Origin of the sequence: Methanobrevibacter sp. (assembly GCF_030539875.1) — an archaeon.
GTDB lineage: Archaea > Methanobacteriota > Methanobacteria > Methanobacteriales > Methanobacteriaceae > Methanocatella.
Genome location: NZ_JAUNXI010000006.1, coordinates 1 through 57,671 on the forward strand (window position 1 = coordinate 1; position 57,671 = coordinate 57,671).

The window sequence follows — 57,671 nt, forward strand, 5'->3', positions numbered from 1 at the left end:
TAAGTCAAAAATTTTTCAGCACAAAATCAAAAAAATTAATTTTGGCGGACACCCTTTAACGAAAAAAAATAGTATAAAAAAACAAGACAAAAAAAAAATATCTTCGTTGCTTGTTTTTTTATTTAAATCTGATTTAATCAGTTTTAATATTCTTCCTTACTGCGTTTTCTTACCCTATATCCAACAATTATCAATATTAATGCAATTGCAATCACGGCAGCTATTTGAATGTAATTTACATTTCCTTCGATTTTTTTAGTTACTTCATAGGATTTTTGATTATCTAATTCAGATTGACCACTGCCGCCTGCACCGCCAGAAGATGAAGAAGCACTAGCAATCTCTATACCCGAAGAACCATAATAATAATAAGTTGAATTTAAATCTCCGCTGCGAGATTGTGAATTACTATGATTAGGATTGTTTCCAATGATATTAGATTTATTGTGACTATTATTCTTCCCAATTAAAGAGTTACCATCATTATTTAACCATCCCAATCCGAAACCATTTCCTTTAAAAGGATTATTTAAATAATTCTTCAAGCTATTAGGATATTCATTACTGCCCATTTTAAGAACAGGTTTAGACCCATCAGTATTATTAATAATAATATTACCAGTTCCACCACCAATAGTTGCTGCACGATTACCACCATACTTACGGCCTTTTAAAATATTATTCGCAATAATCGAATCAACAACACTAGATCCTCCCCCACTTTTTAGTGAGACAACATAATCACTATTTGTTGAGACATTATTATACTGAATATTGTATGTATGATTTCCACTGGTGGTTTGAGAATAACTTATTCCATAAACATTAAAACCTTTCTCAAATTCATTTACAGTATTTACGATGATAGTATTATTCATTATTTTATCATCGGAGTCCTGTACTTCAATTCCGGCAACTAAAGCCCAATTATGTTTACTGGCAAAACCTGTAACATTAATAAAATTACTAATAATATCAAGTTGAGTTACACCAAAAAAATTTTGAGAATAGATTCCGATATTAGGTCCATTACTATAACTAGTAAGATTATTAAAAGCAATTAGAATATTTTCCGCCTGCCCAGTTACTTGAATTGGATAAGCAGTACCGTGTGCCTCTTTACCTCCACTTGTACGAATATGAATATTATTGCCGTAAATTACAACATTATTAGATAAATACAAATCCAAACCATACAAATAATTAACATCACCTTTCTTTGTAATGTAATCATTTTCAATGATTGTGTTGTTTTCTATTGTTGAATTATGACATGCATAAATCAATACAGCATCCAATGTAGGTTCTCCCTGAGCCACACCATTAACAGCACAACGAATATAATTATCAGATAATCTTAGATTGTGGCATGAGTCTGCTGCCAGACCTGCAACAGCATCCATACTAATTCCACCATATATTCCAGCCGTCCAATTAACCGCCCTTAATGGAAGCTGGCAGTCAATAGTATTTCCAGAAACAATTGCATCCAGAGTATGGATTAAAACAATCCCATAATTATAACCACTAACTAAAGCATTGCCCTGCATCTTAACAGTATTATTAACTAATTTAACATCAGCCAAATCTTCATTCAAACCATTTGAATAGATTCCGAATCCAGTACAATTTTTAGGTACAGTATAATCAATAGTAACATTGTAAACTGTAACATTATTGCCTCCAATCAATATTCCAGCACATTCATTATCACTAAATTCCTTATCTAAGACAAAGTTCAAATTAGTTAACATCACACCATCAGCTTTAATGTTAAAAATTGTATTGTTAAATAATGTATTCCGTCCAGTGATTTTAGTATTAGGTGAATCGATAGTAAACACTCCGTTATCTACGAATTTACCACTAAAAGTTATGATTTTACCACCATACTCCTTTTTTAAAACATTATCCTGATTAAAATACATCTTATAATTCTTTTGATTAACAATAACATTACTAGTTGATTTCAGTTCGTCAGAAAAGACATTAGAAGAAGAATAAGACTCAGCATTACTAATCCCGACACCAGCATCACTTGCATCATCTGCAAAAGTTAAATTACCTTCAACATCAGTTGAAGCAGAAACAAAACTAATGCAAGACAATAAAATACCAAATATCAAAATTAATAACAAAAATTTATTAATTTTCAATTTAAAATCCCATCCTTACAATTTATAATGCGCCAATAGCAATAACCTATTAAGCGCAAAATATATAAAGATAAATTTAATAAAAATCCTAAAAATTATCATACAATAATCTTTAAAAATTATTAAATATACTTTATATAATTTATATTAAAACAAAACTGTTATTAATAATTTTTTATAAAATTGATGAAATTCCATAAATCCTGCCATATGACCAGCAGCTAAAAAATTAAATATGCATTTAAATGACCATTCAATGAAAAATAATATCCTCTTTATTAAATTTCAAATAAAAATCAGCACAGACTATTAAAAATGATTTCTGCAAAGGCAATAAAAAATAAAAAAAAGAAGAGATGTTAAAATCTCCTAAATTTAATCCATATCTTCAAATCTGGATTCTAATTTTTTCATTACACCAGGCAATGAAGTGTATTCCATTTCTTCAGAAGGCAATCTGTGTGGTTCAAATGGACCATGTCTTCTGAGGTAACTTGCAATGTTGGCTGCTTGTTCACGAGCAGGGTCAAATGCAGGATCATCAAATAAGTCAACAGGACCTATTAATTGTCCGTTGGACACTTGGAAACCTAAACCGACTACTCTAGGAGGTCCGTCAAATCTAATTGGATTTGCTTCTGCTTCAGACACAGGCATTAATGGACCGTTGTGGGATCCCCTCATCCATCCGCTTACGATGTGAGGGAATGCAAATGGATCTACACATTCACCGTTTGCAGGAAAACCGGATTGTGCTCTTACAATACATACAGGGTCATCTTTACCGACATATTCACCAGCCATTAAGTTTAACCTTTCGGTACTTACTGCAGCTGCAATTTCGCCGTTTTTCTTCCATACTCTTTTAATTACGTATCTTCCGGTAGAACCGATTAATGCAAGCAAGTCATACATTTCTTCAGGACAGTTTAAGACAACTTTTTTGTGTTCGATTACATCAAACACTTCAAATTTAAATCCTTCATGTAAGCTTGGGTCAATTACGAGACCTGCAGTATTGAATGGATCTGCAAAAATTCTAAATACAGGCAAGTTAAATGCACCAGGTTCAGTTTTGTCACAGCAGAATATGAGTACCGGATCAGACGGCCTTTCTTCAAATTCAATTTCCGCTACACCAGGACCCATACCTTTGATGTTTCCAGAAAAGGTGTCGGATAACAAGTCCTGACCTGCACCATATAATTTTAATTCACGTGCTCTTTCAGTAGCTTTCATAAATGCATTATATGCTGTTTTATGAACTTCTTCATTTTCTTCCCCTTTATCGTGAGTCATGATTAAATCTATGTCGTCTCCGCAACGGGAAATAAAGTAATCTTTTATGATTCCATTTTCTAAAGCTTCGTTTAAAACTTCATCACAAATATCTATTAATTCAGGGTGTGCTACACAATGTCCAGACACACTACCAATATCAGCTTTAATTACACTAACAGTAGTTTTCATTTTAATAACCTCGGATTAGTAAATAATATTTACTATACATGTATTAATTATATATTGTATAGTATTTAATTATTATGTATACCAGTTAATAATTTTAAAATAATGTTAAAAAAAGTAAAAATGAAAACTTACTCAAGTTTTCTAATGGTTTTAAAAGCTTTTTTAAGCTCCTCGTCCTGATTCATATCTTCACAAGCTATTTTAACACGATTTAAATCTGCATGTGTTTCGGGATATTTTGGAACAGCACTGCATCCACCATCATCAATTTTGGATATTTCAAAAGTTCCGATTTTTTTGGCAATTTCTGCGATTTCCTCTTTATCAAGACCTATCAGTGGAGACAGAATCGGCATTTCAACACCGTATCTTGTGGCCAGAATATTTGATAAAGTCTGTGAAGCCACCTGCCCCACACTGCTTCCATCAACAATAGCATCGGCTCCAAGCTTTACTGCTAATTTTTCTGCAATGTGATACATACCAGATTTGCACAACACGCAAGTCATTTTTTCAGGAGCCTTTTCTTTGGCTGCTTGCAAATATTGCCCATATGGAACAACACGTTTTTTAATAGGAACTCCTTTTGCATATTCATTTAACTGGTCAACTAACCTTTCAAAAAGCTCACTGGCCTTAGAAGTAGTAAAAGGCTCATTATCGCAATTAAGAGCTATAACCTCACATCCTCTCTTCATCATCATGTAAGCAGCTACCGGAGAGTCAATTCCACTTGATAAAAGCACGACAACTTTTCCCTGTGTTCCCAAAGGAAGTCCTCCAGGTCCTTTAATTTTTTCATGGAAAATATAAGCATCCCCATCCCTTATTTCCACAAAAATTGTCAAATCAGGATTTGTCAAATCAACAGGCGCCAGAACAACACTTCTCACTACCCCTCCACAGTGAGCAGCCATTTCCTGAGAGGTGAAATCATGTTTTCCGACACGACGGCATTTAATGGCGAATTTAGTATCCTCATCCAATAATCCCATACTGACCAGGCTTTCAGTATACTCGGTTAATGTTTCATCAATATCATCATAACTGGCCTTGGTTGAAGTTGCAGGAGAATATGATACAACACCAAAAACCTTGTTTAATTTTTCAATCCCCTGATTGAAGTCTTCAGGAAAAATATAAATTCTTCCCTGGTTTCTCTCAACCCTGCATTCAAAAGAGGCTTTAATATTTTTAACCAGTTTTTTTTCAAAACGAGACCTTATTTTTGGACTTTTTAATCCAATTTCACCATATCTGGCAATAATTAAATTATGATTCATCTAAACAACTCTTTTAATTTAATACACACTTAAAATGCAGCAATCCCTTCAATGTCGGTTTTTTGAATATAACAGCAGTGTAATTTATAATTTTAATACTATAAAAATATGGCTTTTAAAACAATGCTGATAAGTCAACATGAGTTTAAAAGCACAAATTAGGATGCTGTTAAGAAAAAGGATAAGAAATTATCCTTTGATTAAATCAACTGCAACCTGAATAGCTTCATCCATCTTATCATTATTTTTACCTGCACCCTGCGCCAAGGTTAAACGGCCTCCGCCGCCACCGCCCAATACTCCTGCTGCAGTTTTAATAATCTCATTAATCTTAATTCCATTATCAATTGCATTTTGAGAAGCAGCTCCAACGATTTTACCATCATTATTTCCAATGACAACCACATCTGCCTTTCCACTATCCGTAAAGTCTGTTGCTATTTTTTGAAGTTCCTTAAAATCAGCTTCCATCAACTCGGATACAACTTTCAAACCGTTGATTTCGTCATAATCATCAGCAAGAGACTTCATTTTTAAAGAAGCTATTTGGGATTTTAATCTGTCGATTTCGTTTTTCTGCGCTTTCCATTCACTGAAGAACCTGTCACATGTTTTCGGAAGCTGATCCTTTTCGACTTTGAATATGGAAGAGCTTTCCCTTAAAATTTCATTATCATATTGCATCGAGTCAATTGCAGCAAGACCTGCTGAGAAATCAATTCTTTCAACACCGTCCTGGACCCTTTCAGTTTTATTAATCTTGATTGGTCCGACAACACCTGTTCTTAAAACATGTGTACCTGCACAAGCCTGAACATCAACACCTGGGATTTTGACAACACGAATCATTTTACCCGGAACAATACCTCCCTGGTAGAGGACAAATCCATACAGTTCCTGTGCTTCATCTCTTGAATGGAACTGGATATCCAAATCAATATTTTCCATTACATATTCATTAGCCAGCTTTTCAATTTCATTTAATTCTTCCTGAGTGATGCGTTTGTAATGAGACAAATCAATACGGGCTCTTGTAAGTCCGTTTTGAGAACCTGCCTGCCAGATGTGCTGACCCAATACTTTTCTTGCAGCTGCAATAACTAAGTGGGTTCCTGTGTGGTGGCGCGCAATTGTTATTCTTCTTGTCCAATCGATTTTACCTACTGCTGTTTTGCCCACAACATCCTTTGAAATATCTCCGTCAACATGATGCAATACAACATTGTTGACTTTTTCGGCATATCTGATTTTAAAGACCTTACCTTCAATTAAAACTTCCCCAATATCTGAAGGCTGACCTCCCCCTTCAGGATAAAATGAAGTTTTATCAAATATCAAACATGACTCATCCTCTTTTTCGACTAAACCTAAAACTTCTGCTTCAAATTCTTGTTGGTAGAAATCTTTATAGAATAATAAATCAGTTTCAGGGAAATCTACTTTGAAAGTGGATTTTTCAGCTGCAGTTTCTTTTTCATGAGCTCCGGCCACTTGAGTAAAGAAGTTGTCAGGAACATTTACTGAAAAATCATCACCGGCCATTTCAACCACTGTTTCCGGAGGAATTCCATGCGCATCATACAAATCAATCAGCATGTCAAGAGGCATTTCATCTTTGCCTTCTTTTTTAAGTCTTTTAATTGATCTTTTAACAATGCTTCTTCCTTTTTTAACTGTTGCAGCATATCTTTCTTCTTCCAGGGCGATAATATTCATGATATGCTCTTCGCAGTCACGGATTTCCGGATAGAATTTGGATAAGAAATCAAGCTGTATCTCCATTACATCGGCAAGAGATTCCTTCATGTTTAACTCTTTCATAAAGCGTATTGTCCTTCTTAAAACCAACCTTGCCAAATATCCCTCTTTTACATTAGACGGAATAATGCCGTCAGCAAGCATAAAAGCAAGACAACGGGTATGGTCTGCAATAATATAAATTGCTTCCATCGGCTCTGCAGCCTTTAGGTAGTCCTCTAAAGAAAGGCCTAAACTATCTGCAACCTGTTGGCGAAGTTCCTTTAAATCCCCAATATCTTCAATATCCATCATTCCTGCAATTTGAGCGTTTCTTCCCTGAATATCTTCATTAATTTCAACACCGGTCAATTCTTTTAATTTGTCAACAACAGGTGCAAAGCATGCATCATATGCAGTAGGAGTTCCCTGTGAAATCCATGCAATTCTCTCAAGACCATAACCGGTATCCACAACCTTAATTGGAATTTCCTTTTTAGATCCGTCTTCTAAAGTTTCATATTGGATGAAAACAAGAGTTGCAAGTTCCACACCCCTGCAGCATACCTCATAACAAGGCCCTTCATTACCTCCGCCGGCCCACCAGGACTTAATGAATGTGATTTCTTCTGTGTTAATTCCAATAGATTTGAAAAATTCATGACAGAGCCTGATGGTTTCATCTTCCCAGTAAACAAATTCATCTTCAGTATTTATTACTGTGTGTGACCCCATTGTAAAGCAGGTCATGTGACGACCAGTTCTTCCGACATTGTCCACATCGTTTAACCGAATGGACGGCTGAGCTATTTCCAGAGGGTTTGCAGGAGCCTTAACAAGTCCGGAGGTAACCCACGGTTGGAAACAGAAAATTGATGCACCAACTAAAAATACATCATCCCTCCATCTTTTAGCTAAAACAGGATATCTGTCAATAGCTACATGCCCTTCGCTTTCTAAAAATTCTTTAAAAACTTTTTGGATTTCATATAAATTGTATGGTTTATCAGTAGCAGGATTTGCAATAAAGCCATACTCATCACATGGAGCATCTCCACAAGTGTCTCTGTCAACCTGGGAGTAAAACTCCTGTCCACAAGTTTTACAAGTCTGCAGTTTATAACCAAGTTTTTCAAAAATTTCTACCATATGAATCAGTTTAATTATTTATTAGTATAAACTATGATTTTTGTTAAATAAATATATTAGTGAAAAAATCAGTATAAATTAAAAATTGATGTATTGAAAATGAAAATTAAATTATGAACCTGATAAAAATAAGTTGCCTGTTAAATGATAAAACGAAAATAAGAATCAGTTGAAATTGTAAAAAAATAGCAAATAAAAAAAAGAAAGGTGATAGATTTAAAAAATCTATCCGAAGAGAGCACCTAATCCAGCTGCTGCTTCTTCTTCAGAAGCTTCTTCTTCCTCTTCTTCTTCCACTTTTTCTGCAGCTGCAGGTGCTGCTGCCATTGCAGTAGTTTCCATAGCTTCGTCGATGTCTACATCTTCTAAAGCTGCAATTAAAGCTTTGATTCTAGCATCTTCAGCTTCAATTCCTGCTGCTTCAATAATACTTTTAACATTTTCTTCGTTAATCTCTTTTTCTGCACTGTGCAAAATCATTGCCGCATATATGTATTCCATGTTATCACCATTAATTTTTTAAAGTGTTAGTTTTTTATAATAATAAAAATTTTAATCAATTAATTTAACCGAAGAGAGCTCCTAACCCAGCTGCTGCTTCTTCTTCACTACTTTCTTCTTCTTCCTCTTCTTCCTCTTCTTCTTCAACAACATCTTCAACTACTGGAGCAGCTGCTACAGCAACATTAGAAAGTTTTTCAGCTAATTCATCATCAATAGCGCCGGCTACATCAGCAACTTCAGATGCTAAAGCTAACATTTTAGCTTGTGCTAAACCGATAATCGGTTCAGAAGTTTCAGAGGTCATAATTGCTCCTGCAACACCAACATTTACAGCTCTAGTGTATGCGAGAGTAATAATAGTGGAAATAGTTTCATCAGTAGGAATTGCTGCGTTTACAGATAAATTAAATGCATTTCTGAATGCATTTTGAACGTCAGCTAATGTTTGTTCTTCGTCGATTGCAAGTACGTCGGAAGTATAAATTGCTTCATCTTCATATACTGCTTTTAAATCCATTCCTACTTCCATTGGATTGATATCCATTCTGGATAAGGTTGTTGCTACTTGTTTAGAAACTTCTTCACCTGCTTTTACAACAACAGTTTCTTTTTGTACGCAAATTTTACCTTTATCAATTTTAGCAGGAATTCCAACTTGTTGTAATTCACCTAAGAAAGGACCCGGTTCAAAACCAGTGTCTCCTTCAGGTACAATAATATCGTCACTAGCAATAGTTCCCGGTTTTGCAGGAGCTTCGGTTTTGCTGTCTTCCAATATTTTGTACAGTTTAAAAGGATTCATTTCAGTTGCGATAAGTGCAACTTGACCATCCATATGTTGGGATAAATCAACAATGTTGTTTTTATCAGCATTACAATCTTTAAGAGCTAATTCAATAAGATTAATTTTAGACATTCTGATAACAGCATTATCTTTGAGAGATTTTCTCATTTCTTGAAGCTGTTTTGCAGGAATGTTCATTAAATCAACAATACCTATTACATCATATTGATCAATGATGCTTTTTAGCTCTTTAACTTCTTCCTTTTTCCATTCAGCAACATGAGCCATTAGATCACCCTCACTACTGGTCCCATAGTTGTTTTTATAAACATGGACTTGATTTGACTTCTTCCTTTTTCTAAATTGCGGTCTAAGACTGTAAGAACAGTTTCAACATTTTCAGCTATAGCTTCGTCTGACATGTCTTGGCTTCCAACAACGATTTGAATACTAGCTTGTTGTTTTACGCCAACTTTAACAGTACTTTGTAATCTATCTAAAAGAGGGTCCAATTTGATGCTTGCAGGTACCGGTTTTGGCATTTTGCCACGAGGTCCGAGTACTGGACCTAAGAACCTACCAACAAGTGGCATCATATCAGCTTGAGCCACTAAGAAATCAACAGAGTTAGCCATTTTTTTAGCTGCTTTTCTGTCTTTTCCTAAAGATTCCAAATCTCCTTTATTAATTACAGTGTCAAGACCAGCTTCCTTAGCTTGAACAATGAGTTCCCCATCAGCAATGACTCCGATTTTAACATCTTTGCCACGGCCGTTAGGAAGAGTAACTTCCTCATTAAACCTATTTTCTGGCTTTTTGACATCTAAGTCACGGATATTAATAATAATATCTACGGACTCAGTGAAGTTTCTCGGCTTAGATTGTTCTTTTGCCTCCTTCACCGCGTTAATTACATCTTGTGTCATATTAATCCCCCATGAACATTACGTTCATTGGATATTTTTTTGGTTTCATGAGTATCGATTACAAGAAAAAAATTCTTCAACGATTGCATGAATTAAAAACAGTATATCAATTATAACCGTAATTATAACATCATATACACTGTATTTATTAACTTAATTTAAATTTAACAATATGATATCTATCCTAATAAGATATCATCATATTTTCCAGCATCAACATCTTTTTGTGCTTCTCTTGGGTCTTTACCATCAACAGATAATCCCATACTTACACAGGTTCCCATAACTTCTTTGACACCTGCTTTATAATCATTTGAAAGTAATGAATCAAATTTCATTCTTGCAATTTTAAATGCAGTTTCAATTGGTAAGTCATTAACAATGTCTAAACCTGGTTCATGAGAAGCTTTTTCGATGCCTAACTCTTCCATGATAAGAGCAGTTGTAGGCGGAGTACCGATTTCAATTTCGAAATCTTTAGTATCACGATCAACGATGACTTTAACAGGCACTTTCATTCCTGCGAAGTCAGCGCTTTTCTTATTAATCTCTTCAACTACTTGCATCATGTTAATACCGAGAGGTCCTAAAGCCGGACCTAATGGTGGACCAGGAGTTGCAGTTCCACCTTCGATAAGAACTTCGACTGTATCTTTAGCCATCAGTCAGCCTCCTTTTGAATTATTCTAATTTGATCAGCTTTAACAGTGACTGGAATAGGCACTGCAGCTTCTATTAACTCAAGAACGACTTCTTCACGTGATTCATCAATACGAACCACTTTTGCTCTTTCTCCTTTGAAAGGACCAGAAATAAGTTCGACAATACTTCCCTTTTGAATAGAGGAGATAATCGGCTCTGGTTTCAAGAATCTTTTCACTTCCTCAAAAGTGACAGTGGCATTACCTCCAACAACCCCTCTTAAATGTTGTACTTTTAAATCAGGATTTCTAAGATCTATCTTTGTTGAAGATTCAACTAAAATATACCCTTTTAAAGATTCTGGAACAAGAATTGAGGAAATGCCAATACCATCAATGGTTTTAGCTTTACGTGCTAAAAGTCTAGCAACATTCCTTTCTTGACCTGCGGATGTTTTAAGAGCATATATGGAACTATTAATATCTTCCATAAAAAATTCACCTATTTTTAAAATTTTTTCTTGTTAATAAAATCATACATTAAGTTAAAAATATTATAAAAGCCATAATTTCCAAGAAATGCTGTCTTGAAAAATAAGATTTCTATAATATCTATATATATATAAATAATAGTATTTAAAAGTTTTCAAAAAAATGATAATTTTAAATAAAACAACATATTACTAAAAAAATTTTACTACAATTTATGAGATTAAAAAAATAAAAAAGAATAGTTTTATATTCCAATTAAAGAACCTAATAAAACTATAACAAAACCGATGACACCAATGACAGCCACTCCTAAAGCAGAAATTTTTGCCAATTCAAGATATTCTTTACCATCAGGTTTTTTAGCAACTTTTAATACTCTTTTACTGTCTTTAATAAATTTATTAAAACTTTCTCCAACATTCATTTAAATACCCAAAATTAAGAATTTTTATAAATTATAATAAAATAATAGTAATAAAATGAATTTTAATTTAAACATTAATAAATGTTTGCATTTTTATAAAAAAATAAAAAAATGGAATTAGAAGATTCCATCAATGAAATCATCTAATTGATCGTCAGCTGATGCATCTTCGGTTTTTTCTTCAGCATACTCAATTTCAGGAGTTGAATCAATTTCATAATTAGATTTGATGCCTGAAACAACAACAGTGGTCCTAACAGTATTTTGAAGGCTTTCATCAATTTGGGTACCCCAAATAATATTAGCTTCAGGATCCAACTTATCAGCAACAACTTGAACAATCTTTTCAGCTTCATGTAATGTTAAGTCAGAACTACCGGATATGTTAACTAATGCACCAGTAGCATTTGAAATATCAATATCCAATAATGGACTGCTTAATGCTTCATGTACAGATTCTAAAGCTCTATCACCAGTATCAGATTCACCCATACCAATCATAGCCATTCCTGAACCGCCCATGATACTTCTAATATCTGCAAAGTCCAGACTTACAAGACCTTTTTTGGTAATTAGTTCTGTAATGCCTTTAACAGCCCTTCCTAAAATCTCATCAGATACCATGAATGCCTTGTTCAGTGGCAAATTAGGTGCCACTTCCAATAGCTTATCATTTGGAATTACAATAACAGTGTCAGCAGATTCCTGAAGTTTTTCTAAACCCTGTTCAGCATTTTCTCTTCTTTTAATACCTTCTGCTGAAAACGGCATAGTAGCTACAGCAACGGTCAATGCCCCTAATTTTTTAGAAAGTTTGGATATTATTGGTGCTGAACCGGTTCCGGTTCCTCCACCAAGACCGCAGGTGACAAATACCATATCTGCACCGTCCAATTCGTCTCTGATTTCATCTTCACTTTCTTCAGCGCATTCTTCACCAACCGATGGTTCTCCGCCAGCTCCCAATCCTTTAGAGGTTTGTCTGCCTAAAAGGATTTTTTTAGAGGATTGACTATAAAATAAATCTTGAGCATCAGTGTTTACTGCGATTGTTGTTGCACCTTCGATACCCATTTCGTTTAATCTTGAAATGGTGTTGTTTCCTGCTCCACCAGCACCAACAACAAATATATTAGTTTTAGCTCCTTTAATCATCTCTATAAGATCATCATCAATATCAGAAGAGAATTTATCAGGAGCATTTTCTTCCATTCTTTGTTCGGATTCTTTGATTGCATCGTCTATAAATTTCACAAATTAACCCCACATACTCTGCTTTAAAATAATTGTTAAATATCTTTATTTTTACTTATATTTAAATGCAACTAATATTTAATTTGATATTTTCAAAATCTTTGTCATGAAAAATAATTAAACTTAGTCTCTGGGCATTGCTATAATCTCATGAATTTTTAAATCAAACAAATTTTTTGCATTGACCGGCGTTAGAATAACCGCACTGTCCACACCATGGGCTCTGCCACCAACAGCCATTATTTCCTCGCCGACAGGAATTAAACCTGCGTCGGCAGCCATGATTGAAATTTCGGCACCGACTTTTATACCGTGAGAAAACATTCTGAAAGTGTCTGCCACAACGTCCAAAGGAGAATATCCTCCGTATTTGTTGGTAACTCCTCTTGCAGCGCCGCTAAATGCATGACTTCCAAAGTATGTTTTAATTCCGACGCATTCAAGTTGTTCAATCATTTCCTGTGAGATATCTGATTCATTAGCTCCGCTAAATCCCATATGATGTGTCACATTAATTATTTCAACATCCTCACCAACGGCATCATATAATTTTAATGCTGATTCGCCTGTTGCGGAAGCTATCAGAATCCTTTTGATATTTGGAGAGATTTCCAATTTGTCCTTAATGGCCATTATTAATTCATCTGTATAGTCATTACCTTCCTTATCAAAATATGTAATAAATTTTCTTGTCATGAGCAACACCATAAAATAGATAATTATTTATAAATATCCTTATTATTTAATATTTATTATATCAAATTTAATAAAGATTTTTATGAAAAGTAGTAATCTAGAAAATGTAAAGCATGTGATTAATGGAGATTACCTTGTAATTCCTATTGAAACAGGCTATATTAAACCTAATGACAGTTTGGACGTTATTATTGAACCTGCAAAAGAACTGATGGAAAACAATGATTATCTTGTAATAGCCGAAACTCCTGTTTCGGTTTCACAAAATAGACTGGTTGACGAATCAGAATATGAACCTTCACTGACTGCGAAATTTTTAACAACAGTCTGGAGCAAATATCTGTGGGGATATGTTCTGGGTCCTGCCTTAAAAATTAAAAAGCGAACAATAAAAAATTTAAGAAAACTGCCTGAAGAGACCAAAGCGCATAAAGAAGTCATTCTGCAATTATACGGATTGAAGCATGCTCTAAAACCAGCTTCAGAAGCAGGAGTTGATTTAAGCAATGCTCCTGGAACTTATGTTTCTCTGCTTCCGGAAAATCCTCAAAAAGTCGCAGAAGACATTAAAAAGGAAATCGGAAAAGAAGTCTGTGTGATGATTATTGATACCGATGCGACTTATATGAAAAATGGAAAATACTTTACCGGACTTCCAACAGCCATAAACGGCATTGATGCAGATAAGGGATTTTTAGGATATGTCAAAGGTCAACTATGCGAAAATATGGGATCCACCCCAATTGGATGCAGTGAAATAATTGATGTTGAAACCGCACTGAAAATAGCCAATATTGCTGAAGATTATCAAAAGTCACTTTCAACCGAGATGAAAACAATACATAGCGTCAAATCATTGCTCGGCAGCGAAATCGATGAAGTGACAATGGAAGACCTTGATTCAATTGTTCACACACCTGCAGTAATAATTAGGAAAATCTAATACATAATATCCATAATTATGACAAATCAATAATTAAAAAGTATGTAAATGGCCAATAAGCCAATATCCTGCCGAAAAATACTTTTAAAGAAAGTTTTATATTAAATAATTAACATAATAAATAGTGCTTATACTTGATAACTTATAAGTTATATTATACATTTAATAGAAAAGGATGATTTTTATGAAAATGGACAATCTTGGAAAATATCGGAATTTTTTATTGCCATTGATGGATTGTGTTTCTGTAATTTTAGGATATTACCTCATATCTGTTTTAATTACCGATTCATTTTTAATGAATCCAATAATGATAATAACAAGAAATGAAATTTTAATCAGCATTATACTAGCAATAATTGTTTTGCAGATAATTTTCAGATTAACAAAAAGATATTCCAACATCGTCCGTTACGAGAATAACCAAGACTACATATTATACATCCTTTTTTCAGTAACAAGCCTGATAATTGTTTCTCTGATTGAAGAGGCATTCTTAAAAATGAAAACTCCTTCAATTAAATTCAATCTAAGTGTTGGAATATTAATAGGAATCATAATTGTCGCATACCATTTGGTTATAAGATATGTTTTACTGTCCTACACTGCAAATAAAGGAATCCATTATGGGGAGGAAAACAGGGAGAAATTGTTGATTATTGGTGGAGGATACTCTGCAAATGACATTATCAAAACATTGAATTCAACATTAAAGGGAAGATATGAAATTATTGGTATTATCGACGATAACAGAAAACGCATAGGATATACCGTTGCCGGAGTGAGAATCATAGGCAGCAGAAAAGATATTGTAAGAATATGCGACAAGTACCAAGTGGATTCAATATTTTTCACCATAGTCAATATTGACAATAAAAATAAAAAAGAAATATTGGAAATCTGCAGCAAAACAGATGCCGAAGTAAAAGTTTTACCAGGTTTGAGAGAACTAATCTCTTCTGAAAATTTATATAACAGCCTAAGAGATGTTGAAATTGAAGATTTGCTTGGAAGAGATCCGGTAGAGCTAGACAACAACAATATTAAAAGTTTAATTAATGACAAAGTTGTTTTAGTAACCGGCGGAGGAGGATCCATCGGAGAGGAACTTTGCAGACAAATCATGCTCAACAATCCTAAGCAGTTATTAATGTTAGACATATATGAAAATAATCTCTACAACATTGAACTAGAACTTAAAGACAAATATCCCAATAATGACATCAAAGCCATTATTGCAAACATTAGAGATGAAAAAAGAATATTTGAAATATTTGAGGAATACAGTCCGGAAATTGTTTTCCATGCAGCTGCACATAAACATGTTCCATTAATGGAAAACAATCCGACAGAAGCAATTAAAAATAATGTATTTGGAACAAATAATCTCGTCAATGCCTGTGATAAATATCACACCAAACGTTTTATTTTAATTTCAACCGACAAGGCAGTTAATCCAACAAACATAATGGGAGCTACAAAAAGACTCTGTGAAATGATTATTCAGGCAAAGGATAAAGAAAGTGAAACTGAATTTGTAGCTGTCCGTTTTGGAAATGTTTTGGGAAGTAACGGGTCTGTCGTGCCATTGTTTAAAAAACAGATTGATGCCGGAGGTCCTGTAACTGTAACTCATAAGGACATTACCAGATTTTTCATGACAATACCTGAAGCAATAGCTTTAGTATTGCAGTCAATCACCTATGCTAAAGGCGGAGAGATATTTGTATTGAATATGGGCGATCCAGTTAAAATTTATGATTTGGCCAAAAGTTTAATTGAACTGTCAGGACTGACTCTTGGAGAAGATATTGAAATTAAAATTACAGGCCTGAGACCCGGAGAAAAATTATATGAAGAAATATTAATGGATGAAGAAAATCTCGAAGAGACAGGACATGAAAAAATATTCATTACAGAACCGATGGACTTTACAATGGATGACGTTAATGAAAAACTAACCATTTTAAGAAATCTTATTGAACAGGACATTACAGATAAAACATTAATCAAAGAAAGTATGAAAAAATGTGTTCCGACTTACAGAGAATCTTCTGATGTTAACGGAGAGTAATAAAGATGAATATTCCATTTTCACCACCTGACATAACCGAAAAAGAAATAGAAGAAGTGATATCCTCATTAAAATCCGGCTGGATTACAACCGGGCCGAAAACAAAGGAATTTGAAAAAAGAATTACTGATTATTGCCACAGCGATAAAACTGTTTGTTTAGGTTCTGCAACTGCATCTTTAGAGATGACTTTAAGGATGTTAGGCGTTGGAGAAGGGGATGAAGTAATCGTGCCTGCATATACATATACTGCTACATGCAGCGTTGTTTGCCATGTAGGTGCAACACCAGTGATTATTGACAGTCAAGAAGACAGAGAAGAGATGGATTATGAAAAAGTAAGAAATGCCATTACTGATAAAACAAAAGTCATCATCCCGGTTGATATTGCAGGTATTTTATGCGATTATGACAAACTGTTTGAGATAATCGAAGATAAGAAAGAATTATTCCATGCGGATAATGACATACAGGAAGCTTTTGGCAGAATCATTGTATTGTCCGATTGTGCTCATGGTTTTGGAGCTGTTCAAAATAATAAAGTAGCAGGAAGTCTTGCGGACTTTTCCTGTTTTTCATTCCATGCAGTTAAAAATTTAACAACAGCGGAAGGAGGAGCTGTAACCTGGAAGCACAACACAAAAATTGACAGCGAAAAATTATATAAACAATTGCAAATCCTTTCACTTCACGGCCAAACCAAGGACGCCCTGGAAAAAACACAGAAAGGGTCATGGGAATATGACATTCTTATTCCGGCATACAAATGCAATATGACTGATGTTCAGGCAGGAATCGGTCTTGGACAGCTTGAAAGATATGATTCAATGCTTAAGAGAAGATTAGAAATTATTGAAAAATATGATGAAGGATTCAAGAACAGCAAAGTCATATGTCCAAAACATTTAAGCGAAAATTCAAAATCTTCCGGCCATTTATATCTGGCAAGGATTAAAGACATTACCCCAGAGCAGAGAAACGAAATCATAATTGAAATGGAAGAGAGAGGAATAAGTACAAACGTACATTATAAGCCGCTTCCAATGCTTACAGCATATAAAAATATGGGTTTTGACATCAGAGATTATCCGAATGCATACAATTTATTTAAAAATGAGATAAGTTTGCCTATATACTCCACCTTAAGCAATGAGGAAGTAGACTACATTATTGAAAATTTATTGAATATCTTAGAAAAATATTAGATATCTTTTTATAATACAAAAGACATAAATTAAGTTAATATTAATAAATTATTATAATTTTTAGTTTATTTTTTAAAATTCTCGAGAAAAACAGAAACTGCTTTAGGGGACGTTAAATGATAGATGATCCATTAGTAAAAAACTTATTATCAAAAATTGTTGAAAAAGACCATGAAGAGAACCTTAAAAAGAATTTTAGGGATAGATACCCTACCGAAGAAACCCCGACAGGAATTGATAATCTTATAAGAGCATTGGAACTGACTCCAGAAGAAATTCAATATATTGCTAATGATATTCACAACACAGTCGAAAATACCATCATACCTATTATTAAAGCTCTGATTGACGGTGTTGAAACTGATGAAGAAATAGCCAATAGTACTGAAATTAAATTAAACATTGTCAGAAGAATATTATACAAACTTTACGATTTGAAAATTGCTAATTATAAAAGAAGTAAAGACCCTGACACCCAATGGTTTACTTATTCTTGGAAATTTGAAGAAGATGAGTTGATTGAAAAAGTTAATGAAGAATCTGAAAAGGTTTTGGCTCAGCTTAAAGACAGCTTACTTAAAGAAGAGCACAACATCTATTTCGCCTGCCCTCATGGCCATGTAAGATATAATTTTGACGAAGCTTCTGACGATGAATTTTTCTGCGTATGCGGTGAAGAATTAATGTTTCAGGACAATGAGGAAGTAATTGAATCCATAAAAACAAAAATCGCAGAAACTGAAAGTGATTTGAAATCCTTTAATAAAAAAATGGCTAAAGATTAAAAATGGAAATTGAATTGCTTAAAAAAGAGAATACTCCTCAAAATGTTATAAATCACTGCAGGGCAGTTTATAAAAAAGCTATGGAAATAGCCAATAATTTTGATAATGTAGACACAGACCTCATCAGACAGGGGGCTCTTTTGCATGATATTGGAAGGTCCAAAACACATGGAATCTGCCATGCCATAGAAGGAGTTAAAATAGCTAAAAAATACGGTTATCCCAAAGAAGTTTTAAATATTATTGAAAGACATATTGGTGCCGGAATAACAGAAGATGAGGCTGTGGAACTTGGGCTTCCAGAAAAATCTTATCTGCCAGAAACACTTGAAGAAAAGATTGTTGCACATGCAGATAACCTAATGAGCGGCAGCATGGAAGTGGATTTGGATTATGTTATAAACAAATGGAAAATTCAAATTCCAGACAGTGAAGATAATATTGAAAGACTAATTAAATTAGATAATGAATTGATTAAAGCTTTTGAGGAATAATATGAAAGTAATATGTTCAAGTGAAGAGTCTCTATATCGTCCGGAAGCAGTTAGATGGAGACAAAGAATGGAAATGATGGAACCTCTCGGTTCCACTGTTGTTTTACTGCCGTGCAGTATGAAAAAACCTTATTCTAATTCAAAATCACATCAAAAATTTAGAAAACTTACCCGTTCATATCAGGAACTTATTGTAACTTCCCCTTTTGGAATCTGTCCAAGGGAACTTGAAAATACATTCCCTATCCAGTCTTACGATGTAAGTACAACAGGTTCATGGTCACAGGATGAAATAAAAGAAACCGGCAGGCTGATTGCCCATTATTGTAAAGGCAAGAAAGTTGTTGCAAACCTTGCCGGAGGATATCTGGAATCCTGTGAGGCCTATGTTGATGACTTTATAAACGTTTGCGAAGATGGAAGGCCCACTTCACCGGATTCACTTTATAATTTGAGAATGGAACTTAAAAACCATGAAAAAGTCAACAGAAGAGAAAAAACCTTGCATGAATTAAAATCAATTGCGAAATTCCAATTTGGTGAAGATGGAGATAAATTTATTCCAGATAATGTCAAAACCAAAGGAATGTATCATAAAAGAATCCTGTCTAATGGAAAACAACTGGCATTATTGAATAAAGATAACGGATTGTACAGATTAAATTTGCCCGGCGGAGAAATTTTAAAAAATCTGAACATACATGTTGTGGAAATTGATTTTGATTTATCGACAAATACTGTTTTTGCACCGGGAATTGTTAAAGCAGACCCTAAAATTGTACCTAACGACGAAGTGGTTGTTGTTCGGGACAACAGTGTTGCAGGTGTTGGAAAAGCTGTGATGACAGGACATGAAATGGTAGAGTGCGGCAATGGCATTGGCGTTAAAATAAAACATAGAGTCAAATAGGTTTTAGTATAATTTTGTTAGAAAAAATAACAACTTTTATAAACATCATTAATGAAAGTATTAGTATAATGAAATTTTTAGAGGTTTAACATATGTCTGAAGAACTTGTAAATAATATTAAAGATGCTATTTATGTAATTAATGACCCTCATATGGGAATTAGTATTGTAGATATGGGCATTGTACAAAATATCGCTGTTGACGGTGATCAAGCTGAAATTACTCTCAAGCCAACAAATCCTGGATGTATGAGTATTACACGCATTGCTGCTGATGCTAAAATCAGAGCTGAAAATGTTGAAGGAATCGAAAATGCAAAAATTATTGTCGAAGGACATGCCATGGCAGATTCCATTAATGAAATGATTAATAGATAAATTTTTGATTAATTTCTATATATGACCGAAAGAGTTATATATAGTAATTAACATAATTATAAGTGTTGACAGTTAAATAGTACCATAATCATATAGGCTAGTGGCACAGCTTGGTTAGCGCGCTCGGCTGATAACCGGGAGGTCATGGGTTCGAATCCCATCTAGCCTACTTAAACTACTTTTTTTAATGAATTTTCAATTTGCACAATAATATTGAAATTATATTATATAATTTATAGTTTTCTAAAAAATTAAGTATTTCAAGAAAACACTCCTTATGAAAATGTTTTGGAGACGTAAATCACATCATCATCTTTTTTATACAAAATCAGCACTATAGATTGTTGTGCAACATCCTTTAAACATTATTATTAATCAATAATATAGAATCAGGATTGTAAAACTTGAAATTCCTTTTAAAGAGTTTTGTGCTGAAATTTACATGACCAATATTATATCTTTTTTATAAAATTGCATAATAAATATATATTATACTCAACATAACCTAACTTAAATGTACAAAAAGTTGGAGTGTTGATTAAAATGTGGGAAAAAATTAATGAAAAATTTAAAAAATACCCTGCAAGATTAAGAGTTGCAGAAAAAATGATTGAACTTGGACTGTCCGTAAGCGATGATTGTAAAATTTACTGCGGAAATCTTAAAATAAGCGACAAATCACTGGCAACAGCAGCGGATGTAGATAGAAGAGCTATAAAATCAACAATTAAATTAATAAGAGAAGACGAGGAATTGTATAATCTCTTCAGCAGCATTGTGCCTGCAGGAACACTTCTAAAAAACATTGCCAAAAACTTAAAGCTGGGAGTGATTGAAATAGAAGTGGGGTCTGAAAGCGAAGGAATACTTGCAAACACTACAAGTTTAATTACAAAAAAAGGCATTAGCATAAGGCAGGCTTACGCTGAAGATACAGAACTTCAAGAAAATCCGCTGTTGACCATAATAACCGAAGAAGCTGTCAGCGGCGATTTGATAAATGAATTTTTAAAAATAAAAGGAGTAAAAAGAGTTTCAATTTACTGATTTTAATCAGTCATTTGATTCTCCAATTCTTTGTCTTCTTCTTCAAGAATTTCCAAAAGTTCTTCCCAAGCTTCTAAAGATTCCTTAGCAGCTTCTTCTGTTAATTTTTCTATTGCATAACCGGCGTGAATAAGAACATAATCACCAATTTCAACATCAGGTAAAAGATCCAATTTTGCTTGTTGTCTTGCTCCGCCAAAGTCAGCATACAGCCAGTTTTCTTCTCTATTAATTTCCACTACATGAGCAGGTGCTGCAATACACATAAGTTACCTCTCCAAAATTTAATATATACCATAATATTAAAAGTTAGTATTATATAAAACTATCTACAAGGTGTTATAATGGAAAATATTGTTATTGGTTCAGGGCCCTCCGGAAGATTGGCCTCTTTAGAACTTGGAAAATTAGGAAAAGAGGTTACTTTAATTGAAAAAAGCCATATTGCAGGTACCTGTTTAAACGAAGGATGTATGGTGATTTGCGCATTAACAGACATTACCAAATTTATAGAGTCAAACAGAAGATTTACAGAACATGGATTTCTCAAAAGCCAAATTGAGATATCCTATGAGAAAATTGTTGAGAAAATTGTTGAAACTCAAAAGATGCTGAGGCACATAAACCAATTAGAAAATGAAAGCGTCGGAAACAATATTGTCTATGGGAAAGCCGTCATTGAAGATGATGCCGTTTGTGTAAATAATGAAAGTTTTGAATACGGCAATTTATTAGTTGCAACCGGAGCCCGTCCGTTTATTCCAGAGATTAAAGGCAGAGAATTTGGATTGACAAACCGAGATATTTTAAAAATCGATGATGTTCCTGAAGAATTGAATATTATCGGAGGAGGCATTATAGCTGCCGAAATAGCTAATATTTACTCAACATTAGGTAGTGAAGTGAATATTCTTGCAAGAAGTACATTTTTAAAAGAAATCAGTGCCGAAACAAAGGAGTATGTGTTGAAAAAAATCATTCCTGATGTTGAAATTTATGAAAACACAAGCGTTGCAGAAGCATTTAAAGATAAGGTTTTGCTTGAAAATGATGCTGAATTAAAAGGAATTCCATTTTTTGCAACCGGCAGAACACCCAACAGTGAAATTGTTGAAGGGATTGTTGAGTTGAACCCTGACCGGACAGTTAAAGTTGATGAAATGATGAAAACTTCTGTTGGGAATATATATGCTGCAGGAGATGTTACCGGAGGATACATGTTAACTCCAGTAGCAAGAAAGGAGGGCATCACAGCTGCAAGAAATATGGCTGGGCATGCAAATAAAATAAGCTATGAGTGCATTCCTCAAAACATAAGTTTGAACATGGAAGTGAGTTTTGTTAAAAATGAAAAATCATTATGCAGTGATGAAGACAAAGCAAAAATTGCAATTCCAGGAATTGCAGGGCCATCCTCGTTTTGGAACATCCTAGCCGGAGAAACAGGATATACTGAAATTGAATTTGATAAGAAAAATAACAGAATAAACGAAATTAATGCAATATCACCTTCATCCGTAAGTGATTTGGCATACTTATCATACCTAATGAGAATGGATTATGACCTGGATGATTATGATGAATTTTTAGAAATCCATCCGTCAACCGATTCCAATTATAAAATTATAAAAAACATGTGGCTATAACGCCACTATTCTAATTCTTTTAACATTTTATCCACTAAAACATCAGCGGCCTCATTGCACTGCTTCCCATAGAAAATAGCCCTTTGTTTTAAGGAGTCATAATTTTCAAATGCCTCATTGATGCTTTTGCAAACATCACTGACTTCAGATTCGATAATGGCCCCTTTAAATACACCGGCCATATTTTGATATCTTCCCCATTTGACTTTTGTAAGGGCAATGATGGGCTTTTCACAAAGCAGCGACTCTTCAAGGGAAACACCATCATCAGTTAAGACAGTCAAGTCGGCAAATTTAAATAAATGATTAATCCAGTCAATAAAACCTGCATAGATTATTTTATCATCGTCAAGTTCATCAAGATATTCCTCATGGAGAGGCAATCCCACCAAAACCAGGTTATATTCATCAGTATCACCGGCAACTAAGTTAATAGCGTCGACTGTGCCTTTGAATATGGATGAACCTGAGGAAAATACAATTGTTTTTTTGTTTTCATCAAAATTAGGAAATTCCTTTAGTTTCTGAAGAGCCACTTTCTCGTTTCCCTTTTCTGTGTTTTCAGCCAATGGATAAAATGACCTTGTCATGTTTTTAGGGAGTTTTTCCCATCTGAACTTATCCAGTTCCGGAAATACGAAACATTGGTTAAATTTAGGACATACTTTTGAATCCAGTGGTGTCGAAATTAAAGAAAAAGCAGGTTTCCCCGTGAATTTAGCGCCTAAAGATCCGACAATCGCACCCCCTCCCAAAACACCAACAACAAAATCGGCTCCTGATTTTTTAATAGCAGACATTGCTTTGAAAGTAGCCGTAATTAATTTTAAACCGCCTTTCAATGCAGATAATTTAGTTGCAGAATGGCCTCCCGCTTGAGGAATTGAGACTTTATGTACAAAGTAACCATTTTTTTCAAATAAGTCTCCGGAGGCAGAAGAATCCAAACCCACTTCACATTCGACACCTCTTTTTTCCAGCGCTTTCATAGTATTAAGAGCAATAGCTGCATCCCCACCTAATCCTCTACCGGTAACCATAAACAATACTTTCATAAATTAAACCCCACTTTTCAAGTTTGGTATTTTCTTAGGAGTGTATTTTTTTGGATGTGATGCAAAGGGATTGAACAATAATCTTCTAAACCCTAATGAAATCAATAAAGGATGTCTAACCTCATATTGTTTGTCTTTAAGAATCAGTCTTCTAAATAAGTCTCCCAATCCTCCGCCAGTTAAGACGTCCATGAAATAATCTCCAAATGTCGGATCAAGGATTCTTAAATTTTGTCTGAAGAACACTCTTAAATTATTTCTTCTAACAAATGCGATTAATGCAACAGTTATAAATCCGAGTAAAATAACTGACCATAATCCTCCAACTAAATAATAAGCTAATCCAAGGGCTACACCAAATGTGTGATTTCCAACTTCGCCCAACATGATTTTTCCTGAAAAGTCAAGCGGACAGTAAGCCAGACATACTATAAATATCAATAATGGAGTATAAACGGCAGGCAATTCATTTACAGTCGGTGAACCTACAATTAACATGAGAATAATTGTTAAAACAGCCATAATCATGGTTACGATACATGTAGAACCGGGTTGCATATCTGAAATATTAAGCGGCTGAACCATAAGCGCTATAAATATTGAAGAAATCCAATATCCTTTAAGAATACATGCAATCATAACTAAAACAATTCCAATTCCCCTTGAAAGTTGACCCCACTCAATACCTAACGGAACACATTTTCTTCTTCCTAAAATATCGTCAATCAATGCAAATATACCGATTATTAAAATAATTGAATTGCAACCAGGTATCATGAAAAATGCCAGTACAATAAATGGTATTACTCCAATGGCACGTGGAATTCCACCCCTTACATTGGGATATAAATTACCAAGGTATCCTCGATTTCCAAAAAATCTAAAAACAATAGTTAAACCTAATGTAGATACTGCAGTTACAATAAAAACAAAGATAAATGCAATAATAATTGACGAATAATACATAATTAATCTCTCATATAACTTTTAATTTTTCATATTATATAAATCTGTACGAAATCAGGCAATTTCATATCTTAAAATAGCCGCCATACCACCAAGACTTTCCAGTTGCTTTCCGCCTTCATGTTCACTGCTAATGACCATTACTTCCCCTTTCATATTTTCCACCATGTCCATCAGCTCACCCATGTTTTCACTTGCTACTTTAGTATCTAAAATTAAAAGTTGGCTGACAGCGCCTAAATTAATTGCCTCTTTTGTCTGTTTAATCCCATAGGCAATTTTGGATGAGTTTTTACCGATTTGTGCAAGTAATTTGTCAATAGCTCCCATTTCAACAGCAACCCTGTTTTCGGAAGTTAGCTTTTCAACAGTTCCCTTTTTTAGAACTTCACTAATTCCGTTGCGTCCGCCTGATCCGGTAGCTTCTATAACAGACATTTTAGCCAGACTTTTATGTTTTTCCTTGAGATAATCATGAAAATCATTTTTTACAAATCCAGGTCCTGCAATGACAATATTCTGAATTGAGTCGAACTTTTCGATTGATTCGATGACTTTTTCATAAAACTGAACAATATTCTTCTGTCTGTTCTTATCAATTATCCTTTTGCCGGAAACATGGCCTTTAACCGGACCGTAATATTCAATTCCGAATTGCCTCATCAGACCGATAGTTGCGGTGTCGTCTTCCAAAACAATAATCATTGCAGACAATTTTTTGGAAGCGTCAATAGCCTGATTGAGTCTTTTTATTGCCCAATTTTGCCATCTCTGTTTTTTGATGGTTAACGGAGTGTTGAGTTTAACTTCCAATGTATGGTGTGATCCGAGAGGAATCAAATCTTCAGGACCTCTTGTAATGACTCCTGTTAATCTTAATTTTCCGGTGAATAAATGAAAGGTAATGTTTTCAATATCCAAACCTAAATAAAATGTTTTTTTAACTCCCCTGTCGCTTCTTAGTTTATCTCCGGTGTTATCCTGTATACGCCGGGTAGTCTTAGAGGATGCATTGTCCCCGGTTTCGATTATATGGGACAAATGCCATAAATCATCCAATGTTTCGGGAACCAATTCAATAATTCCCTCTTTTGTATCTTGTTTTATAATTTTCATGTTTTCACAATACTTTTTCTAATTAATATATATACTTACTAATTTAAAATAATTAATGATTGAAATGAATGTTGGAATTATTGGAGGTAGTGACGGTTTGGGAAAAACCCTCATCTACTACTTAAGAGACGAATTTGAAGTATATATTACCGGAAGAGATCACCAAAAAGGAAAAAGTGTTGCAGATAGCATGAATGTCAATTATATTGAATCCAATGCAGGTCTGGCCAATATCAGCGACATATTAATAGTTTCCGTTCCCATCCACCACACATCTGATGTTATAAGGGAAGTGGCACCATATATGAAAAAAGGTTCACTAATGCTTGACGTCACATCCGTTAAAGAGGAGCCCTCCAAAACAATGGCAGAGGCATTGCCCGACAGCGTAGAATATATTCCAACACATCCTATTTTCGGTCCGAGAACAACAGAACTGGACAATCAGGTAATCGTTTTAACAGCCGACAAGAAAGGAGAATGGTATGATAAAGTTTATGATTATCTTGACAGCAAAAATATGAGAATAATTGAAACTACAGCTAAAAAACATGATTATATGATGAGCATTGTCCAGGTATTAACTCATTTCTCATTTATCTCCACCGCTTCGGCTATTGAAAAGCTGAAAATTGATTTATCCGAAACCGAGGATTATGAAAGTCCGATATATAATCTGATGATTGACATGATTGCACGTATTGTTGCTCAAAATCCTTATCTAACATATTACATCCAGTCCATGAACAACAACGGTGCGAAAATCAGAAATACCTTTGCAGATGCAGTTACTGAATTAAGAGACGTGATCAACAGCCAAGATGATGAGAAGTTTGTTGAGATTGCAATTAAAGCGACAAGGCACATGGGCGATATTAAGAATGCATTAGGAAGAAGTGATAAGGCCATTAACGCACTTAATCATGAATTCAGCCTATTGAATAAAGCTATAGGTAGCGAGGTCGGATTAAGACACATCTATTCCGGGAAAATCCATGTCGGAATCTTGGAGAAAATAGATGGTAAAACTGCAGTTTTAATTGACGGAAACAAGGTGAAAAAATTACGCATAGCCAATATAGAAGTGTTAAGCGATAGTGAACTCCACCAATGGAAAATCAGCAACACCGCCAAAAAGACCGAATCAATCAGCTGCGTGTTTTCTAAAAATGTTAATGTCGAGACCATACAGGATGCATCTAAAAAAATCGCAAATATCCTTAACATCAAACTGATTGATGCTTATAACGGACCTCAGATTAGCGAAGACTCCATCAGTTTAACTTTTGAAGTTGTTGCAATATCCAAAGAGGATATTCAAAAGGTCAAGGAACTGTTTATCGGTTTTGGCGGAGTTATAAGATAAACTGTTTTGATTTATACGAACAAATATTAAAGTATACAAAAGTAATTAAACTTTTAATTAAGCTATTTCACTTTAATATCCACTTTTTTTTATTGGTTCAATTTCATATAATCATTTTAATTAAACTACATTATGACAAAAGTTTATTGATTAAATAACTGAGTTTAAAAGAGAATTCAAAAACTTTTTTAACCGAAACATTTATATAGTAAAACCTACACAGTTATACCTGTCAATAAAGTTACAAAAAGTAATAAAAAGATTGGCAGTAAAAAAATTATGATTACAATAAACTCACACAGGAGATGATTATCATGGCAGAAAATGAAATTACTTTAAAAGTTGCAGAAGCAATTTCACAAAAAGATGTTGGTCAGGGCGTTGCAAGACTTGACCCAAATGTAATGAATGATTTAAACATCCATGAAAGAGACTTGGTTGAAATTGTAGGCGAAAAAAGAACTGCAGCAATAGCTCTGCCTTCACAAACAGACATTGGACTTGGAGTTATCAGAATTGACGGATTAGTCCGTAAAAACTCCGGTGCAACCATAGGCGGAGAAGTTAAAGTTAAAAAAATCAAAGCAGTGGAAGCTAAAAAAGTTGTTCTGGCTCCAATTGACAATAATATACGTGTGCAAGGAGATGTGCGCAGTTTATTTGCCGGGAAAGTAATGGTTCAAGGAGACATCATCGGATCACAAATCAAAGCCCCAAGACCAAGTATGAGCATGGGCTTTAACAGCATATTTGATGAATTAATGGACTTCACACCGGCAATGAGAGAAATCAAGTTTGCAGTCGTGTCCACAAATCCGAAAGACATCGTTATTGTCGGTCCAAATACCGAAGTGCAACTTCATGAAAGCCCAGTTGACGTAAGCAAAATCGAAGGTGTTGGAAACCTTGTAGATGTAAGCTATGAAGATATTGGCGGTCTTAAAGAAGAAGTTAAAAAAGTAAGGGAAATGATTGAAATTCCTCTCAAAAGACCTGAACTCTTTGAAAAATTAGGCATTGCCCCTCCAAAAGGAGTATTGATGCACGGTCCTCCAGGTACAGGTAAAACATTACTTGCAAAAGCAGTGGCAAGTGAAAGTGATGCCCACTTCATTGCAATAAACGGACCGGAAATTATGAGCAAATACGTAGGGGGATCTGAAGAAAACCTAAGAGAATACTTTGAAGAAGCAGAAGAAAACTCCCCTTCAATCATATTTATCGATGAACTAGACGCTATCGCACCAAAAAGAGAAGAAACCAATGGAGAAACTGAAAGAAGAACCGTTGCTCAACTTCTAACATTAATGGACGGTCTTAAATCCCGTGGCCAAGTAGTGGTGATTGGTGCAACAAACAGACCTGATTCCCTTGACCCTGCACTTAGAAGGCCTGGAAGATTCGACCGTGAAATAGAAATCGGAGTGCCTGACAGCGAAGAAAGAAAAGAAGTGCTTGAAATTCACACAAGGAACATGCCTCTTGCAGAAGACGTTGATTTAGACAAAATCGCAAATACCACCCACGGATTTGTAGGTGCTGATATTGAATCATTATGTAAAGAAGCTGCAATGAGAGTAGTTAGAAGAATCCTGCCGGAAATACAAAATGACGAAGAAATTCCAGAAGAAGTAATGAAAAAAATAGTAGTTACAGGTAATGATTTTAAATCAGCTCAAAAAGAAATCCAACCTTCAGCTTTAAGAGAAGTCCTTGTACAAATCCCTGACATCAAATGGGATGATGTAGGAGGTCTTGAAGATGTAAAACAAGAACTTAAAGAAGCTGTTGAATGGCCATTGAAACACCCGGAAACATTCCAACGTTTAGGAATAAGACCTCCAAAAGGAACATTGCTTTACGGAATCCCTGGAACCGGTAAAACACTGCTTGCAAAAGCTGTGGCAAGTGAAAGCGAAGCAAACTTCATTTCAGTAAAAGGCCCTGAACTTCTATCCAAATGGGTTGGAGAATCTGAAAAAGGCGTCAGAGAAGTATTTAGAAAAGCTAAACAAACTGCTCCGACAGTAATCTTTTTCGATGAAATTGATGCAATAGCCAGCACACGCAGCGGAAATGACACTGACAGCGGAGTAACTAAAAGAGTTGTAAATCAGCTATTAACTGAAATGGACGGTTTGGAGGAACTTGAAGATGTTGCAATCATTGCGGCAACCAACAGGCCGGACATTTTAGATGCTGGACTTATGAGGCCTGGAAGATTTGACAGACACATACAGGTCAAAGAGCCTGATGAGGAAGCAAGACTTTCAATCTTTAAAGTACACACTAAAGACATGCCTCTTGCTGGAGATGTTGATCTTAAGAAACTCGCTAAAAATACTGAAGGATATGTTGGAGCAGACATCGAATCAGTATGCAGAGAAGCAGCAATGCTTACTTTAAGAGACAATCTCGAAGCAAAAGAAGTTCCAAATAAATATTTCAAAGAAGCAATCGATAAAGTAAAACCTGGAAGCAGTTCAGACGAACAGCTTATCCAATATATGTAGGAAGAAAAATCCCAATTTCTTCCTTATTTTTTTATGAATTCTAGCCATATTTTTTAGGGAAAGACACAGAAGTCTTTCCCATAACCTCCAATTATAAATACTTTTTTTAACAAACTCAAAACTATGAGAGAACATATTATTGAAGCCATGGGACTGAGCAAAGTAACAATTAAAGACGGAAAGGTTGTCAGTGTAAGTGAACCTGAAGTTGAGTACTGTCCTCTTTTTGATCACCACAGAGGAATTAAGAGACTGACATCTGAAGCAATAGCTGAAAATATGCAATTTAGAATTGATGATTTTGGAATGTGTATGCCAAATCGCCAATTAAGAATGAAGGACTTTTTGAATTTCGGCATTTCAGAGATTATGTGCACATTACTAGATGAGGATGTAATCGACTGTGTTGTGATGGTTTTAGAAGGTTGCGGAACATTAATCGTTGAAGAGCCGGAACTTGTACAGGGAATTGGAGGAAGGGTTTCAGGCCTTGTAAAAACCAGTCCGATTCCGGAATTGATAGCTGAAATGGGCAAGGACAATATTGCCCATCCAAAAACAGCCGAAATTGATCAACTTAAAGGAATAGAACTTGCAATTGCCAAAGGATTTAAAAATATTGCAGTTACTGTAACTCTGGCCGGAGACATTGAGGAAATTGAAAGGATTAAATTGGAAAATCCTGATGTGAATATCTATGTTTTTGTTGTCCACACGACAAAAAAGTCTGCTGAAGACGCAAGAAAATTATTTGACGGCTGTGACGTCATTACATCCTGCGCATCAAGACATGTTCGTGAAATCGGAGAAAATGAAAGCATAAAAACTGTAGGCCAATCCATTTCGATTTACGCTAAAACAGAAAATGGCAGAAAATTTTTAGAAATGCGTTTGAAAAAAATTGGAGGGGAAAAACCTAAAAAGGACAATCCTGATTTGCCATACCCCCTAATTTAATTGTTATCTTCTCGGCAAACATCTTTCCTGAGGCAGCAATCCCCGATTATGGTAAGGCTGTCTCTTATATTCAATAAATGGGAATTTAATGCCACTTACGCCAAATTTTGGATTGTAACCGAATATGTTTATATACTCTGATAAATCATCACGTTCGTTTTTCATGGCCACTGCAACCTGATATAATGCTTTTGCATCATCAATAGCTCTGTGAAAATTAACTTCACCAATACCGTAATATTTAACAGCATCAATTAACTTATGAGGATAATCCTTTCTGTCTTTTAAAACAGATACAGTATCAATCCAGTTTAAATTAGATACGATATAATCCGCATCATCTGGAAAATGACGCTTTAACAGTGAATAAACGAACTGCAAATCAAATTGACAATTATGAGCCACCATCAATGTATTTGCCGTGAGTCTTTCTTTTAAGTCATAAGCAACAGTTTCCTCATCGATTCCCTCATTTTGTATCATATTATTTGTAATTCCGGTTAATTGAGAAATTTTTGGAGAAATGAACTCTCCTATGTCAATGAATTCATCATAAGTATCTACAATAATCCCATTTTCAACAGTTAACATTGCAAGTTCAATAATCTTACAGCAGGAACAATCAAGACCGCTTGTTTCGGTATCAAAGAATATAATTTTTATAGTAAACACACCCCATTAAACACAATTTAATTAATTCTATGTATCTGTTACTATATAATCAGTAGCTATAATATTTCTATGCTTAATGCATCTTCCGATATCAATTGAACTTTTATGTTTCGCCCTTAGAATGACGATATATAAATATGCAAATATACCGAATAGGCGATATTTATGATAACAACCATCAGAATCAGTAAAAGATTTACAGCAGCGGCTAAAACTGAAAAGCACTGCGACAGGCAAAAGCCAACTGAATCTGGTCAATCAATATACTGGATGGATTGAAAAAGGATAAAACAACAGCAAAACCCCCGGCAATGAGTTTAGATGAATAGAAAAACTGTTAAAACACGACCTGCATGAAGGTGAAAACACGCTCACGGTTTTGCATCTATAATCGGCGGAATAAACATCACAGGAAACACTGTTAAAATCACCAAGAAAGGGACTTTCACTGCCACAACACAGTTTAGTAGAGATTTCCTGTGCTCTGCAAAAACAGTTAAAATCCAAAATTAAAGTAAAATAGCATATGTGCTATTTACAATCTTTTTTTATTATTTAAAATGTAATCCATCTTTTAGAATAATGGCTTAAAGGTATATTCTGTTGATGCCTTTGATTTTATCAAAATCTGAATCGAATGAAACTATTGTACTGACTCCGTTTTTAATCATGGTCTGGAGTATGGTGCAGTCGCTGAAGTTGACTGCATGATTGTAATGTTTATATGATGCAACTGCTTCTGCATAATCATCAGAGCCTAAAAAATCTATTTCATATGATAGGAGCAATTCTGTCAGTTCATCAACATCGTATGTTGAGTTTGTTGCCTTCAGGCTGTTGAGGACTTCTGTAAAAACCGTACTGTTTATCAGTTTCCTTTCGTTTTTCAGAACCGGCTTTAATTTAAGTGCCTTTTCGGTGCAGGTGTCTTTTTTAAGTATGACTCCAATCAGGTATGTTGAGTCTAGAAATATCATATTAACCTCTTTTATATGATGATTTTTTTAACTCGACGGCGTTTGTTCTGATTGGTGCATCGGCAAGCCCGGTTAGTTTTTCAGATACATCATCGCCTTCGGGCAGGTCATGTTTTAAAAGTTTTTCTATTTCATCCAAGCTCATCGCAGGTTTTGCCGGTGTTTTATCGTTTTTCAATCCGTCCAGGATGTATCGATTGGCCAGATCCAGTTGGCTTTTGCCAGTTTCGGCGCTTTTCATTTTTAACTGCCGCTGCAAATCTTTATCTATTCTGATGGTTGTTATCATAAATTATCACCTATGTAATATATTTGTATATTTGTATATAAATATATTGCATTTGAAATCATACACCAAAGGTTAATTAGTAATATCAAAAATAAATACAATATGAAAAAAGATTTCAAAGTTGCGATAAGTATCAGATAATTCATAATCTACTAATTATATAGCTTATTTTTAATATGTCAAAATAACGACAATACTACTTAATCGCCCAGATATAATCTTTCTAAGTTCAGGGAACGGTTGAATGCTAAATATATTTTTTAAAATCCAATTGATTTTCAAATTTACATATCCAATTTCGACCTGTAAAAATATTTTAAATAGCAATAAAAAGCAATATTTATGATAAGCATACTAATATTTAATTGATATATAATTAATAGTGATTAGTCAATAGAGGGATAAATTTGACCCAAAAAAGTGAAGCGCAAAAAGGAAATATTACACCAGAAATGGAATATGTTGCAGAAATAGAAAATATAGATGTAAATAAATTAGCTAAATTAATAGATTGCGGAAAAGTTGTAATTCCAAAAAATATTAATGGACACTCAAAACCATGCGGTATTGGAGAAGGTTTGAGAACTAAAATTAATGCAAACATCGGTTCATCATCAAAAATTGACGATATTGATCTTGAAATTAATAAAGCAAAATTGGCTCAGGAATACGGTGCAGATGCACTTATGGATTTATCAACAGGTTCTGATTTAAAGTTATTCAGAAAAAAGATTATGGATGCAGTCGATATCTGTATTGGAACTGTTCCGATTTATGAAGCAGGTGTTGTAACACTTTCAAAAGACAAAGAAATCATTGATATGGATCCTGATGATATTTTCAGGGCTATTGAAAATCAGGCAAAAGAGGGAGTGGACTTTATGACCCTTCACTGCGGAATTACTAAAGATTTGGTCAGCAAATTAAAGTCCGCAAATAGAATGATGGGAATTGTAAGTCGTGGCGGAACCTTTATGGCTTCCTGGATTAACCATAACGATATGGAAAATCCGTTATATGAAAATTACGATTATCTTTTAGAGTTATCATATGAATATGACATCACATTGTCTTTAGGTGATGGTTTAAGACCCGGCTGTCTGTCAGATGCAAGCGACATCCCTCAGATTCAGGAACTTGTGAATTTGGGAGGTCTTGTTAAAAGAGCACAGGATGCAAACGTTCAGGTGATGGTGGAAGGTCCGGGACATATGCCATTAAACCAGATTAAAGCAAATATGGAAATTCAAAAAACAATATGTCACAGCGCTCCGTTTTACGTATTGGGACCGTTAGTAACCGATATTGCACCTGGCTATGACCACATCACAGGAGCAATAGGAGGAGCAATAGCCGCATCAGCAGGAGCCAGCTTTTTGTGTTATGTAACACCTGCAGAACACTTATCCCTTCCGAGTCTAGAAGATGTTAAAGAAGGAATTATTGCATCCAAAATTGCTGCAGAGGCCGCTGATGTTGCAAAGGGTCTTGAATCCGCATGGAGCCGTGAACGTGCAATGGCCAAAGCAAGAAAAGAATTCGATTGGGAAAAACAATTTGACCTTGCATTGGACAAGTCAAAACCTAGAACATATCGTGACAAATGTGAACTTGAAGATGAAGAGATGTGCGCGATGTGTGGTGAATATTGTGCAGTAAAAATAGCTAAAGGCGATTTTTAATGAGATATCAGGAATTAGTAGATGTATACTCAGCATTGGAAGCAACAACAAAAAGATTAGAAAAAACAGAGATAATTTCTGAATTTTTAAAGAAATTAGACTCTGATACAATTGAAAAAGTCGGACTTTTGATTTTGGGAGTCGTGTTTCCTGCATGGAGTTCGGAAGAAATTGGAATCGGCGGAAAATTAGTTGAAAGGGCAGTAGCGGAAGCTGTTGGAACAACACAATCTGGCGTTGAGGATGCTGTTCGTGACGAAGGAGACATCGGCCTTGCATGCATTAAATTATATGCTAAAAAATCCCAGACAACATTTTTCTCACAGCCCCTGACAATTGATTTTGTATTTAACAGCCTGCGCAAACTGTCTAAAATCAGCGGATCACGTTCAACCAACCGTAAAATTGCAGTTATTTTAGAGCTGTTAAGTCAGGCAAGTGCAACTGAAGCCAAATATCTGACCCGTACAATAACCGAAGAACTGAGAATCGGCGTTGGAGACGGAGTGGTTAGAGATGCAATTGCGCAAGCTTTCGGCATTGATAAAAAAGTAGTTGAAAGAGCCCAGATGCTTACAAATGATTTTTCAATCGTTGCAAAAACTGCAAAAGAACAGGGCAGCGCCGGTTTAGAAAAGCTTAATCTGACACCGGGAACACCTGTAAAACCAATGCTTGCTCAGCTTGCACCTCCATTGGATGAAATCATTCCTGAAATGGGCGTTGCAATTTGCGATACCAAGTATGACGGCATCAGGCTCCAGGTTCACAGAAACAACGGCGAAATTAAAATATTCACACGCAGACTTGAAAACATTACCCATGCACTTCCAGAAATCGTGGAACTGTTTGATGAACACCTCCCCCATGAGAACTACATCGTAGAAGGGGAAGTAATAGCCACTAGAAACGGAAAGCCCCTCCCTTTCCAGAACATATTGCACCGCGTTAGAAGAAAGCATAATGTTGAAGAGGCTATTGAAAATGTTCCTCTAAAATTATACCTGTTCGATGTTTTATATTATGAAGTTCCAATGATTGACGAGCCTTTAAAAAATAGAAGACGAATATTAGAAGAAATTGTTGACACCTCTATTGACGGGATGAATCTGAGCACAATGATTGTTGGAACTGCCGACAACATCGGCGAAGTTCAGGAACTGTTTGAACGCTCAATTAATGAAGGGCATGAAGGAATAATGATTAAGGATGCTTCAGAACCATATATTCCTGGCCTTAGAGGTAAAAAAATGCTTAAATACAAAGCAGAACCTGAAACCCTTGACATGATCGTTATTGGAGGAACATACGGAATCGGAAAAAGAGGAGATTTCGTCGGATCTTACTTGGTGGCTTTAAGAGATGAAAACGATGATTTTAAAAGCGTTGCTTATGCAGCAACAGGCCTTGATGATGCGACATTGGAATATCTGACCGGTAAAATGAAGGAACTTGAAATTTCAACCAAAGGCAGGGAAATCAGAGTTGAGCCTAAAATCGTTCTGGAAATTGCATTTTCAGAAATTGTCGAGTCTCCGGAATATGAGACAGGTTACTCCTTAAGATTCCCTGTTGTTAAAAATATAAGAAAAGATAAGGGTCCGATGGATGTAGATACTGTTGAGAGATTAATTTCCATGTACAATACAGGAAATTAAATCTCAGGCAATTTTTTAATATTGTTAATGACAGCCCGTGTAATCGGATATACGACAATCTCATATAGTGTCTTAAACATCGCCTGAGCAATCACCATCATCACCAGTGCCTCCAAAGGTATTGTTCCTATAAATCCTATTGTAATAAAAATTATTGCATCCAGACCTTCACCAAATAATGTTGAAACTATGCATCTGAAAAATAGCTTTTCCTCATCCCATTTCTTAAGATAAACCATCAGTCTCGCATTAACAATTGACCCTATCAAATATGCAACAAAACTTGCAACAAGCAGCCTTAAAGTAGAACTTAAAACAATGCCGAATGCCTGTGAGTTTTCAAAAAACACCGGTGCAGGAAGCCAGATAGTCACATTATAGCAAATCACCGCAACAAGATTCATGAAAAACCCAAGTAAAATAATGCGACGGGCCTTAGCATAACCATAAACCTCTGCAAGCACGTCATTTACAATGTAGATTATTGGAAAAATGATAACCGCACAGGGCAGGGTAAACGAGAAAAAATCAAATGTTTTGCCTGCTATAATATTTGATACAATCAGACATGCAGTAAAAACACCTGCCAAAATTGCATATAATTCTGTTTTTGTTAAATCTTCAAACATAAAACATATTATATTTCTAATATTAGATAAATTTTACAAGTTTAAAACCTATCGGATATTTTTAATTTGAAAACAAATCAGAAAATCATGGAAATCACAGATGAAAAATTATTAAGAATCGCCTTAGTAACCTCCCTTATCGGCATAATCGGACTGATTATATTTACCCCATCAATCGAAGTTAAAAAAGTTGATATCAAAGACATTACAAGATCCATGATTGATGAGAAGGTATGCGTCGACGGCGTGATAACAGATGTTGCCCAGTCAAGTTCAAAAACAAACTATTTTCTTACAGTAAATGACGGGGAAAGCCAGATTCAGTTAATCATCTTTGAAAAGCAAGTCAGTGAGATTAAATCAAAGAATTTGGATATTGAAGATTTCAAAAACAGAAAGGTTGAAGTTACAGGTACAATAACAGAATACAAATCAGATTTGGAATTAATTCTAACAAGCGGCGACAGTCTTCGGATAATAAATTAGACATCAATATATTTTTATTTGTAAAACTTCAAAAATAATATAGAATGAATTTATAGGAATTTTAATTATGTCTGATAAAAAAAGATTATTTGGAACTTTTGGAGTTAGAAGAACAGCAAATGACGTGTTAACTCCTGAGTTTGCAACAAGATTAGCTGCATGTTATGGAAGCGTTGTTAAAGGCAAAATTGCAGTTGGAGCAGATACAAGAACAAGCAGCCCAATGTTAAAAGATGCGGTTATCGCAGGTTTACTTTCAGCCGGCTGTGATGCTGTAGATTTGGGAATGCTGCCAACACCTGCGGTCCAGTATGCAGTAAGACAGTATTATGATGGAGGAATCATGATTACTGCAAGCCATAACCCTCCTAAATTTAACGGTCTTAAATTTTTAGATGAATTTGGTATCGGCCTTTCAGATAATGTTGAATTAGAAATCGAAAGCCTTTATTTTGACGGTGAACCAGTCAGAGCAGGTTGGGATGAAATCGGTGAGAAATTCACAAATAATCAGATTATTGGCGAATACATCCAAACTGCAATGTCACATGTTGACGCAGATGCAATAAGAAAAGCCAATTTAAAAGTGGTTCTTGATTGCGGATCAGGTGCAGGTTCCTTTACTGCCCCTTATTTGGTCAGGGAACTTGGATGTGACGTGACAACTTTGAATTGTCAAGCGGACGGATTTTTCCCTGGCCGTGACCCTGAACCGATAGAAGAAAACTTGCAGGAGCTCATTTCAGTTGTAAAAGAATTAAACGCAGATATCGGTCTTGCTCATGACGGCGATGCAGACAGAACCATTTGTATTGATGAGAATGGAGCTTTTGTTCTGGGAGATAAAACATTTACACTGGTTGAAAAACAGATGCTTAAAGAAAACGGCGGAGGAACCATTGTAACAACCGTTGCAACTTCACAGGCAATTTATGATATTGCAGAAGAATACAACGGAGAAGTGATAGCCACTGCTGTTGGAGATTTGCTTGTAGCGCGTAAGTTAAAAGACACAGACGGACTTTTCGGAGGAGAGGAAAACGGAGGATTGATTTTTCCTAAATTCGTTTACGGACGGGATGCTGCTTTAACTGTTGCCAAAATCCTGGAAATAATAGTTAAAGAAAACAAACCACTATCCGAATTGGTTTCAGAGCTTCCAGTTTATTATTCAGCCAAAATGAAAACAGAATGCAGTGACGATTTAAAAGAAGAAGTAATGTCAAAAATAGCCCATGAAGTTAAAGAAACCACCGATTACGAACTTGACACTACAGACGGCGTTAAAATATTTAAAGATGGCGGATGGGTCATTATCAGACCATCCGGAACAGAACCAATCTTTAGAAGCTATTCAGAAGGAAACTCCCAAAAGCAAGCTGACGAAATGGCTGAGTGGGGAATTAGCTTAATTAAAAAATATAGAGACTAGAATTTGGTTGAAAGTTCTTCAAGGTCAATTGTTGATGGGAAATCCCCGTCCAGCCAATGCTTAGAGCAGGAAACTCTATTTAAAATCACACATTGCGGAGGAATTCCCATTTTACTTGCCTGATAACCACCAGATATAAGGTTTAAAACACAGCTAACACCAATAATTCCAAGTTCATCCAAATCTTTTTCTGTTGCCCCTTTAAGAGAATCTGAATTATGTTCTATCAGATATAACTCATGGGGAAAATCCTTAGCTATTTTATAGATGTTGCAGTTTTTATTGCATAGCCTGCATACAGGACCCAGTCCGGTATTTTCCGCATTGCAATTTTTTTCAGACACCCTCATGCAGGAAGGCAAAAGCAGTGCTTTTCTTTTTCTTGAGCGGAAATTCCTGCAGAATATTCTATTCATTAAATTAGCTCCAAGCATGTTTAAATGATATATTTCTTCAGGACTATTAAAAAATATTACATCTTCCTTCATTTTATGAGATTCTTTATTTTTTTCAAAATATTCTTTAAATCCTGCCGTATATGTAGCTAGGTATTTAGGGGAATTTTTCAAAAACCATGCAGCCAACTTCAAAAAGATCTCCAATTTTTCAGAGGTTATACTATCTTCATACTTTCTCAAATAAGGCAGCTGATAAGCAAAATCACCAGTAGCCTCCAGCCAATCCAACAGTAATTTTAAACTGGCCCTATTTAAGGTTAACTCGTTTTTTGTCTTTTTTTTAGAAAATTCCTTTGTAAGAATCATCCCCCTAATGTCATCGACCAGATCCTTACTCATTTTAGACTTATTTCTCATAGCATACAATGCGGCAAGAACATCATGAGAACCGTTCGGCAAAACAACTGCATCATTTTTGTATATCTCCCAATAAACGCCGATAAGCAATCCTTCCAACATTTCAGACAAGTCATCCAGATTCAGGGTTCCTGCAAAGCCGATAAATGCTTCTGCAAAATCATTAACATCCCCGTAATAATCATCCTTAATCTGATAGGGAACTATAAAATCATCCATTTAAACCCTCACCGCACCAAGAATAAACTCAACATGCTGTTCTGCATCTTCAAATAGCCTGTCCAATTCATCATCGGGAAAGGAGTTGTTCTGGATAAATATCTCCATTAACAGAAACATAGGATAGGCATAATATTCCCTTGCCAGAACTGCAGGGTCAAATTCCTTTCTGATGAGTCCTTTTTCGATTAGTCTGGAAAAAATTGAAGTCCAGAATTCCAGAGGTTCTTCAAGAATGTGCTTATGGAAAAAATCAGCTATCATTTCGTCCTGATACATTTGAATAAAGAAAAACCTAAATAGCTTCATTATCCTTTCGTTTCTCAATTGCTGCCTGAACATCTCAGAACCCATCCTATAAAACAGCATAGGGTCTGAGTCCAATAATTCATCCATCTGATGGTTTTTATTTTCATCGAAGCTATTAAAATAATCCTCAAAAGTCTTTAAAATAATATCCATAATGGCTTGTTTTGATGAATAATGATTATATATTGAGCTTTCTTTAATTCCAACCTCACGGGCAATTTCTCTAACAGAAGTATTATTAAATCCTTTTTGTGAAAATAACTCAAGTGAGGCATCAAAAATTTTTTCTTTGGTATTTTTCTCCTCCATGACTAACAGTTGTTAGTCAGACCATATAAAACTAACGGCTGTTAGTTAAAAAAATTTTAAAAAAAATAATCTAGAGATACTCCAGGCACTCCTCTTTTAGGAAAAACGCATCTTCATTATCTGGGCTTCTAAGTAAAACCTTGTTAAAACTGTCAATAGCCTCTTCAAACTTGCCCAGTTCCATTAAAACAACACCTTTATTAAGTAAAAAATCAATGTTATACTGTTCTAGTGAAATAGCTTTATTAAAACACTCAAGAGCCTTGTCAAGCTTACCCAAATCAATATATGCATTGCCCATCCTATTTATAGCGGCGGCATCCATTTCAGAATCATCCAGACAAACCTCAACAGCCTTGTCAAAAGATTCAATAGCCTCTGCCAGCATTCCCATATCGGTCAGCAAGTTACCTCTTGAATTCCAAACCTCCGGATTTTCGCCATCAATAACTATAAGCTTGTCATAAACCCTCAATGCGTCATCATATCTTCCAAGCATTTCCAAAATAAAACCTCTCCAGTACAGAACAATCGGACTGCTTGGACGATAATTATAGGCAAGGTTGCTCACTTTAAGAGCCTTGTTAATGTTTCCAGAGTTCAGAAGAGCAATGGCCTTGTTGTTTAGAATATAGATGTTGTCAGGTTCCATATCCAATGCCTTGTCATAACACTCAATTGCATCCATAAACCTGCCCAGCCGGGATAAGTTATCTCCCTGCTTGTTTAGAAGGTAAATATCATTAGGATCCAATCTTAAAGCGGCATCATAACACATTGTAGATTTATCAAACTTGCCGCTGTCAAATAAAATATCTGCCCGTTTAGAAATCATCGCCTTTTCATCGATTTTATCTCCTTTCCACTGGCTGATATCGATTTTTTCAAAGTGAATTATTTGGAATTTATCAAGAGGAGACAATCTTCCGCCATACATCTTTTTAAATTCTTTTAACATATCCTTGGAATCTTTAAATCCTTCCTGGCGTGCCAATTCATCATTGCCTTCAAGCTCTTCAAAAGACAGGTCTTCAATCCTGGTAACAAAAGCTTCAAAAATCTTCATTTTTTCTTTAGAAACTAAATTCCAATAGCAGTAAAGCCTATCTCCAACTTTCAGAGGAGTTTTCCATGCTTTGCGTATGGTTCTTGTTTTTTTACCAGTGATAACATCAATATCATTACTTGAAAAAGATAAAATCGGCATAAGATGCTCCTATTCAATTATTTGTTCTCCAAATTCTCCTGATTTGACTTTAACAACACCGTCAAAATAGGGTTTGATTTTTTTGGCCAATTTCACCAAATCATGAGGATTTGGAACTTCAACTTTTTCCAAAGCCGGATCTAAAACGTTTTTATTTCTGAACTGCTGAATTGTATACACATCAGCTTCAATATCATTTACAATATTTAAAATATCCTTTTTGGTATGTAATGTTGGAACAAAAGTAGTTCTTATTTCCAGATGGACTCCTTCCTCATTTATTAAATCCATTGATTTTTTAACCTGGGAACCTACATTAGATCCGGTGATTTTCTTATATTTATAAAATGTTGTTTTAACATCAAGAGAAATATAATCAAGCAGATTCAAGTCTAAAATCTCTTTGAGATGACTTGGATAAATTCCGCTAGTGTCCAATTTTGTTTTCAAACCCAAACTGCGGACATACTTTAATATTTCAATTACTGCATCAGTTTGCACTAACGGCTCCCCTCCTGAAATTACAACAGCATCTAAAAAATCTGCCGAAGAGTCGATTGTGTGTTTTATCTTTTCAAAAGACCATTCAGTTTCATCATCCAGAAGCTCCACATTATGACAATATCTGCAGGTTAACGGACATTTTGACATGAAAATAACCAGAGACATATTTCCATGAAATTCCACTGACGAAATAACTGTTCCTCCAATATACATTACGCTAAAACCTCTTTTAGAATTTCAATGAATCTCTTATCCTCTTCAAGAGTGCAGATACTGATTCTAATCCAGTATTCATCCAATCCTTTAAATGAAGTGCAATCCCTTACAATGACACCTTTTTTCATAAGTTCCAAAGCCAGCTGTCCGGCTGTAAAACCTGTGTCCCTTATGTCGATTAACATGAAATTGGACTTTGACGGAAATACATAAAGCCCGTCAATCTTTGAAATTTCATCATATAAATACTGTCTTGACTCAATACCTTTTTTGATAGACTCTTCAATGTATTCAGTATCCTTAAAAGTGTTTAATGCAGCAGCAAAAGACAGTCTTGTAAGTGAAAAGACAGGTTTGATTCTGCGCATGTACTCAATAATTTCAGGACACGCAAGACCATATCCTATTCTCATTCCCGCAAGTCCCAAAACTTTTGACATTGTACGAATGATGAAAATATTGTTGAAATCATTGATTAAATCTTTATTGGTGACTTCAGAGTATTCAAAGTAAGCCTCATCAATAACAATCAATATTTCCGGATTTTTAGAAGCAATATCAACCAATACTTCTTTATCAATCAGTGTCCCGGTAGGGTTGTTCGGACTGCACAGAAAAATCATTTTGGTTTTATCGGTTATTGCATCATATATTGAATTGACGTTTAGTTCGTTTTTTTCCAAGTCCCATCTTGCATAAACAGGTTTTGCACCATATTGCATTAACAGATACTCGTAGTACATATAAGATGGCAGAGGAACTATGAATTCATCTCCAGCATCGATAAATGTTTTTGCCAGAACATCAATGATTTCATCAGCACCATCTCCACCCACAATAACTTGCGAATCGTCAACACCGGAATATTCCGCTATCTGCAAGACCAATTCCCCCAATTGGGATTCGGGATACCTGTTTATTGAATTAATTTCCCGTTTAATAGCTTCCATTGCTTTGGGAGAAGGACCCCATGGATTTTCATTGGAGCCCAATTTAATAATATCCTCTTTATTTAAGTTAAAATCTTGAGCAATCTCATCCTGGGATTTTCCAGGAACATATGAATCCATTTCATCAACGATTTTTCTCGCTTTCATATTTTAATCTTCCTTATACTGTTTGGAAAGTCTTACATAATTATCTGCATTGTTTTGAATTAATTCTGTCTGTTCAGGGCTTAACTGTTTAACCGCTTTTGCTGGAATGCCTAAAATCAGACTGTTTTCAGGAAATTCCTTGCCTTCACTTACAACGGCTCCCGCTCCAACAATGGAATTTTTAGAAATGTGTGCCCCATCTAAAACAGTGGCATTCATTCCAATCAATACATTGTCGTCAATCTTACAGCCATGTACAACAGCACCATGACCAACAGATACATTATCCCCGATTTCAACAGGGAATCCTTTAGTACAGTGGACAACACAATTATCCTGAACATTGGAATTGTTTCCAATAGTTATTGAGTCGACATCTCCTCTTAATATGGCACCGTGCCAGATAGATACGTCTTCGCCTAATTCAACATTTCCAATTACTTGTGCGCCAGGGCATATTACAACAGAGTCTTTAAAATTTTCCATAATATCGCCAGTTAATCTTTTTTTGCTTTTTTATCTTGAATAATATAATTCTGTTTTACCAATACTCTTGTATCGGAAGGTACATCATCATATAATAAAACTCCAGAACCTATAGTGGAGTTGAAACCTACTTTTACACCCGGAGAGAAACTAGAGTTAATTCCGGTTTTTACTGAATCTCCAATGATTGATCCGAACTTTCGCCTTCCACTATCAATCATCTGATTTTTAATTTTAGTTTTTACTGATTTGTTATCAAAACGTAAATTTGCAATGTTGGTTCCGGCTGCAATATTACAGTTGGAACCGATTACGGAATCACCAACATAACTCAGGTGGCTAACATTAGTGTTTTCCATAATAATCGAATTTTTGATTTCGACAGCATTTCCAACATGGACATTATCTCCAAAGTAGGAATTGCCCCGAATGTATGAATTCGGCCCGATATCACAGTTTTTACCGATGAACACATTGCCTTCAATATAAACTCCGGACCTGATTATGCTTCCTTCGCCTAAAACGACTTCACCGTGAATATGGGCACCATCTTCTATTACTCCTTTAATATCGGTTTTAATATTGGAAATTAACTCTTCGTTAACTTCAATTAACTCCCATGGACGTCCAACATCAATCCAGTCCTTATCGGTTTTATGGCCCATTACAGTTTTTCCGTCTTCGATTTGCAAAGCTACGGAATCTGTAATTTCATATTCTCCCCTCTTGGAAATTTCTGTTTTATCGATTTTATCAAAAATATCCTCGTTGAAAACGTAAATTCCTGCATTGACCAAATTACTTGGCGCCTCTTCTTTTTTAGGTTTTTCCACAATGCTTCTGATATTTCCGTTTTCAATTTCAACAACACCAAAAGCAGACGGATCTTCCACTTCAGTTAAAAGCATTAAAGTGTCGGGTTTTGATTCCTCGTATTTCTTAATAAAATCCTTGATAATCTCATCGTCCAATATGATGTCCCCATTTAAGACAATTAGACTGTCCTCAATGAAATCCTTTCCATAAGAAATAGCATTAGCCGTGCCTAAAAAGTCTTTTTGCATTTTATAAGTAATGTTAACTCCAAAGTCACTTCCGTCGCCAAAGTAATCCTTAACCATTTCCCGTTTATAACGGACAATTAACAAAATATCTTTAATACCGTTTTTTCTTAATGATTCGATATTATATTGCATTATTGGCTTTCCAGCGACTGGCAACATAGTTTTAGGCTTAGTAAGTGTTAATGGCCTCATTCTTGACCCTTCACCAGCACTTAAAATAATCGCTTTCACTTTTGTTATCCCCTTAAAAATTCTATTATAATGATATATAATTAACTTGTTACTTATTAATTAAGTTTGCTAATTGAATTCAAGTAAATTTAAAAATCAGGTGTGTCTATAAAAAATAAAAAGATATTATTAAATCTATTTTAGGCAAATAGATTTGATTATTAATTTATGGATTTTGCGGAAACTATAAATTTTCATTGATTATTTCTACACAGACATCCTTAATTTCTTCAGCTCTTGAGGCATCTCTTGATTCCAAAGTTATTCTAATGTAGTCTTCAGTTCCGGAAGGCCTTACAAGCACCCAACTATCATCTTCAAATGTCAATCTGACTCCATCAAGCGAATTTACATCAACAATATCATCAAATGCTCCGACAAGCAAATCTTCCATGTTCTCCATCACTTCGGTTTTGGCTTCCTTAGAGCATGTTATTTTTTCACGGATGTTTGGATAAGAAGGGATTTCGTCTAAAAGGGCTGAGAGCTTACCGTTCCTAGATACTATTTCAGCCATTCTCAAACCTGAAAGGATTCCATCAGGACACATGCAGAAGTCCGGGTGCAGCCAGGTTCCTGAAGGTTCACCTCCGAAGCTTGCATCTTTTTCAATAATGGCTTCAGCAACATTTACATCCCCGACAGGAGTTCTTATAACTTCTCCTTTTACAGATTCATCCATGCATAATCCTGCATCAACGGTTGTTACAATATCTCCGTCAAATTCTTTGGAAATTAACGCCAAAAGCGAATCAAATGGTGAAACATTGCCCTTTTCATCAACAGTAATCATCCTGTCTGCATCGCCATCGTGGGCAATTCCCAAGTCAGCCCCAATAGCTACAACAGTTTTCATTAAAGTTTGTAAATTCTCTTCATTAGGTTCAGGGTTTCTTCCGGGGAAAAATCCGTCCGGTTGTGAGTTAAGGGTTGTAACTTCACATCCCGCTTTTCTAAACACCAAAGGAGATATTTCACTTCCCGCACCGGAGGCACAGTCAATTACCACCTTCAATCCTTTTTTAATGTCAACCAAATCAACCAAATCATCGACATATTCCCCTTTGATTTCATCATTAACACTTAATTTGCCGACATTGTCCCAAGTTACTGAAATATACTTCTTATCTGAATATATTTCTTCAATTTCAGCTTCCTGTTTGGAGGTGTATGCCATTCCGTTTTTATTCCACAATTTAATTCCGTTATATTGAGACGGGTTGTGGGATGCTGTTAACATTATTCCCGCATCGGCATTGAGCTTTTCGGCAGCATAACCAACCAATGGAGTTGGAACCATACCAATTTTTACAACATCGATTCCGCTTTCAAGCAATCCTGCACAGATAGCCTGGTCAAGCATTTTATTTGTTGTTCTGGTATCGTAACCTAAAACTACAGTTCCCTCATTACCTAAGTAATAAGCAAGTGATTTACCTACATTCAATGCAAGTTCACATGTTACTTCAGAGCCTATTTTTCCTCTAATTCCTGATGTTCCAAATAGTTTTTTAGCTACCATATTAATTCACCTACGCACCGAATTTATGAGCATAATTCATTAAATCCATCATAATGTTCATTACATCTGACCCTCTGATTCTGTTAAGTCCGCCCTTAGCACAGGCTCTTTCAGAAAATTCCTCCACATCATCAACCCTAACTTCAGGACCTCTGATTATTACAGGCACAGGGTCTCCTGAGTGATTCATTACAGAAATCGGAGTTGAATGATCAGCTGTTAGGTAAATATAAACGTCTTCGAGTTTAATAAGTTCACTCATTATAACCTCATCGACTTTTTCAATGAATTCCTTTTTCTCCTTAGTCTGACCGTCATGGCCTGCTTCATCTGCACCATCAATGTTTATTAGGAAAAAGTCATGGTCTGAGTTTTTAACCTGATCAACTATTGTATCACGGATATTATCCAGATTAGTGTCAATTCCACCAGTTACATCTTCCATTTCAATAATGTCCATACCTGCAAATCTGCCTATTCCCATAATAAGACCGGTTTCTGCAATGCATGCTGAGTTGATTTCGTATTTTTCATTTAATGATTCGACAACAGGAACTTCACCTGCACCGCGAGGAATAACAATATTTGCCGGAGGCATTCCGTCCTCAATTCTTTTTAAGTTAACTGGATGGTCTTTAACCATTTCATATGTCTTTACTACAAGCTGGTTTAATATATCGGCAGTTTTTTTAGCTTCAGGTGTGTCATCTAAAGCCTTAACTTCTTTAGGTTTGTTGCCTTCAACCTTAGGATCAGCATCGCTTACCTTATCAGAGAGTCCTTCTCCCCTTAAAACTAAAACTGCTCTGTGGCCGGTGGATTCTTTAAATATTATTTTAATATCAGGATAATCTTCCAGAACCATTTCGTTTAATGCTTCAACTATTCTGTCAGTTCCTTCTTTGATTCTTCCAGCACGCCTGTCGGTTACAGTCAAATCTTCATCTGCAGTTGAGAAATTGCATCTAAATGCAATATCGCCCGGAAGAACATCTACTCCAACTCCGTTAGCTTCAAACGGACCTCTTCCGGTGTATACTTCATAGGGATTGTAACCTAAAATAGAAAGGTGTGCGGTGTCACTTCCAGGTATAATTCCCGGAGCAATTGAATCCATAATCCCAGTAATTCCTTCTTTAGCCATTTTATCCATATTAGGAGTATTGGCTGCCTCCAAAGGAGTTTTATTACCTAATTCTTTAATAGGGCGGTCACTCATACCATCCATAATTAAAATAAGTCCTTTCATAAATATCACCAAAATAACACTAATATAATCTTTATTTTCATAGTTAAATAATTTATTTAAAAAAGTAAAAAAAATTAAATCAACAATATTCCGACAATTGCGCCGAAAATTGTTGCAAGCAAATTAACATGCTCATTGGTTAGCCATCCCTGATTTTCGAAAAGTGCACCTAAAATGCTGTCAATGAAACACCCAATAGTTCCTGAAATGACTGAAACCACGATTACAAAAATCGGATCATGCATAATATTAAGCAGATATGCAGCTATACCGATAATTGTTGCACCTGCAATACCTGAGACAGTTCCCAGAACAGAAATCGCTCCATTTGTACCTGGATCCACTTTCTGAAGAGTAGTTATTAAACGGGGATGAGGGTCCAGAACACCAATTTCAGAAGCAAGGGTATCTGCAGTCGCTGTTGCAATTGCTCCGATGAAACCTCCGACAAATGGCAGATAGTATCCTCCGAAAGCAGCCATAAAACACGCCACCACTCCATTTGAAATAACATTTTTAGAAGTTCTTCTTCCTTCAAATTCGCCTAAAGACATCTTATACTTTTTAGAAAATTTAGTGGCAAGCAAAGACATGACAAGGAATAGCACAATCAATAATAACCAGTTGGCTCCAGCTGAAAAAATAATTACAATCCCCATAACAATCATTACTGCTGAGCCGAATAAATCAAGGGATTTTCTCCTATAGGTGATGAATCCTAAAACAAATAATAGTATTACATACGCCCAATTTATTATTATATCCTCCATTTTCAAGCACCTTATTTACAGTTATGTATGTTCAAATTCTTATAAATAAGTTTAGATAAATAAAAAACAGGCAAATTGCAGATTATAATGTTTTTTTAAAAATAGATTCCTGTAAAAATTTATAGCCAAGTTCCGTTTTTATCCGAAAAATCAATCATCATTTTAACGAATTGAATGTCAACTCTAAAAGATTTAAAAATAAAAATAAGCCCATAAAAGTTTACAGACTAAAAAAAAAGAAGTAGTTAAGTAATCTATTTGATTACTTTACTTTTGATAATTTCCACTCTTTTAAGTGGGTAGATTTTTTTAGCGTTGTGATAAATTTCAGATGCTAATTTACCGTTTACAACAATTTTAATCAATTCATCAAATGAATTTTCAGCTGCCGCTTCAACGAGCAATTCTTCGATTACTTTTCTCATGTATTTTTGTTGGGAAGATTTTGCTCTTCTAATAGTTACAGCAAGTACATGAAGTTTAACTTTACGGCCGTCTTTGGTAGTTACAACAGTTGAAGCATCGATTCTGGAAGTTCCTCTTCTAATCATACTTCTTACATAGTCTGTGGTAGTTTTGTGTCCGGTAAATTTAGTGTTTGCAACCTCACCTGCAACATTATCAATTTCGAATCTGAGTTTAATGTATTGTTTTGAGAAGTCTCCGGTTAATTCTCTCATAGTAACTTCTACGCCTCTTCCAATTAGAAGTTCTGGATCTCTTGCTGGAGTTTCTCCGATTTCTTTATCTTCAAAGTTCACTGGTGTTTTAACAGTATACCAGGATTTTTCTTTCCATGTGTCACGTACTCTACGTCTTGCTTTTGCTTTTGCCATTATATCGACCCTTTAAAATTATATATTAATATATTATATTAGCGTTATGCCATAAAATTTATAAAATAGTCTTGAAATTAATTATAGTACTCAAACTAAACTGTAAAAGTGATTTAAACTAATAATAAAGTTACAATCGTTAATTCGACTATTATAAGATATTCTCTGCTTATTTAAAGAGAATATGTTTAATTAAGTTTTAATTTATAAAATCCGCCCATAAAGGTTGTTATTAGTTATTTTGTTTATGATATATAAATATTTTTGAAATTTTAAAATTAACCCGAAATTTCCATAAAAATAAAAAAAAAGAAAGAATTTTACATCATCCAGTCAACTAAATCCCTGACCTGTGCCTGCTCATCATCACTAGCTGCAAATGCATCTGGAGTATTGTTATTTCCCAAAATAACGCTATCATATGCACCGAAACCAACTACTGAAAATGAAAATCCTGTTTGGGCTGCAACAGGTTCTGCATTTTTAACTGCTTCTTCATTTCCACCCATAGTGAAAACGATTCCCAATTTTTTATCAGGAGATGGAACATCCAAACCTTTAGCCGGATTGAAAACCCCGTAGAACCTGTCGATTACAGTGTGAAGAGGCCCTGGCAAACGTCCGAAATAGATTGGTGAGACTAAAAATGCACCATCGACATCTTTTAAATCAGCCACCAAATCTGTAGCATCATCATCAATAGCGCAGTGGTTCAGTTCCTTACAGGCGTTGTCTGCATGACAGTAGGTGTAATCTTTCTCATATATATTCCAAATTTCGACATCATTATCTCCTAATGAGTCTTTGATAAATTCAGCGATGGAGTCTGAATTTGCCCCTTTGCGAGGGCTTCCGGTAATAATTATATACTTAGACATGTTTAAAAGTAAGTCTTTTAAAGTATATATAGATTAAACAGAGGAGGGAATTATTTTACTCATATTGAAAGTTGCTAATTTTTCATGAAGTTATAATGATCAACATATCTCTTTAATACTTCATCAATAGGTCCCTCGTCCATTACAAGTTTTAAACCGACTTCATTAGCTTTGACCTTAGATTTGAATCCGTACTGAACAGAAATTAAAACATCACAGTCACTGCAGGCTTTAATAACCTTGCCTCCCTGATGTTTTGAATCCTCTTCTATTTCAATGTCTCTCTGTTCGACGAATCTGATTTCATCCCCGTAATCATATACGTAAATAGATTTTCCCTTTCCGAGGTGCAAATCAACATTTGCCCCGTCGGATGATACAACTGCAAGTCTCATAATTATTCTCCTACACTTCAGCGCCGTCTAACGCATGACGGCAATCGCAATCAGGCAAATCTTCAGCATTTCTTATAAAGCCGTAAATCAAATCAAGGAGTTCTGTTTCTTTACTGCTGACCATTTCAAAGACTTCATCGATGGTTAGATTATTCGGTGAAATGCCTGCCGCATAATTGGATACAACACATATTGAATTATAACATATTCCCCTCTCACGAGCAAGAGTGACTTCAGGAACTCCTGTCATACCCACCACATCTCCTCCAAGCATTTTAAACATTTTAATCTCTGCAGGAGTTTCAAAACGAGGCCCCTCAGTACAGACATATGTTCCGCCCAGAATTACATCACCTGATTTGGCCAGAACATCCCTTAAAGTCGGACAATAAGGTTCAGTCACATCAATGTGAATAACCTTGTCCTCATAGAAAGTTTTGATTCTGTTTTGTGAGAAATCCAAAAAATCATCCGGAATGACAAATGACCCGGGTGCCATGTCAATATTCATGGACCCTACTGAGTTAGTGGCAATAATTTGGGTAACGCCAACTTCCCTTAAAGCATCAATATTGGCACTATAATTAATTTTGTGTGGAGGAATGGAGTGATTTTGAGAATGTCTTGGAATAAAAGCCACTTTTTTAGAAAATATTTCTAAAATGGAGACATTTACCTCACCATAATCTGTTTTAACTAACTTTTCACTGCAGGAGTCTGCTTTTTTGGTGATTTCGTAAACACCGCTTCCTCCAATTATGCCGATCATGAAATCATCCTTTACAAACAGACAGAGGTCTGACTTTAGCTACCAACTTGGCAATGCCCGCTTCATCAGACACCCTAACTACACTGTCAACATCCTTATAGGCCCCAGGAGCCTCTTCTACAATTACGTTTTTACTGGTGGCTTTAATTTTAATGCCCCTTGAAGCCAGATCATCAGTAATTTCATCTGCATTATAATCTTTTTTGGCTTTAGACCTTGAAAGTATTCTTCCAGCGCCGTGAGCAGTAGAACCGAAGGTTTCCTCCATTGCAACATCAGTTCCATGCAAAACATATGATGCAGTTCCCATTGTTCCGGGAATCAATACCGGCTGGCCCACGTCCCTGTATTTTTCAGGGACTTCCTCTCTTCCAGGTCCAAATGCGCGTGTTGCACCTTTTCTGTGAACCAAAACTTCCTCTTCACGGTTGTAGACCTTATGAGTTTCCATTTTAGCGATGTTGTGAGCAACATCATAGACAATATCCATTTCCATTTCTTTTGCGGATTTTCCCAAAACTTCCTCAAAGGTTTCACGAACCCAGTGAGTCATCATTTGCCTATTTGCCCATGCGTAATTGGCCGCAGCAGCCATTGCCTGAATATAATCCTGAGCTTCTTTTGAATCAAGGGGAGCACATGCCAACTGTCTATCGTCAATGCTGATTTTGTATTTTTTATAAGCCTTATCCATTACCCTCAGATAATCAGAACAGATTTGATGGCCGCATCCTCTTGAGCCTGAGTGAATCATAACCACAATCATTCCCTTTTCAAGACCGAATACTTTTGCCACTTCCTCGTCATATATTTCATCAACAACCTGAACTTCAAGGAAGTGATTGCCTGAACCGAGAGAGCCCAATTGAGGAATTCCTCTTTTTTTAGCTTTATCAGAAACAATGCTTGAGTCAGCATCAACCATTCTTCCATTTTCCTCTAAAACTTCCAAATCTTCACTCCATCCATAGCCGTTTTCAACAGCCCACTCAGCACCGTAATCAAGCACGTCATTAATTTCGTTTTCGTCAAGCTTGATTTTGCCTTTGCTTCCAACGCCTGACGGGATGTTTTTAAACAGCTTTTCTGTAAGCTCATCCAATTTTCCGTCAATATCATCAATAGTAAGATTGGATTTGATTAGTCTGACTCCGCAGTTAATATCAAATCCGACTCCCCCTGGAGATACAACACCATTTCTTAAAGAAAATGCCGCAACACCCCCTATTGGAAAACCGTAGCCGAAATGGATATCCGGCAGTCCGATGGAATATCTCTGAATACCCGGAAGGCAGGCAACATTAACAATTTGTTCAATAGCCCCATCTTCAAGACTGTCAAAATATTCATCAGCAATATAAAATCTTCCAGAAGCCCTCATTTTTTTGTTAAAAGACCCTGGAATCTCATAAACATTATCCCTAACTTTTTTAATTTCATCTTTAATACTCATAGAAATCACAAAATTATTATATTTTAAGGTTTATTCCCAATATTATAAATAATATACTCATCCTTTATATGCAGGCAAATTTTTTTATAAAATTCATTTAAAAATTTTGCTGAAAAATTAATTTAAAAAACAGAAAAATAAAGATTAAATAAAACTTTAAAAAAAGAAAAAAAGGTAAAAAGCCTATTTTTTACCTTTTAACGGTCTTAAACCCAATAGAGCCAAAACCATCAACAAGGCTAAAATAGGATTACCTGTAGCATGTTTAACATCGACTGATTTATTAATGTCAGTGTTTTGATTTTCAACAGATGAATTGCCAGGAATATCTGTACCGTTTGTTGAATTATCCGGATTATCAGTACTGTTGCCTGTTTGATTTCCAGGAACTGTGCTGTTTTTAATAACTTCTGTTGTGTTATTGGCAGTCAGATTACCTATATTGTCTGCGCCTGCAACTACAACATTGGTGAAATTACCTGTTTTAGTTGTTTTGAAGAATATTGTGAAATTAGCTGACTTGCCTGCAGCTAAAGAACTATTGTAGATGAATTTATTTTACATTTTTATCCCATTAATCACCTGTAAAACCAGCGTAAACCAGACCCTCAAAATTATTCTCAATTACATAACCATTTTCAACTGCAGCCACTAGTGTTTTTAACAACAGCTGCAAAGTTAATCTGACGAAATAACTAAATAACAGACCCATAAGCTATTTAACAACACTATTTTTGCAAAAAGCACATAAAATAAACTGCAAAACCAATAAAATTTAAAGAAAATAAGTTATTTTCTAAATAATGCAGAAATTCCTGCAGCAAGTAAAAATATTGCACTTAAAATATTAATGTACTCTGATCCAAGAATAACAAACATTGTTGCGATTATAAATCCAATACCTGCAATTTCAGAATTCTTTTTAACATATACACTTGATACCAATCCCAAAATGGATGCTAAAATAGCAAGAAGGCCGAAAAGCGGAGTATGAGCATTTCCAAGGTTTTCCAAAATAATCAAAAAAGAACCTGAAAACATACCGATGATTGAACCTATAATACCAAATATCCTTTCAAAGTTTCTTGATACGGTTCTAGTTCTTTTCATGAAGATAATTATGTTTCCAATATTATATATAATTTATAAATCAACAATAGCCTGGACTCTTGCAGGATTTGTATCACTGACTTCCATCTTGTGAAACGTTATTGCTTTTATTTCTGATTTTCTCTCGTGTTTTGAAAAATCAAATGATTCTCCTTTGATCGTTGCTTTTAAACGGAAGTTTTCATAAATCTCAACATCAAATTCTGAAAACAGCATGAAATCCACTTCATGGTAAAACAAAAGCTCTTCTAAAAAATCATACAACATGGCCACGTTGTCCTGAGAGGTTATTTCAAAGGATATCTCTTTTGACGGTTTTACATCACAAGTGTTGGAAATTATATTAAAAATAGCCAATCCCGCATTTTCAAATGCTTCACTCAGGTTTTCTCCATAAGCCTTAAAACCTATATCTGCAGTTACATCGAAATATTCGAATTGTTTCATAGTTTACCCCAAACAACATTACTTTTCAAATGCTCTCTTACTCTTTTTTTATATTAGTCATTTAACAATTTTAAATATAGTGATTAACATGTTCGAAAATAATGACACCACAATTCAAGTAGATTTAAGGAAAAAAAGCAGTTTAAAGGACGAAATAATGTTTAAAAACATTGACATTCAATCTTGCATGGTAATGCTTGTAGCAATAACAGCATTACTTTTATCTGTTATTTCTGTTGTCGCAACTCAAAATCCATACATCATATAATGGATTTGATTATTTTTAGAATACCAAACCCTTAGTTGCACATTAGACCAAGCTTACCATGCAACAATCTAATGTTAACAGAAACAAAATATGATTTTCAGGAAAAACTAAATGACATAGTCATCAGGGGTAAAACGCAATATAATTTCTCTAGAATTTCCTCTAACCCCTTTTCCTGTAAATTTAGTATCAATCAATCGTACAAATTCCAATTTATCCAAGGTTCGATTAAAAGAAGCGTAACTGGAACTTGTTTTTTCAATATACATTTCAGCCAATTCACCAGCTTTACAAACACCTTCCCATCCGGCAATCATCTTTAAAAGACTTTTCTCAGCATCATTTAATTTCTTTAGAGTTTCTGAAAAATCAACTGAAACCAATGAGTCGACGGCTTTGTCAAAATGTTCCTGTTTGATTTCACGGCTGGCTGATGCTTCTGCAAAATTGCCGCAGGATTTTAAAAGATTAATGCCTGTTCTTAAATCCCCGTTTTCATGAGTATACATTGCAACCTGTTCCAATATGTCATCTGAGATAACTCCAGGGAAAAATCCTGCTTTTGCCCTGTTTTTTAAAATATCTTCAATTTCAGGATATGTGTAAAGCGGAAAAACTATTTCCTGGGGAATAAATACAGTATTTACGTTTTTGTCAAATGCGTATTTGAATTCCAGATCAGAGAGTATTGCAAAAATAGCTGTTCTGACACCAGGATATTCCTCATATGCCCTCAGCATGTCATAAAACACCTTATTGGCTGATTTTGAGTGGAACAAATAATTAACGTCATCAAGCGCAATAACAAGGGATTTGTTATCTTTCTGAAGATTCTGCATGATTTGGTCATATATCCTTGAAAATGGAACTCCTGTTTCCGGTGGAAGATGGCCGAAAATCTTTTTGTAGATTTGTGAAAATATTCCGAAACGGGTTGTGTGAAGTTGGCAATTGATATAAACGCAAACTACCTTTTCTGTGTTTTTTTCAACTAATTCAAATACTTTTCTAATGGCTGTTGTCTTTCCGGTTGCAGGAGAACCTAAAACAACCGCATTTGAAGGCTGGCCTCCTTTCATGGCAGGCCTTATTGACATTGCCATTGCTTCCATTTGAGTGTCTCTGAAATTATAATCCTGAGGCACATAATCCGGATCAAAGGCGTTTATATTTTGAAAAAGGCTTTCATCATACATTAAAATATCTTCAATTCCCATGTTATCTACATCTATATTAACTATTATTTATTATTAATTCAATAAATTGACTATTTCAACCGGTTCATTTTCCAATATCCATTTGGTAAATTCCTCAGCATACACCAGCTTTTTCTTTTTAAACTCGTCTGCATCGCCGACGTCCTGAGACATGTCAGGTCTTGAATATTTAGTTACCCTATCTCCGAAGTCCATTCCTGCAAGTGTGATTTCCCGTGCTCCAAGTGCAACCGCCAGGAACAATGCCCTGTCTCCATCGGTGAATCCTCCGAAGTTGTAGAGAGTTCCTACAGGCTGTGACTGAGTAGTTCCAAGCACATTATTGAAAAATGGAGTCAATGAAGCTATTTTATCAATATTGTCTCCATGGGCATGAACTACAATGTTTGCTCCGTTAATGTTTGCCAGGAGAATATCGTCAAGATTCCCGTCAAGGTCGGTAGCTACAATATCCGGAAAAACCCCCTCTTCAATCAGAGCAGTCGTTGCGCCGTCAGCTGCAAGCAGCACATAATCTTTCAGGTCATACTCTTCATTTAGCATTTTAATATGTTCTTTAAGAGACGGTCCGGCTCCAAATACGATGAATTTATCTGAAAATCCCACGATTTTTGATAAGTCGTTTAGTGTAAGGCATTCCTCAGTTGATAAAATTTCATCCAATAGCTTGGCTGATTTTTCATCGCCGCTTCTTGAAAATCCGAAATCGTCAATGATTTCTTTATAATATTTTTCCCAGAGACCAAATTCCATATTAAAACCTCGTTATATATAAATTGACCATCAATCATTAAATAATTTATTCTATTTTACCTCATTAACATAACTGCCTGTAATGTAGGCATACAGGTTGTTAATTTGCCTTAGGGTAAAGCCCACCATAAATGCCGCAATTACCGTTCCGATGTTGACTGCTGCAAATACGTCTGTATACCACAATCCGCACATTATCAGAGATATAATAACCATTGAAGCGTCAAAGCATATTTTTATTGTTGAAAATCTCCACTGGCTGACAAGTGCAATGGCCTCAACACATCCTTCCCCCGGAAGAGGGGCGATATTGGCAGGCATGTAAATGAATATTCCGAATGCAGTTAAAAATATGCTGATTAGCATAAACAGAATGCACATCACAGGTGTCGGGTTAAGCGGAATAAATGAAACAGCATAAAGTGCAACATCAGTGAAAAATCCGAATAGTATGCAGTTGATCAGCTGAAGCAGCCTTTTTTTATGAAATCCCGATTTCAGAATTAAAAACTGGATAAGAATCAGAGCCGCATTAAAGACAAACGTCGTGATTCCAATGTTGATTTTTGTAATTATCGCAAGAGAATATGAAATTGAACTTATGGGAGTTGTTCCAAGCATTGATATGATTGAAAAGGCCACTCCAAATGACATTATAAAAAGACCAACTACAAACAATATTATTCTTTTAGCAAACATGATACCGGCCTTAGCGTTTTTAGAAATTAAATTTGAAAATCCAGTTTATATTA

The 57,671-nt window shown here is 35.2% G+C and carries 59 protein-coding genes and 1 tRNA gene; 19 read left to right on the forward strand and 41 right to left on the reverse strand.

Annotation, left to right across the window (positions count from 1 at the left end; translation table 11 throughout):
• Window positions 1-143 precede the first annotated feature (143 nt).
• The 12 genes from Q4Q16_RS03120 to Q4Q16_RS03175 form a co-directional block, all read right to left on the reverse strand.
• Window positions 144-2,108 carry a hypothetical protein gene (locus tag Q4Q16_RS03120; protein WP_303346197.1) on the reverse strand — a complete coding sequence of 655 codons (1,965 nt, stop codon included), beginning with the start codon at window positions 2,106-2,108 and terminating at the stop codon, window positions 144-146.
• A 423-nt stretch (window positions 2,109-2,531) separates the two neighbouring features.
• Window positions 2,532-3,626: a fructose-1,6-bisphosphate aldolase/phosphatase gene (gene fbp / locus Q4Q16_RS03125; protein WP_303346199.1), complete on the reverse strand. Its 1,095-nt coding sequence runs from the start codon at window positions 3,624-3,626 to the stop codon at window positions 2,532-2,534.
• Between the two features lie 128 nt (window positions 3,627-3,754).
• Window positions 3,755-4,909, reverse strand: coding sequence for a tRNA uracil 4-sulfurtransferase ThiI (gene thiI / locus Q4Q16_RS03130; protein ID WP_303346201.1), 1,155 nt, complete (start codon window positions 4,907-4,909; stop codon window positions 3,755-3,757).
• Window positions 4,910-5,098: 189 nt separating this feature from the next.
• Window positions 5,099-7,795, reverse strand: a complete 2,697-nt coding sequence (gene alaS / locus Q4Q16_RS03135; protein WP_303346203.1) for an alanine--tRNA ligase — start codon at window positions 7,793-7,795, stop codon at window positions 5,099-5,101.
• A gap of 225 nt (window positions 7,796-8,020) precedes the next feature.
• Entirely contained in the window at window positions 8,021-8,296 is a 276-nt protein-coding gene (rpl12p, locus tag Q4Q16_RS03140; protein WP_303346205.1) for a 50S ribosomal protein P1, read from the reverse strand.
• 64 nt (window positions 8,297-8,360) lie between these two features.
• Window positions 8,361-9,371 carry a 50S ribosomal protein L10 gene (locus Q4Q16_RS03145; protein WP_303346207.1) on the reverse strand — a complete coding sequence of 337 codons (1,011 nt, stop codon included), beginning with the start codon at window positions 9,369-9,371 and terminating at the stop codon, window positions 8,361-8,363.
• Window positions 9,371-10,009: a 50S ribosomal protein L1 gene (locus Q4Q16_RS03150; RefSeq protein ID WP_303346209.1), complete on the reverse strand. Its 639-nt coding sequence runs from the start codon at window positions 10,007-10,009 to the stop codon at window positions 9,371-9,373. The genes Q4Q16_RS03145 and Q4Q16_RS03150 overlap by 1 nt, the downstream gene beginning before the upstream one ends.
• A 179-nt stretch (window positions 10,010-10,188) precedes the next feature.
• The gene (locus Q4Q16_RS03155) at window positions 10,189-10,671 is read right to left on the reverse strand and encodes a 50S ribosomal protein L11 (protein ID WP_303346211.1); all 483 of its coding nucleotides are present in this window, start codon (window positions 10,669-10,671) and stop codon (window positions 10,189-10,191) included.
• Window positions 10,671-11,141, reverse strand: coding sequence for a transcription elongation factor Spt5 (locus Q4Q16_RS03160; protein ID WP_303346213.1), 471 nt, complete (start codon window positions 11,139-11,141; stop codon window positions 10,671-10,673). Before Q4Q16_RS03160 ends, Q4Q16_RS03155 begins: the two co-directional genes overlap by 1 nt.
• A gap of 245 nt (window positions 11,142-11,386) precedes the next feature.
• Window positions 11,387-11,566, reverse strand: coding sequence for a protein translocase SEC61 complex subunit gamma (locus tag Q4Q16_RS03165; protein WP_303346215.1), 180 nt, complete (start codon window positions 11,564-11,566; stop codon window positions 11,387-11,389).
• Between the two features lie 117 nt (window positions 11,567-11,683).
• Window positions 11,684-12,820 (reverse strand): cell division protein FtsZ, encoded by a 1,137-nt coding sequence (gene ftsZ / locus Q4Q16_RS03170; RefSeq protein ID WP_303346217.1) that lies wholly within the window; start codon window positions 12,818-12,820, stop codon window positions 11,684-11,686.
• A 123-nt stretch (window positions 12,821-12,943) separates the two neighbouring features.
• A complete protein-coding gene (locus Q4Q16_RS03175) occupies window positions 12,944-13,516 on the reverse strand; it encodes a pyruvate kinase alpha/beta domain-containing protein (RefSeq protein ID WP_303346219.1) in 573 nt (190 codons plus the stop codon).
• A gap of 82 nt (window positions 13,517-13,598) precedes the next feature.
• Here Q4Q16_RS03175 and Q4Q16_RS03180 point away from each other — a divergent pair, with 82 nt between their 5' ends.
• The 9 genes from Q4Q16_RS03180 to Q4Q16_RS03220 all read left to right on the forward strand — a co-directional run bounded on the left by Q4Q16_RS03180 (window position 13,599) and on the right by Q4Q16_RS03220 (window position 21,351).
• On the forward strand, window positions 13,599-14,459 hold the full coding sequence (locus Q4Q16_RS03180) for a coenzyme F420-0:L-glutamate ligase (protein ID WP_303346221.1): 861 nt from the start codon (window positions 13,599-13,601) through the stop codon (window positions 14,457-14,459).
• A gap of 184 nt (window positions 14,460-14,643) precedes the next feature.
• A complete protein-coding gene (locus Q4Q16_RS03185) occupies window positions 14,644-16,533 on the forward strand; it encodes a nucleoside-diphosphate sugar epimerase/dehydratase (protein WP_303346222.1) in 1,890 nt (629 codons plus the stop codon).
• Window positions 16,534-16,538: 5 nt separating this feature from the next.
• Window positions 16,539-17,738, forward strand: a complete 1,200-nt coding sequence (locus Q4Q16_RS03190) for a DegT/DnrJ/EryC1/StrS aminotransferase family protein (protein ID WP_303346223.1) — start codon at window positions 16,539-16,541, stop codon at window positions 17,736-17,738.
• A 275-nt stretch (window positions 17,739-18,013) separates the two neighbouring features.
• On the forward strand, window positions 18,014-18,523 hold the full coding sequence (gene tfe, locus Q4Q16_RS03195) for a transcription factor E (RefSeq protein WP_368660209.1): 510 nt from the start codon (window positions 18,014-18,016) through the stop codon (window positions 18,521-18,523).
• Between the two features lie 2 nt (window positions 18,524-18,525).
• Window positions 18,526-19,017 (forward strand): TIGR00295 family protein, encoded by a 492-nt coding sequence (locus Q4Q16_RS03200; protein ID WP_303346226.1) that lies wholly within the window; start codon window positions 18,526-18,528, stop codon window positions 19,015-19,017.
• Window position 19,018: 1 nt separating this feature from the next.
• Window positions 19,019-19,927, forward strand: a complete 909-nt coding sequence (locus Q4Q16_RS03205) for a DUF5591 domain-containing protein (RefSeq protein WP_303346228.1) — start codon at window positions 19,019-19,021, stop codon at window positions 19,925-19,927.
• Between the two features lie 92 nt (window positions 19,928-20,019).
• Complete coding sequence (locus Q4Q16_RS03210; RefSeq protein WP_303346230.1) at window positions 20,020-20,304, forward strand: metal-sulfur cluster assembly factor; 285 nt, start codon at window positions 20,020-20,022, stop codon at window positions 20,302-20,304.
• A gap of 94 nt (window positions 20,305-20,398) precedes the next feature.
• A tRNA-Ile gene (locus Q4Q16_RS03215) sits at window positions 20,399-20,473 on the forward strand.
• Between the two features lie 362 nt (window positions 20,474-20,835).
• Complete coding sequence (locus tag Q4Q16_RS03220; RefSeq protein WP_303346231.1) at window positions 20,836-21,351, forward strand: amino acid-binding protein; 516 nt, start codon at window positions 20,836-20,838, stop codon at window positions 21,349-21,351.
• Between the two features lie 2 nt (window positions 21,352-21,353).
• Here the strand turns inward: Q4Q16_RS03220 and Q4Q16_RS03225 are convergent, their stop codons facing one another.
• Window positions 21,354-21,617: a HypC/HybG/HupF family hydrogenase formation chaperone gene (locus Q4Q16_RS03225; RefSeq protein ID WP_303346233.1), complete on the reverse strand. Its 264-nt coding sequence runs from the start codon at window positions 21,615-21,617 to the stop codon at window positions 21,354-21,356.
• Between the two features lie 78 nt (window positions 21,618-21,695).
• Here Q4Q16_RS03225 and Q4Q16_RS03230 point away from each other — a divergent pair, with 78 nt between their 5' ends.
• Window positions 21,696-22,997 carry an NAD(P)/FAD-dependent oxidoreductase gene (locus Q4Q16_RS03230; RefSeq protein ID WP_303346235.1) on the forward strand — a complete coding sequence of 434 codons (1,302 nt, stop codon included), beginning with the start codon at window positions 21,696-21,698 and terminating at the stop codon, window positions 22,995-22,997.
• Window positions 22,998-23,002: 5 nt separating this feature from the next.
• Here Q4Q16_RS03230 and Q4Q16_RS03235 read toward each other — a convergent pair whose 3' ends face one another.
• The 3 genes from Q4Q16_RS03235 to Q4Q16_RS03245 are packed head-to-tail and all read right to left on the reverse strand — an operon-like array spanning window position 23,003 to window position 26,134.
• Window positions 23,003-24,052, reverse strand: coding sequence for a glycosyltransferase family 1 protein (locus tag Q4Q16_RS03235; protein ID WP_303346236.1), 1,050 nt, complete (start codon window positions 24,050-24,052; stop codon window positions 23,003-23,005).
• Window positions 24,053-24,055: 3 nt separating this feature from the next.
• On the reverse strand, window positions 24,056-25,018 hold the full coding sequence (locus Q4Q16_RS03240) for a cell wall biosynthesis protein (protein WP_303346238.1): 963 nt from the start codon (window positions 25,016-25,018) through the stop codon (window positions 24,056-24,058).
• 54 nt (window positions 25,019-25,072) lie between these two features.
• The gene (locus Q4Q16_RS03245; protein WP_303346239.1) at window positions 25,073-26,134 is read right to left on the reverse strand and encodes an mRNA surveillance protein pelota; all 1,062 of its coding nucleotides are present in this window, start codon (window positions 26,132-26,134) and stop codon (window positions 25,073-25,075) included.
• 55 nt (window positions 26,135-26,189) lie between these two features.
• On the opposite strand from Q4Q16_RS03245, the gene Q4Q16_RS03250 reads away from it, so the two are divergent.
• From Q4Q16_RS03250 to Q4Q16_RS03260, 3 genes are all read left to right on the forward strand, one after another.
• Window positions 26,190-27,500, forward strand: coding sequence for a prephenate dehydrogenase (locus Q4Q16_RS03250; RefSeq protein ID WP_303346241.1), 1,311 nt, complete (start codon window positions 26,190-26,192; stop codon window positions 27,498-27,500).
• Window positions 27,501-27,814: 314 nt separating this feature from the next.
• On the forward strand, window positions 27,815-30,013 hold the full coding sequence (locus Q4Q16_RS03255) for a CDC48 family AAA ATPase (protein ID WP_303346244.1): 2,199 nt from the start codon (window positions 27,815-27,817) through the stop codon (window positions 30,011-30,013).
• Between the two features lie 123 nt (window positions 30,014-30,136).
• Window positions 30,137-30,970, forward strand: a complete 834-nt coding sequence (locus tag Q4Q16_RS03260; protein ID WP_303346246.1) for a methanogenesis marker 8 protein — start codon at window positions 30,137-30,139, stop codon at window positions 30,968-30,970.
• A 3-nt stretch (window positions 30,971-30,973) separates the two neighbouring features.
• Here the strand turns inward: Q4Q16_RS03260 and Q4Q16_RS03265 are convergent, their stop codons facing one another.
• The 3 genes from Q4Q16_RS03265 to Q4Q16_RS03275 all read right to left on the reverse strand — a co-directional run bounded on the left by Q4Q16_RS03265 (window position 30,974) and on the right by Q4Q16_RS03275 (window position 32,860).
• Window positions 30,974-31,642, reverse strand: coding sequence for a PolC-type DNA polymerase III (locus tag Q4Q16_RS03265; RefSeq protein ID WP_303346248.1), 669 nt, complete (start codon window positions 31,640-31,642; stop codon window positions 30,974-30,976).
• A 587-nt stretch (window positions 31,643-32,229) separates the two neighbouring features.
• Window positions 32,230-32,619 carry a type II toxin-antitoxin system VapC family toxin gene (locus tag Q4Q16_RS03270; RefSeq protein WP_303346250.1) on the reverse strand — a complete coding sequence of 130 codons (390 nt, stop codon included), beginning with the start codon at window positions 32,617-32,619 and terminating at the stop codon, window positions 32,230-32,232.
• 1 nt (window position 32,620) lies between these two features.
• Entirely contained in the window at window positions 32,621-32,860 is a 240-nt protein-coding gene (locus tag Q4Q16_RS03275; RefSeq protein ID WP_303346252.1) for a hypothetical protein, read from the reverse strand.
• 455 nt (window positions 32,861-33,315) lie between these two features.
• Between Q4Q16_RS03275 and thiC the strand changes: the two genes are divergently transcribed.
• Entirely contained in the window at window positions 33,316-34,590 is a 1,275-nt protein-coding gene (gene thiC / locus Q4Q16_RS03280) for a phosphomethylpyrimidine synthase (protein WP_303346254.1), read from the forward strand.
• Window positions 34,590-36,248: an ATP-dependent DNA ligase gene (locus Q4Q16_RS03285; RefSeq protein ID WP_303346256.1), complete on the forward strand. Its 1,659-nt coding sequence runs from the start codon at window positions 34,590-34,592 to the stop codon at window positions 36,246-36,248. The genes thiC and Q4Q16_RS03285 overlap by 1 nt, the downstream gene beginning before the upstream one ends.
• On the opposite strand, the gene Q4Q16_RS03290 is transcribed toward Q4Q16_RS03285, so the two are convergent.
• Window positions 36,245-36,877: a queuosine precursor transporter gene (locus Q4Q16_RS03290; protein WP_303346258.1), complete on the reverse strand. Its 633-nt coding sequence runs from the start codon at window positions 36,875-36,877 to the stop codon at window positions 36,245-36,247. The genes Q4Q16_RS03285 and Q4Q16_RS03290 overlap by 4 nt on opposite strands.
• Before the next feature lie 87 nt (window positions 36,878-36,964).
• Here Q4Q16_RS03290 and Q4Q16_RS03295 point away from each other — a divergent pair, with 87 nt between their 5' ends.
• The gene (locus tag Q4Q16_RS03295) at window positions 36,965-37,363 is read left to right on the forward strand and encodes an OB-fold nucleic acid binding domain-containing protein (RefSeq protein WP_303346260.1); all 399 of its coding nucleotides are present in this window, start codon (window positions 36,965-36,967) and stop codon (window positions 37,361-37,363) included.
• 52 nt (window positions 37,364-37,415) lie between these two features.
• On the forward strand, window positions 37,416-38,795 hold the full coding sequence (gene glmM / locus Q4Q16_RS03300; RefSeq protein ID WP_303346365.1) for a phosphoglucosamine mutase: 1,380 nt from the start codon (window positions 37,416-37,418) through the stop codon (window positions 38,793-38,795).
• Here glmM (Q4Q16_RS03300) and Q4Q16_RS03305 read toward each other — a convergent pair.
• The 15 genes from Q4Q16_RS03305 to Q4Q16_RS03375 form a co-directional block, all read right to left on the reverse strand.
• A complete protein-coding gene (locus Q4Q16_RS03305; RefSeq protein WP_303346262.1) occupies window positions 38,792-39,829 on the reverse strand; it encodes a DUF116 domain-containing protein in 1,038 nt (345 codons plus the stop codon). The genes glmM (Q4Q16_RS03300) and Q4Q16_RS03305 overlap by 4 nt on opposite strands.
• Complete coding sequence (locus tag Q4Q16_RS03310; protein ID WP_303346264.1) at window positions 39,830-40,447, reverse strand: TetR/AcrR family transcriptional regulator; 618 nt, start codon at window positions 40,445-40,447, stop codon at window positions 39,830-39,832.
• A gap of 70 nt (window positions 40,448-40,517) precedes the next feature.
• The gene (locus Q4Q16_RS03315) at window positions 40,518-41,654 is read right to left on the reverse strand and encodes a tetratricopeptide repeat protein (protein ID WP_303346266.1); all 1,137 of its coding nucleotides are present in this window, start codon (window positions 41,652-41,654) and stop codon (window positions 40,518-40,520) included.
• Between the two features lie 9 nt (window positions 41,655-41,663).
• Entirely contained in the window at window positions 41,664-42,371 is a 708-nt protein-coding gene (locus tag Q4Q16_RS03320) for an anaerobic ribonucleoside-triphosphate reductase activating protein (protein WP_303346268.1), read from the reverse strand.
• Complete coding sequence (gene hisC / locus Q4Q16_RS03325) at window positions 42,371-43,471, reverse strand: histidinol-phosphate transaminase (RefSeq protein ID WP_303346269.1); 1,101 nt, start codon at window positions 43,469-43,471, stop codon at window positions 42,371-42,373. Before hisC ends, Q4Q16_RS03320 begins: the two co-directional genes overlap by 1 nt.
• Window positions 43,472-43,474: 3 nt before the next feature.
• The gene (locus tag Q4Q16_RS03330; protein ID WP_303346270.1) at window positions 43,475-43,957 is read right to left on the reverse strand and encodes a gamma carbonic anhydrase family protein; all 483 of its coding nucleotides are present in this window, start codon (window positions 43,955-43,957) and stop codon (window positions 43,475-43,477) included.
• An 11-nt stretch (window positions 43,958-43,968) separates the two neighbouring features.
• Window positions 43,969-45,252: a bifunctional sugar-1-phosphate nucleotidylyltransferase/acetyltransferase gene (gene glmU, locus Q4Q16_RS03335; protein WP_303346272.1), complete on the reverse strand. Its 1,284-nt coding sequence runs from the start codon at window positions 45,250-45,252 to the stop codon at window positions 43,969-43,971.
• A 184-nt stretch (window positions 45,253-45,436) separates the two neighbouring features.
• Window positions 45,437-46,774 carry a phosphoglucosamine mutase gene (gene glmM, locus Q4Q16_RS03340; protein ID WP_303346273.1) on the reverse strand — a complete coding sequence of 446 codons (1,338 nt, stop codon included), beginning with the start codon at window positions 46,772-46,774 and terminating at the stop codon, window positions 45,437-45,439.
• Between the two features lie 10 nt (window positions 46,775-46,784).
• The gene (locus Q4Q16_RS03345) at window positions 46,785-48,023 is read right to left on the reverse strand and encodes a 2,3-bisphosphoglycerate-independent phosphoglycerate mutase (protein WP_303346274.1); all 1,239 of its coding nucleotides are present in this window, start codon (window positions 48,021-48,023) and stop codon (window positions 46,785-46,787) included.
• A gap of 74 nt (window positions 48,024-48,097) precedes the next feature.
• Window positions 48,098-48,799 carry a TIGR00297 family protein gene (locus Q4Q16_RS03350; protein WP_303346276.1) on the reverse strand — a complete coding sequence of 234 codons (702 nt, stop codon included), beginning with the start codon at window positions 48,797-48,799 and terminating at the stop codon, window positions 48,098-48,100.
• A gap of 248 nt (window positions 48,800-49,047) precedes the next feature.
• Window positions 49,048-49,629 (reverse strand): 30S ribosomal protein S3ae, encoded by a 582-nt coding sequence (locus Q4Q16_RS03355; protein ID WP_303346277.1) that lies wholly within the window; start codon window positions 49,627-49,629, stop codon window positions 49,048-49,050.
• A 320-nt stretch (window positions 49,630-49,949) separates the two neighbouring features.
• Window positions 49,950-50,507: a flavodoxin family protein gene (locus Q4Q16_RS03360; RefSeq protein ID WP_303346278.1), complete on the reverse strand. Its 558-nt coding sequence runs from the start codon at window positions 50,505-50,507 to the stop codon at window positions 49,950-49,952.
• 74 nt (window positions 50,508-50,581) lie between these two features.
• The gene (locus Q4Q16_RS03365) at window positions 50,582-50,902 is read right to left on the reverse strand and encodes a NifB/NifX family molybdenum-iron cluster-binding protein (RefSeq protein ID WP_303346279.1); all 321 of its coding nucleotides are present in this window, start codon (window positions 50,900-50,902) and stop codon (window positions 50,582-50,584) included.
• 10 nt (window positions 50,903-50,912) lie between these two features.
• Window positions 50,913-51,671 carry an S-methyl-5'-thioadenosine phosphorylase gene (gene mtnP / locus Q4Q16_RS03370; RefSeq protein WP_303346281.1) on the reverse strand — a complete coding sequence of 253 codons (759 nt, stop codon included), beginning with the start codon at window positions 51,669-51,671 and terminating at the stop codon, window positions 50,913-50,915.
• A 4-nt stretch (window positions 51,672-51,675) separates the two neighbouring features.
• Complete coding sequence (locus Q4Q16_RS03375) at window positions 51,676-53,124, reverse strand: RtcB family protein (protein WP_303346283.1); 1,449 nt, start codon at window positions 53,122-53,124, stop codon at window positions 51,676-51,678.
• 421 nt (window positions 53,125-53,545) lie between these two features.
• On the opposite strand from Q4Q16_RS03375, the gene Q4Q16_RS03380 reads away from it, so the two are divergent.
• Complete coding sequence (locus tag Q4Q16_RS03380; protein WP_303346285.1) at window positions 53,546-53,671, forward strand: hypothetical protein; 126 nt, start codon at window positions 53,546-53,548, stop codon at window positions 53,669-53,671.
• Between the two features lie 27 nt (window positions 53,672-53,698).
• Here Q4Q16_RS03380 and Q4Q16_RS03385 read toward each other — a convergent pair whose 3' ends face one another.
• The 3 genes from Q4Q16_RS03385 to Q4Q16_RS03395 all read right to left on the reverse strand — a co-directional run bounded on the left by Q4Q16_RS03385 (window position 53,699) and on the right by Q4Q16_RS03395 (window position 54,681).
• Window positions 53,699-53,836, reverse strand: coding sequence for a hypothetical protein (locus tag Q4Q16_RS03385; RefSeq protein WP_303346286.1), 138 nt, complete (start codon window positions 53,834-53,836; stop codon window positions 53,699-53,701).
• A 77-nt stretch (window positions 53,837-53,913) separates the two neighbouring features.
• Window positions 53,914-54,234, reverse strand: coding sequence for a hypothetical protein (locus tag Q4Q16_RS03390; RefSeq protein WP_303346288.1), 321 nt, complete (start codon window positions 54,232-54,234; stop codon window positions 53,914-53,916).
• Window positions 54,235-54,267: 33 nt separating this feature from the next.
• The gene (locus Q4Q16_RS03395; protein WP_303346290.1) at window positions 54,268-54,681 is read right to left on the reverse strand and encodes an archease; all 414 of its coding nucleotides are present in this window, start codon (window positions 54,679-54,681) and stop codon (window positions 54,268-54,270) included.
• An 88-nt stretch (window positions 54,682-54,769) separates the two neighbouring features.
• Between Q4Q16_RS03395 and Q4Q16_RS03400 the strand changes: the two genes are divergently transcribed.
• Window positions 54,770-54,949, forward strand: coding sequence for a hypothetical protein (locus tag Q4Q16_RS03400; RefSeq protein ID WP_303346291.1), 180 nt, complete (start codon window positions 54,770-54,772; stop codon window positions 54,947-54,949).
• 107 nt (window positions 54,950-55,056) lie between these two features.
• Here Q4Q16_RS03400 and Q4Q16_RS03405 read toward each other — a convergent pair whose 3' ends face one another.
• From Q4Q16_RS03405 to Q4Q16_RS03415, 3 genes are read right to left on the reverse strand one after another with little or no spacing between them, the layout of a single operon-like run.
• Window positions 55,057-56,166 carry an ORC1-type DNA replication protein gene (locus Q4Q16_RS03405; RefSeq protein WP_303346293.1) on the reverse strand — a complete coding sequence of 370 codons (1,110 nt, stop codon included), beginning with the start codon at window positions 56,164-56,166 and terminating at the stop codon, window positions 55,057-55,059.
• 33 nt (window positions 56,167-56,199) lie between these two features.
• Entirely contained in the window at window positions 56,200-56,919 is a 720-nt protein-coding gene (locus tag Q4Q16_RS03410; protein ID WP_303346295.1) for a 6-hydroxymethylpterin diphosphokinase MptE-like protein, read from the reverse strand.
• A 51-nt stretch (window positions 56,920-56,970) separates the two neighbouring features.
• Complete coding sequence (locus Q4Q16_RS03415; protein WP_303346297.1) at window positions 56,971-57,618, reverse strand: YitT family protein; 648 nt, start codon at window positions 57,616-57,618, stop codon at window positions 56,971-56,973.
• Window positions 57,619-57,671 lie beyond the last annotated feature (53 nt).

Excerpts from the sequence above, each read along its gene's own strand:
- fbp (WP_303346199.1), bottom strand. The coding sequence starts at position 3,626 with ATGAAAACTACTGTTAGTGTAATTAAAGCTGATATTGGTAGTGTGTCT.
- thiI (WP_303346201.1), bottom strand. The coding sequence starts at position 4,909 with ATGAATCATAATTTAATTATTGCCAGATATGGTGAAATTGGATTAAAA.
- alaS (WP_303346203.1), bottom strand. The coding sequence starts at position 7,795 with ATGGTAGAAATTTTTGAAAAACTTGGTTATAAACTGCAGACTTGTAAA.
- rpl12p (WP_303346205.1), bottom strand. The coding sequence starts at position 8,296 with ATGGAATACATATATGCGGCAATGATTTTGCACAGTGCAGAAAAAGAG.
- Q4Q16_RS03145 (WP_303346207.1), bottom strand. The coding sequence starts at position 9,371 with ATGGCTCATGTTGCTGAATGGAAAAAGGAAGAAGTTAAAGAGCTAAAA.
- Q4Q16_RS03150 (WP_303346209.1), bottom strand. The coding sequence starts at position 10,009 with ATGACACAAGATGTAATTAACGCGGTGAAGGAGGCAAAAGAACAATCT.
- Q4Q16_RS03155 (WP_303346211.1), bottom strand. The coding sequence starts at position 10,671 with ATGGCTAAAGATACAGTCGAAGTTCTTATCGAAGGTGGAACTGCAACT.
- Q4Q16_RS03160 (WP_303346213.1), bottom strand. The coding sequence starts at position 11,141 with ATGGAAGATATTAATAGTTCCATATATGCTCTTAAAACATCCGCAGGT.
- Q4Q16_RS03165 (WP_303346215.1), bottom strand. The coding sequence starts at position 11,566 with ATGAATGTTGGAGAAAGTTTTAATAAATTTATTAAAGACAGTAAAAGA.
- Q4Q16_RS03175 (WP_303346219.1), bottom strand. The coding sequence starts at position 13,516 with ATGACAAGAAAATTTATTACATATTTTGATAAGGAAGGTAATGACTAT.
- Q4Q16_RS03180 (WP_303346221.1), top strand. The coding sequence starts at position 13,599 with ATGAAAAGTAGTAATCTAGAAAATGTAAAGCATGTGATTAATGGAGAT.
- Q4Q16_RS03185 (WP_303346222.1), top strand. The coding sequence starts at position 14,644 with ATGAAAATGGACAATCTTGGAAAATATCGGAATTTTTTATTGCCATTG.
- Q4Q16_RS03190 (WP_303346223.1), top strand. The coding sequence starts at position 16,539 with ATGAATATTCCATTTTCACCACCTGACATAACCGAAAAAGAAATAGAA.
- Q4Q16_RS03200 (WP_303346226.1), top strand. The coding sequence starts at position 18,526 with ATGGAAATTGAATTGCTTAAAAAAGAGAATACTCCTCAAAATGTTATA.
- Q4Q16_RS03205 (WP_303346228.1), top strand. The coding sequence starts at position 19,019 with ATGAAAGTAATATGTTCAAGTGAAGAGTCTCTATATCGTCCGGAAGCA.
- Q4Q16_RS03210 (WP_303346230.1), top strand. The coding sequence starts at position 20,020 with ATGTCTGAAGAACTTGTAAATAATATTAAAGATGCTATTTATGTAATT.
- Q4Q16_RS03225 (WP_303346233.1), bottom strand. The coding sequence starts at position 21,617 with ATGTGTATTGCAGCACCTGCTCATGTAGTGGAAATTAATAGAGAAGAA.
- Q4Q16_RS03230 (WP_303346235.1), top strand. The coding sequence starts at position 21,696 with ATGGAAAATATTGTTATTGGTTCAGGGCCCTCCGGAAGATTGGCCTCT.
- Q4Q16_RS03235 (WP_303346236.1), bottom strand. The coding sequence starts at position 24,052 with ATGAAAGTATTGTTTATGGTTACCGGTAGAGGATTAGGTGGGGATGCA.
- Q4Q16_RS03240 (WP_303346238.1), bottom strand. The coding sequence starts at position 25,018 with ATGTATTATTCGTCAATTATTATTGCATTTATCTTTGTTTTTATTGTA.
- Q4Q16_RS03245 (WP_303346239.1), bottom strand. The coding sequence starts at position 26,134 with ATGAAAATTATAAAACAAGATACAAAAGAGGGAATTATTGAATTGGTT.
- Q4Q16_RS03250 (WP_303346241.1), top strand. The coding sequence starts at position 26,190 with ATGATTGAAATGAATGTTGGAATTATTGGAGGTAGTGACGGTTTGGGA.
- Q4Q16_RS03255 (WP_303346244.1), top strand. The coding sequence starts at position 27,815 with ATGGCAGAAAATGAAATTACTTTAAAAGTTGCAGAAGCAATTTCACAA.
- Q4Q16_RS03260 (WP_303346246.1), top strand. The coding sequence starts at position 30,137 with ATGAGAGAACATATTATTGAAGCCATGGGACTGAGCAAAGTAACAATT.
- Q4Q16_RS03270 (WP_303346250.1), bottom strand. The coding sequence starts at position 32,619 with ATGATATTTCTAGACTCAACATACCTGATTGGAGTCATACTTAAAAAA.
- Q4Q16_RS03275 (WP_303346252.1), bottom strand. The coding sequence starts at position 32,860 with ATGAAAAGCGCCGAAACTGGCAAAAGCCAACTGGATCTGGCCAATCGA.
- Q4Q16_RS03285 (WP_303346256.1), top strand. The coding sequence starts at position 34,590 with ATGAGATATCAGGAATTAGTAGATGTATACTCAGCATTGGAAGCAACA.
- Q4Q16_RS03290 (WP_303346258.1), bottom strand. The coding sequence starts at position 36,877 with ATGTTTGAAGATTTAACAAAAACAGAATTATATGCAATTTTGGCAGGT.
- Q4Q16_RS03295 (WP_303346260.1), top strand. The coding sequence starts at position 36,965 with ATGGAAATCACAGATGAAAAATTATTAAGAATCGCCTTAGTAACCTCC.
- Q4Q16_RS03305 (WP_303346262.1), bottom strand. The coding sequence starts at position 39,829 with ATGGATGATTTTATAGTTCCCTATCAGATTAAGGATGATTATTACGGG.
- Q4Q16_RS03310 (WP_303346264.1), bottom strand. The coding sequence starts at position 40,447 with ATGGAGGAGAAAAATACCAAAGAAAAAATTTTTGATGCCTCACTTGAG.
- Q4Q16_RS03315 (WP_303346266.1), bottom strand. The coding sequence starts at position 41,654 with ATGCCGATTTTATCTTTTTCAAGTAATGATATTGATGTTATCACTGGT.
- Q4Q16_RS03320 (WP_303346268.1), bottom strand. The coding sequence starts at position 42,371 with ATGTATATTGGAGGAACAGTTATTTCGTCAGTGGAATTTCATGGAAAT.
- hisC (WP_303346269.1), bottom strand. The coding sequence starts at position 43,471 with ATGAAAGCGAGAAAAATCGTTGATGAAATGGATTCATATGTTCCTGGA.
- Q4Q16_RS03330 (WP_303346270.1), bottom strand. The coding sequence starts at position 43,957 with ATGGAAAATTTTAAAGACTCTGTTGTAATATGCCCTGGCGCACAAGTA.
- glmM (WP_303346273.1), bottom strand. The coding sequence starts at position 46,774 with ATGGTAGCTAAAAAACTATTTGGAACATCAGGAATTAGAGGAAAAATA.
- Q4Q16_RS03345 (WP_303346274.1), bottom strand. The coding sequence starts at position 48,023 with ATGAAAGGACTTATTTTAATTATGGATGGTATGAGTGACCGCCCTATT.
- Q4Q16_RS03355 (WP_303346277.1), bottom strand. The coding sequence starts at position 49,629 with ATGGCAAAAGCAAAAGCAAGACGTAGAGTACGTGACACATGGAAAGAA.
- Q4Q16_RS03360 (WP_303346278.1), bottom strand. The coding sequence starts at position 50,507 with ATGTCTAAGTATATAATTATTACCGGAAGCCCTCGCAAAGGGGCAAAT.
- Q4Q16_RS03365 (WP_303346279.1), bottom strand. The coding sequence starts at position 50,902 with ATGAGACTTGCAGTTGTATCATCCGACGGGGCAAATGTTGATTTGCAC.
- mtnP (WP_303346281.1), bottom strand. The coding sequence starts at position 51,671 with ATGATCGGCATAATTGGAGGAAGCGGTGTTTACGAAATCACCAAAAAA.
- Q4Q16_RS03375 (WP_303346283.1), bottom strand. The coding sequence starts at position 53,124 with ATGAGTATTAAAGATGAAATTAAAAAAGTTAGGGATAATGTTTATGAG.
- Q4Q16_RS03385 (WP_303346286.1), bottom strand. The coding sequence starts at position 53,836 with ATGGGTCTGTTATTTAGTTATTTCGTCAGATTAACTTTGCAGCTGTTG.
- Q4Q16_RS03390 (WP_303346288.1), bottom strand. The coding sequence starts at position 54,234 with ATGAAAAGAACTAGAACCGTATCAAGAAACTTTGAAAGGATATTTGGT.
- Q4Q16_RS03395 (WP_303346290.1), bottom strand. The coding sequence starts at position 54,681 with ATGAAACAATTCGAATATTTCGATGTAACTGCAGATATAGGTTTTAAG.
- Q4Q16_RS03400 (WP_303346291.1), top strand. The coding sequence starts at position 54,770 with ATGTTCGAAAATAATGACACCACAATTCAAGTAGATTTAAGGAAAAAA.
- Q4Q16_RS03405 (WP_303346293.1), bottom strand. The coding sequence starts at position 56,166 with ATGGGAATTGAAGATATTTTAATGTATGATGAAAGCCTTTTTCAAAAT.
- Q4Q16_RS03410 (WP_303346295.1), bottom strand. The coding sequence starts at position 56,919 with ATGGAATTTGGTCTCTGGGAAAAATATTATAAAGAAATCATTGACGAT.
- Q4Q16_RS03415 (WP_303346297.1), bottom strand. The coding sequence starts at position 57,618 with ATGTTTGCTAAAAGAATAATATTGTTTGTAGTTGGTCTTTTTATAATG.